The organism is Endozoicomonas acroporae (assembly GCF_002864045.1).
Classification (GTDB): Bacteria; Pseudomonadota; Gammaproteobacteria; order Pseudomonadales; family Endozoicomonadaceae; genus Endozoicomonas; species Endozoicomonas acroporae.
The window spans coordinates 1-45499 of sequence record NZ_PJPV01000011.1 but is presented as its reverse complement, the minus strand read 5'-3'; the positions used below and the strand labels follow the sequence as shown (position 1 = coordinate 45499).

The window sequence follows — 45499 nt, the reverse complement described above, 5'->3', positions numbered from 1 at the left end:
TCGTGGAGAGCCGTATCGCCATTGTTATTCTTCTCTTTGACCAGGGAGGGGGCAATGGTTAGCAGTGTCTGGATGGCCTCTGCATGGCCTTTACTAGCCGCTAAGTGGAGAGCCGTATCGCCATATTTATCCTTCTCTTTGGCCAGGGAGCGGTCAAAGGCCAGCAATGTCTGGATGGCCTCTGTGTGGCCTTTAAGAGCAGCGTCGTGGAGAGCCGTATCGCCATTGTTATTCTTCTCTTTGACCAGGGAGGGGGCAATGGTTAGCAGTGTCTGGATGGCCTCTGTGTGGCCAGAAAGAGCAGCTGTGTGGAGAGCCGTGCGGCCATTGTTATTCTTCTCTTTGGCCAGGGAGCGTTCAAAGGCCAGCAATGTCTGGATGGCCTCTGTGTGGTCCCCAGAAGCAGCTAAGTGAAGAGCCGTACAGCCATCGTTCATCTGTTCATTGACTGAGGTTTGATAATTTTTCAGCAGCTCCTTGACGGACTCTATGTGGCCGTTCTGAGCGGCCATATGCAGGGGCGTAGCACCATCTATATGTGTTTTGACATTGACATCCACTTTCTTAGCAAGCAGTTTTCTCAGGCAATCGGTTTGCCCCCAATAAGCAGCTAAATGCAATGCCGTATTGCCGCTGTAATCAGCGATATTGAAATCCGCTCTTTCAAGCAAATAAGTCAGGTGATCTAATTTGCCCCAAAGGGCCGCTATCATTAAAGGTGTGATACCGTCGTTATCACGGGCATTAAGGTCCACTCCTCTGTTATCAGCAAGCTCACGCAGACACCCAATGTCGTTTTCCTGTTCGATGGTATAGTGTTCGAAGGTCTTGCCATTAATAAGGGTTCCAGTGATATCTATGCCCATGGCAGCACATTGTTGACAGCCCCTGGTTATGCTGATTTTGGTGGCTATATGCAGGGCTGTTTCGCCGTTATTATTGGTGGCATTTACCTTCGCTCCCTTTTCAATGAGTTTTTTCAGGCATGTTTTATCCCCATTGGCAGCGGTGATATGCAGCGGTGTTTGACCTTCCCCATCGGTGGCATTGACATCGGCACCGTGGTCGATCAAAGTCCGGGCTAAATCCGTATGCTGGTGCTTTAAGGCGACAGCTAACAGGTATTCAGGATGACCGGTGAGCGCCGAGCGGTAAGGCTGATTGGCCAACGTCTTGTCTTTGTCCAGATAACAGTTCAGCTTGCTCAGATTACCGCTACGGCAGACATTAAGCATCCGGGATTCACAATAAGGTGATTCGTCGTCATCGACGCTTTCCCCGTCCTTACGAATCAGTGGCAGTGCCGTTTGCTCGCATTCACTGCATCGGCGTTTATTAAGACTTGTTTCACTCTGCTCATCAAGGTGTCGGGTGATGCACCCCAGGTGGAAAACGTGACCTTGCGGTTTACAAGAGGTTTCCACCAGTGAGTGTCCACCAAATTGCCCTCTGATATGTTCGTCATTTATACAGATAGAAGAACAGTTAAAGCGAACATCTGCCGCGTTTACACCGACACCATTCATTACTTTAGCCCGCTATTTGACTCAAAACTTCGGGTAGGACAAAAAATCAGCAGGGTAAGTTCCACAAAAAACAGAATTTTTTAACAAGACGTATGTCGTTAAATCCAAAAGTCAGGTACGGAACCGATTTTCACAAGACAGTGGACGTTTATTCGGAATGCAAGCAATGGCATTCATGAATAAGAGGTGAAAAAATCATGCCCGCACAATTCTTCGACTAAACAAAAGCATCATGAACCGACAGAACCCACAGGAATGGGCACCAGCATTTCCTGCAGGTTTACCTTGCCAGTGTCGTCATACCCCCTGAAGCGCTTCTCACTGATCACCGCAAATCCTCTTTGCTCAAGCACTTGTTTTGCCAGGGGTGATTTCAGGGTTTGCTGGGTTAATGTGCCAAGGCTCATCAGTATCCCTTCGGATTGCAGTCGTTGCACCTCCTGGGCGATGGCCTCTTGTGTTGCCATGCTGAGCAGACTGAACCCCTGGCGACACTGCATCTTTTCCAGCCGGGTCATCCCTGTTGGCACCCGGACTTGCCTGAGGTCATGGAAGCTATTATGGATGCCACGGGTAATCCCCTTTTGCCGGTCAGTATGGCAGTCTTTATGGTCAGGGCTGGAACAGGTGTGAATGCCTGCACGGCTGGCAATAAAACGCCGGACATTATCATCCAGATAGTTTTCCATGTTCTGCAGTGGCAAGGGGGTCAGTTCAAATTTCTCTTTGATGGCTGTCCTGTCAGGTTTGAGATGATACGTCTGGATATAGGAATCCGCCCGACAGTCTCTACTATGGCTGCCAGTGACCTGTAACAGATCAGCGGCACCATGCATGGCAGCTTCCAGTTGGCGCTGGAAGTCCGGTTTCAGGGCAGGGTCACCGGTGAAATCCCTGGTGAGTTGCGACGGCAGATCCAAACGCCGGGGGTCAAACCCTGTAAGCGGGTGTCGGCCTGTGCAGAATCCCGGGAACGAGGCATCAACTCCGGTGCATCGGATAAAGTCCATGCGATCAGCAAAACGCAGTACCTGCAGATAACGGCGAACCGATGGGGAAATAGTCTGGTCGCTTTTGCCATGTACGTCGTCTTCCTTGCTGGCCAGCGCCTCGGCAATATCCTCCAGCTGTTGTTGTGGATACTGCCCCTTCAGATCCCGTTTGAAATAGTCAGCCGCCCTGGCTTCTTCATCTCGTTTGGGAACATCTTCCGCTGCAGCGTCATGATAGATAATGGCCAGCGACAACAGGTTCTTTTCAATGTCAGAGAAGTGCATTGGATCGAATTTCTCCAGCAACTCGATATACCACAACAGATTGTTCCGGGCCCGCAATACATGACTGCAGTTGTGAGCAGGCTTCCACACCACGGGCAATGTCTCACTGCCAAGGCATTGGATGACTCGCTCTGGTCCGGGACGTCGGTAATAGTGCTGTAAGAGTCTCAGAATGGTCTCTTCGTTATCTTTGGCATTGGGCAGAACCGGTGGTTGGCTGAAGGCGTCGACGATAAATTGCAACGCTGTGGGTTGCATCAATGAGGCAGGTTGGGCAGATTGACTGCCGGTAAGGCCGAAGGACTTTTGCAGTTCGTCTATTTGTTGTTGCCCTTTTTTGATATTTTCTGGCCACTGCTGATAAAAGGGCTCTTGATCCCGCCGCTCCCAGAGTTCTTTAACCCAGTGGATATAATCATCTGCACAAAGTGTTCCCAGGGATTGTTCAATGCCATTAGCGCTGGTGTCTGCTATTTTTTCCCTCACAGCGCTGAATATTTGCTCATCGGGTTCACCAAAACGAAACAGAGCCAACAAATAGTTCTTTAATTGGTCATAGGGGTGATACCCTTGAAAAGGTCGTCGAAGGACGTAGTGAAACACTTCTTGCAGTTTTGCTGAACTGAGTCTCTGGCAACGTTGATGAAATTCCAGCATGACAGCCGGATCATTAAAGAAGGGGACATCAGTAATTAAAAACCATAAATTGCCCCCCTTGTAGGATAATCCCAATGCCTTTAGACGACAGCAAAGTCTAATCGAATAAAATTCCCTTAACAGATACTTGCCATTTTTTTCATTAAAAGACACCCCGCGTCTGGCCAGCTCAGTAGATAACTGGAAAAAAACATCTTCCTCGTCAGCTGTCGCTCCCGTATGCTCTTGTTTGTTATTATACAGAGACATACTACGTCGATGATCTTTTAACCATAACGTTGTTGCTGACTGGATCAACAAATCAAGTACTGTCTGCCACCTCCCCTTGTAAAGAAACGTTTTTTGAACCGGGAAATCCTGGTCTATTAATTTCCAAATCTGGTCTATTAATTCCCTTAAGTGTTGATGATTGAAGTCCGGGTTCGTTACCAGTTTTATAATGTCCTGACATGGATACTGCATCGCTGGCAGATGCGGTTGATTCAGGGTCTTTGCTCTTAACGGCATTGGCAGAAAATTCAATACCTGCCTGAAGGTATCTTCAGCAATGATATGGGATATCGCAAAATTAGTGAGCCTGGTTTTATACAGCCCTGACTGATGACCACTGAGTTCATCCTCAAAATAAACCTCTGCCGAGCCGCTTTGCTGGGAATAAACCAGCCAGGGCAATGGGTCGATGCCAAAAGTCTCTTCTAACTGGTGTTTATCCTGCAAATGGTCGGTAATGTCTTTGCCAAGGTCCTCTTTTACAGAAAGAAAGCACTTGATTTGTGATTTTTTATACCCGGTGGTTAGCCATTCTGAATGGCGTGTTAACTTTTCATAATCTTTTTCCCTGAATTCAGGCGGTTTGAATGTGCCATCCCAGCGCAGTTTACCGGATGAAGATCCCTTATAAACGGTACAGATCCGTTTAGCTCTCTCCTCCATTTTCTTTCGCAGTGAACTGTGGTCAGGCAGGCATTTGGCAGAAAGCTCATCCGGCTTTACCGCATTGTTCTCTAAGTTGGAGGTAATGGCATTTTTTTTATAGGCAGCGAGCGTACCGGGTTTTATCAGACCAACAGAGACATGGTTCGGCCTGAGTATCGTGGGTACATCTTCCATAATCAGGATGACGGGTCTTGGTCCTTTTGGTAACTCATCCTTATGGTCAAGATAATCCGACTCTTTTTTGAATCTTGCGTGACCTGATTCCGCGGAGCTCATCCTGATCTGTCGAGCACCTAACGTGCCGACCTTCACAGCATCGAGCAATTCCTGTCTTAGCTGTTCTCTGTTACCCGGAGGCTGGCAGTGTGCAGTTTCAGGGTTGGAATGTTTGCCCGGTTGCACCGGGCAACTCTCAGGGTTGGCAAACGCTGCTGTTGAGAATGAATTTACTGCTTTTGGTAATGAATCCATATCAATAAAACTGACTGATAATGCCTCAACGCCCAAGTAGCCAGAAATATTCGATTCCATATGGCCAGCTACTTATTGTCAAAATTTTCTACCAGCTGACCAATAAAATTTTCCAGCCGGGCAATATCCATATCCGCCGTCAGCATCAGCAGGAAGCCAATCACATCGGCTAATGCCGGGTCGTTCTCAAATGAGTGCAGCGCCTGCTCCAGCGACTCCAGGTCGCCCTGCTCAAAAGCAGTAATAATGGCATGAACAAAGCTATCCATGCGCATCTCTTTGAGACTTTGCAGCAAAGCATTTTCATTCCACTCAGGTTTTGGCAGCGCAGTGACATAATCCACACCCAGTAAACAGCGGATTTTATCAAACATCAGCCCGGCATCCAGGGGCTTGCCAATGTATTCGTCAAACCCCTGAATCAACAACCGCTCCCTGGCCTCATGGCTGACACTGGCGGTCACCGCCACTGCTTTGACCGATACTTTTCCTGGCAGTTCACGAATTTTCCTGATCGCTGTCACCCCATCCATCACCGGCATGGAAATATCCATCAAAATCAGGTCAAAATCCACCTCCTTCACCGCTTCCACCGCCTGAAGGCCATTGCCGGCAGTATCAACCCTGAAACCGGCGGAGTCCAGCAACCCGGCCATCATATCCCGGTTACTTTCAACATCATCCACCACCAGCACCCGGACCCCCTGGAAGCGCTCATCCAAATGCACATAAATAGAACCGGGCAGTAGGCGCTGATGCTCTTTCAGCGCTGCAAAACTGCCCAGAACCAGCGGCAGAACAAAAATAAAACGGCTCCCCTTGCCGGGCTCACTGATAACATCAAGCTCCCCACCCATGGCCGAGACCAGCCGCCGACTGATCGCCAACCCCAGGCCAGTGCCACCGATCTGCAACCCCAGATGGACCTGCCGGAAAGGTTCAAAGACCCTCTCCAGGTCCTCATGAGCAATACCGACACCGGTGTCGCGGACTTCAAAGACAATATCATTGCCCGCCACGGACACCCGGCATTCAACCCACCCCTTAACCGTGTACTTAACCCCATTACTGAGCAGATTCAGCAGCACCTGACGAACCTTGATTTCATCCAGCATGACAATTTCCGGTAACGTGCCAATGGGCAACAGGCGTAAATCCAGCCCCTTGCTGACCGCCCTTTCCATCAGAATATTGCGCACCCCACGCAGTAACTCCAGCAATCGAACCGCAGAAGGGTGTAACTCAATCTTGCTGGACTCAATTTTGGTTAAATCGAGAATATCGTTAATCAGTGACAGCAAATGCTGGCCACTGGCCTCAATGGTGTTCAGGCTTTTTCGCTGGGCCGACGATAACGAGAGGTTTCTTAACAACAGCTGGGCATTGCCAAGCACGCCATTCAGCGGTGTTCTCAACTCATGACTCATATTGGAGAGGAACAGACCTTTGGCCAGGTTAGCCCGCTCCGCCTCTTCCTTGGCCCGCATCAACTCATGCTCAATGCGTTTGCGTTCCGTGATATCACGAACCACCATGGAGATCAGCAGTCCATCGCCGGTTTTCAGGGGGTTGCTGGTGATTTCTACCGGGAAAATCCGGCCTTTACGATCAATACCCCGGGATTCATAACCCACCAGGCACAACTGCTCCCAACTGGCTTTTTCCAGATCACCCAACAGAGGGTGCCCCGGACGGTTTTCCATTGGCGTCAGCAGGCTCAGGGGCATATTGACCAGGTCTTCCCGGTGAAAGCCAAACAGATCTTCCGTCCTGCTGTTGGCCATGCCGATAATGCCCTCCGGTGTGGCAATGATGGTTGCGTCCGGCGCGCTGTCCAGTAGCAGCTTGAATTTCTTGGTATCGCTGACCCGATCGGTAATATCATTGGCCAGCCCTTCCACCAGATATTGCCTGTCTTCCAGATCCCCGATATCGCTCCAGAAAATTTCCAGCCTGCGGATGCTGCCATTCAGATGCCGGATATCCAGCTCAAAGGTATCGCCCCATCGCCCCTGCTTGGCCTCACGAAACTGATCCCGAAAACATAATTTACTGTCCCGGTTAGCAAGATACCCGATCAATGGACGCAGAAACTCCTTCTGTGTGTAGCCCAGAATGGCCTCTATTGACGGACTGACATGGGTAACACACCCATCCTTATTGAGGTTGAAATAGAAATAGTTCCCCCTCAGCCGCTCCAGCAAATGACCGATATTGCTGGTTCTGGCCCGATGCAGTGCTTTTTCCCGGTCCGCCAGCCTGGTCACCAGTTGCTGGAAACTTTCGGTCAAACTGCCCATTTCATCCCGGCTGATATGGGTAATCACCGGCATGACCCGACGGTAGGTAAAATCATCCATGGCTCGCTTCAGGCGGATAATCGGACGGGTAATTCTCACCGATACCAGGCTGGCACAGGTAAATATCAAGGTCAGGGAGAGTAGCATCAGCAATGCATTAATCTGCGCCTGGTCAATAACCGGAGCCAGTACGGTTTCCCTCGGGGCATAACTGATCATCCACCAGGAAGCCGATTTAATCGGTGCCCCCATCAACCAGTACTCATTCTGCCGGACCGGCACCCACTTATGCCGGAAAGCGGGCTCACCTCGTTCAATCAGCTCTTCCAGGTCATGCCATAACCCCGGTGAACCGTAATAGAACTGGCTTTGATGAATGCTGTTTAACTGGTAGCGCTTCGGCGTTTCACTGTCCGTCTGCAGGTACTCTCCTGCCCCATTAACAATGGAAAAACTGGCATTTCCCGTGGTGTTTTCCACCAGCTGCTGGCGCAGATCCGCCAGGCTGATATCCATCCAGAAATAGCCATAAAGCGTGTTTTCAGAAATGACCGGGACGATATAGCTGACAATCCACCCTTTATCCGCAGACCCTCTTGGCGATGTCCAGAACCCCTCTTTCTGCTGATCCTGATTAGCCCACCAGAACTGGGCAGGAAACAGGCCGGTATCGACGCTCTCATCCAGCCGGACCCGGCACTGATTCCTGTAGGCATGAAAAACGTCCCAGTGCTGCAGGCTGCTGCCGAGCTTCACATAAGTAAAGCCGCGAACCAGAGAGTTTCTTGCCACCAGATCCGTGAGAAAGTGTTTGATCATGGCATGGTCAGTCACTGGCATCCGACTCAACATATCCCCCATAAACGAGGTCATGGTCATCAGCTGCCGGGTATGGCTGTCAATTTTGTCCGCATTATGCCAGACCTGCTCAATCAATCCTTTGGCGACCGCGTCCGTGGCCTGTTTGAGTGAGAGGTAGAGGTGGATTCCAAAGATCAGGTTGTACAGCAGCGTGACAGGCACGACAGTAAAAAAAATGATTTTTTTCCTGATAGAAAATTGCACTGGGTTCACTGCACACGGCCACAATGAACGCTAATGATAGACCAGCATTTCAGCAGTGAATGGAGATTCTGAACAACGCAACCTCAGCCTTTCAGAATATTCTGGCGGTGCCAGGGAAAGCTGGCTAGAAAGGCAGAAAAACGTTCAATATCAAAAGGTTCCCCGGACAGCCAGCGCTGTGCATGAGCCTTCGTTAACAACGCCGGCATGCGCTCAGCGAGCAACATTAACGGTGGCATTGTCGGCATGGTTAATACGGCGCAGGAATCGAAAGAGAGAGTGCTGTCCACCGTGAACCGTTCCCAAAGTCCGGCCATCAGTAGCAGCGAACCATCTTTTGCGCCGATACGCCACAACTGACGACGGTTGCCCGGAGCCATATGCCATTGGTAGTAGCTATCCGCCAGAATCAGGCAACGCCTGTCCTGCCAGGCTTTTTTGAACATTCGTGACTCAGCGGCGGTCTCCACACGGGCATTGATCTGGGCCCGGGATAAATCCTGCAACCAGGAAGGGACAAGCCCCCACTTGGCCTGAGCGAGTTCAGGGGCACCACAGTCACTGTTCCGAACCAGCCACACCTGCTGCCCCGGCACCACCTGTTGCACGGGCTTCTGAGTTAAAACATCGTTGATACCGAGAAAGCCAAGGTCAACCCTGGGCAGGTTGAATGAGTAACGGCTGCACATAAATTACTCCAACTCGTCCGGCTCGGCATTCAGGTAATCCTCAATCAACTCTTTTTGCAGATAAAGAGTGGCCAACTGATCCACCAGCTGCCTGGCTTTTTCCAGTTGAACCGTATTGAGCAGAGTCTCCAGCCTGGCTTTCTGGGCTTCTGCAGAGGCCGATATTTTCGACGGGGCCTGCAGACTGAGCTCGGTCCACATATAGGCCGCGATCAGATTGCGGTCCGTGCCTTCACCATTGAGATAGGCCCGTCCCAGCTCATACTGTGCCTCAGGATTCAGCCCTTCACGCCCGGCAGCCTGCTGGAAATACTCAAAGGCCATGCCAATATCCTTAGCGGTCCCGGCAAGCCCGTCACGATAAGCCCTGCCCAGCCAGAGCATGGCTTCGGCCCGGGCTTGCTGATCGCCCTGGTAGGCAATGCGCTGCAAAGCGTTAATGGCTTTAGCCGGGTTTGTTGCCTGGCCTGAGCGGAGGATTTGAATCGCCTCGCTTAACTGTCCCTGAACCTTACCAGAAACCGACGGCTCTTTTTGTTCTTTCTGAGTCACAACACCGCTAACAGGGGTGGTAGCCCAGACCGGCCCTGCCACCGTGACCAGCAATACCACCAAACTGACAGCACTTTTAAACTGCTTCAACATGAATAATCCCTGCCTGGCATTTTTATAAATGGTCAGGTTCCGGGAACCTGAAACCGGGATTATATGATGTTCGGGAACGGTTTGCAGGTATTCCTCACAGCGATTCCCATTCCAGAGATAAAAGTCACCCGGCAACCAATTCCACCTCCGTTATCACTTCAATCGCACACATACTCAGGAATGTCCCGAAATAATTTCGACATTTTGAACTCGATCTCCGTTCATCCTGAGCTTGTCGAAGGGTGATTGGCACAATACATGAGGCCGGAGTTCACGCCCTTCGACAGGCTCAGGACGAACGTAGTTTTGAAACCCAGAAATATGCAAATTATTCCGGGGCAATTCCTTAAATGATGAACAACCTCTGGTTTGCATCCTCCCTGCGCCTCAGTTACATTACGCGACAGTGTCTATACAGACCGGCAGTCAGTCCATGAAATATAATAGCCCGTCGATCAATAACGATTTTTTCCTTATCTGACCTCAAAGCATTGGCACAAATGGAAGCTTTTGACGATATCCGCCCTTACCATGACCATGAGGTCCGGCCTACACTGGCTCGCCTGTTAACTGATAAAGACCTGCTCCAGGTGATGGCAAAGCACCGTTACCCCGGTTTAACCCGGCAGTTTTCCGGAGCCATGGCCTGGATCACCTCTCTGGCGTTAAAGTACAAAACACGGAATATCCATAATGTCCGGGATTTTCAGGCCATGATCGAGCCCTATCTGACCCGGGTGATCAAAACCACCACCCATAAGGTGTCTTTTTCCGGCATTAAGCACCTGAACAAGGACAAGGCCTACCTGTTTCTGTCCAACCATCGGGATATTGTTCTGGATCCGGCCCTGGTCAACTACGCGCTCTACCTTAACGATATGGAAACCTGCCAGATTGCCATTGGCGACAACCTGGTCAAACGTCCTTTTGTCAGTGACCTGATGCGTCTGAACAAAAGCTTTATCGTCAAACGCTCACTGTCCGGGCGACGGGAAAAGCTGCTCGCCTTCCAGAATCTCTCTGCCTACATTCATCACTGTATCGATGAAGGCCAGCCGGTCTGGATTGCCCAGAGCGAAGGCCGGGCCAAGGATGGTAATGACCAGACCGATCCGGCCATTATCAAGATGTTTAACCTGAGCCGTCGTGGCAGGCTGGGCGCTTTTGCTGACAATATTCGCTCACTGAATATTGTACCGGTCTCCATCTCCTACGAGTTCGACCCATGCGACTGCGACAAGGCCCGGGAACTCTATGAGAAACAACAGACCGGTCAGTATCAGAAAGCCGACGATGAAGATTTGAAAAGCATCGTTACCGGCATAGATGGTTACAAAGGGCATGTGCATGTTGCGTTTGGCAAACCGCTGACAGAAGACTTTGAAGATGCCGCCTCGGTGGTTCAAGAGGTTAACCATCAGATTCACCATAACTATCAGTTGCAGCCATCCAATCTGTTTGCCTGGAAAGCGATCAGCAGTGAGATCAACCAGCATGAGCAGGTTATTCAGGTTCCGGGGATCGGTCAGTTATTCCCGGCCATCGATCTGCAGAAAAAACGCGATGAATTTACCCGACACCTGCAGCGCTGCCCTGAGCCATACCGCCCCTGGTTCTTAAAGATGTATGCCCAGCCGGTGATTAATCGTTTCCGTTACGGTTCATAAACATGAAGGAATCATCTGCACAACGTGAAGCACACCTTTCTCACAAGTCTGCAACGCAGGTGTACAAAGTCTGTGTAATGATTCCCTCCCCCTGGCTTGAAACAGTCAAGGAGGCCCTGTTCGCTGCCGGCGCTGGTCGTTATGGATCCTATGATTGCTGTTGCTGGCAAACCCCGGGGACCGGCCAGTTTCGTCCCTTGCCGGGAAGCCAGCCCTTCTCCGGGCAACCCGGCGAAATCCATTCAGAAGAAACCTGGAAAGTAGAAATGCTTTGTCAGGAGCGGTTTTTAAAACCCGCCATTGAGGCGCTACTGCGGGCGCACCCTTATGAAATGCCTGCCTTCGATGTTCACCCGGTCAGTCTTGCCGTTGCGGAGGCGTAACATACTCAAGCCTCATGGGAAATACGCCTTCCCGACGATCGGCAAAATAATAGCGAAGCGTCCGGGTTATGGTAGAAAATGCCAGTTGGTCCCAGGGAATCTCATCTTCTGTAAAGAGGGCCACCTCCAGACTCTCCTCCCCCGGGGCAAAATCCGGCCGTTCCAGTCTCGCCAGAAAAAAAGCCGACAGCTGACCGACATGCACCACATTAAACAGCGTATAAAGTGACTCAATGGTAACATCCGCACAGGCTTCTTCGCGGGTTTCCCGTGCCGCACCCTCTTCGATGGTTTCGTCCAACTCCATAAAACCACCGGGCAGTGTCCAGAACCCCTTTCTGGGCTCGATTGCCCGTTTACACATCAATACCTTATCCCGGTATACGGGCAGGCAACCGGTGATAACCCGAGGGTTCTGATAATGGATGGTATGACAGTGACTGCACACATCCCGCAGGCGATGATCCCCCTCAGGCACCTTTCTTTGAGTCTTATGACCGCAGACACTGCAGTAATGCATAGAGGATCCTGTCATCAACGTTCACTCCTTGTTTCTGGCAGAGGGGTAAAAAGGACCATAAGTAGTTAACCAAATGAAATCATATATTTCTGACTAAGTTGTCAGTCACTCTGCGGCGTTGCAACTCCGGTCACATAGCTACGGCTATGCTCCCTACGTTGCGCCTTGCATAGCAACTGCCCACTTAGCCAGAAATATACGATTCCATTTGGCCAACTACTTACCAGAGTAACAAACCCTCAGGGATGAACAAACTCTTTTACAGGATACACGACGAAGAGTTAATAAAAGGCAGAATGACCATCCACTCTGTGCAGGCAACGAAACATCAACAAGCCCTGAGAACACTGGATAAATCCGGCTGAGCTACTTATGATAAATTCAAGTCCCTTGCAAGGATGCCTCTGAAGTCACCATGATGTTGAACCAGGTTGAAGAACGGCTGCTAAACCACCAGCCCAGAACAATAAATGCCCAACTGCCAGAAGCCGCAGTGCTGATACCCATTACCAATGCACCGGAACCAGAGCTGGTGTTTACCCGGCGGGCACCCCACATGAGCACCCACAGTGGCGAGGTTGCGTTTCCGGGGGGCAAGCGGGACCTGTCCGACAGAGACCTGGTCCATACCGCATTGCGAGAATCCTTTGAGGAGATCGCCCTGCCCCCGGAAGCCGTCAGAATCATTGGCCAAACCGGCTCGGTGGTCTCGCGCTTTGGTCTGGAAGTCACCCCTATTGTCGGGATTATTGCCGCAGACACACCACTAAGAGCCAATATGGCGGAGCTGGATCGTATTTTTAAAGTCCCGTTAAGCTACTTTCTGGACAAGGACAACCTGACGTTCAACCATTGGAAACTGCGCAACCAGGACTACATGATGCCGTCTTTTTACTATGAAGAGTATCTGATCTGGGGGCTGACTGCCGTGATGCTGGTGGAGTTCCTGAACATTACCCTGGATGCCGACATCTCACTGAACGCACCTCACTTCAACAGCCATTTCCCCCGGCATAAGTAGCTAACCATATGGCCAGCTACTTAAGGGATGATTTAGTTTTGTTCCAGGGCCGGGTGATAGATAACCAGTCGCTGGTTTTTGTCCGGTGTGGTTATTATTGTTGATTCCCGGTCAGGTGCAGGCCACTCAATCACCAGTTTGTCAATGCTCCTGTCCCGTCCCAGGCCAAAGTGGGACTGCCGGGGGTTGGCGGATACGTAGTTGTTCTCAAAGCGCAACTCCCGATACTGCACCCCCTGATCAGTATGCAGATAGAGCTTGGCTCCCAACGCCTCGGTATTTCCCGGTAAACCCACCAGCTTTACCGATAGCCAGTCATTGTTGTCTGTATTGTTGTTGCGATAGAACGTTGGCCTGCCTTCCCAGTTGCTGATGACAATATCAATATCGCCATCCTGCTGATAATCAAAGCAGACAATACCACGACCATCATTCACCTCAGTTAACCCCCACGCGGCAGACTCCTCTGAAAATGTCATACCACCCTGGTTAATAAACAGCCTTGGTCTGGCGTTATTAAATGCCTCGTGGCTTTGCAAAAACTGAAGGTTCTGCTGTTTCTCCAACCCGGAATTAAAAACAGCGGTTTCCGGAAGGGCACCATAACCGGTGGCATGAAAGATATCCAGCAAACCGTCGTTATTAAAATCAGCAGCACAACTGCCCCAGCCCCAGCCTCCTTTTTGCAAACCTGTTTTTTCGGTCGCTTCCCGGACGTTAAAATTGCCGATATTTTCATATAGCCGGTTTCCAGTGTATTTCCGATTCCGCTCAGCGCTGTAAATACTGCTTTCAAACCAATCCATGTCACCATCATTATCAAAATCGGCGATGGCTGCCCCCATGCCAAAACTGCCATTAATGACATTAATATCCGTAATATCCTGCAAGCCTTCAGACGTTGATTGCCAGAGTTGCGAGGTAAAAAAATCGGCTGTCAACAGCACATCCGGAACACCGTTATTATCAAAATCGACCATATTGGGGGTAAAGGTAAAATCACTATCCCCAAACAACGGCAGATCATGCTGCTGGTGAATCACGCCATCCCCATGCAATAACTCTCCATAGCTGCCTCTCAGCCCGGGATAGGCAATACCCTCAGGCCGCAGGTTACGATAGCCATGATTGCGCCACACCTGTGGCTGACGTGCTGACTTGTAGCTACGCCAGAAGGCCATCACCATATCCAGATGGCCATCCTGATCAAGATCACCAAAACTGGCGTTTAACGTCGGCCCCTGAACATTGCTCAGCACCATGGATGATGGCGCTTCAACCATATTGAAAATAATCTGGGGAAAGTAACTGCCACTGTTACCGAGAAAGAGATCGGCCTTGTAGTCACCATCAATATCTGCCACCAGCGGAGTAATGGCACCGGTTGTGTTGATTTTCACCAGCGGCAGCATCTCTTTTCGAAACCCACCGGATGGCTGCTGATAGTAGACAATGACATTCCCCTGATTATCATTGAAAATCAAATCATCCAGGCAATCGTGATCAATATCAAATGCCGATACGCCAGACCAGTTGACGATATCCATTATCCATCCGGGCTTAACCAGACCAATAACCCGCCGATGGTCCAGACCGCTGGACCGGGTGATATTCGTCAACGGTGTGGTAACAGCATCAACAGATTTCATGTCGGTGGCATTTCTTGCACAGCCATGAACGGGAGGTGGTGCTACAGCCACCCGTTCACCTGATAATTCTGGCGCTGGAACCAAAGGCAGCGCCGATTGCTTTACATCATCCGCTTTATCCTGTTCCGTAATAATGGGCTGCCGGTCAACCAGATAGTCTATACACTGACGTTTATTCACACACGAGTCTGTCAATGTGTTAAGAAACGCAATCAATGCCTCAATCTGAGACGATTTCAAATGGTAAGGCAGCCGCAGGTAACCCGGGCCTTCCTTCGCTATATTGCGGATAGTCTGAGCTAATGACGACTTATTTTTTCTGTCATCCATCTGCTGGAATTGCCAGTGCAGCGTATGCGCCTCTATTACCTGGTAAAGAGACCCGGCTGAACCATTGTGAAAATAAGGCCCTGTCAAGGCAACATTCAGCAGACTTGGGGTACGGAACGAATAGGGCATCTGCCTGAAATTGAAATTTTTACGACCGTAGTCCAGGCCGCGCCCATTCGCTCCCCGTCCGTAGGGCGCAACACCGATATTATAAAAGCGCTCATCGGACAAATTATTGCCACTGTGGCACCCTGCGCAACCGGCACCATTGCGAACTACTGGAGTAAAAAAGAGCTTTAGCCCCTCTTTTTCCAGGGGTGTCAAATCACCTTTGCCTTTTACGTAACGAAAAAAAGCATTGTCGATAAACACCAGGTGCCCCTGAAACCTGGATAATGCCTCGGTAACCCGGTCGATATGGATCATCTCCTGGCAAGTGGCTGCCTCTGACTCGGCAAACGCCTGCCGGAAAACGCTGCACCACTGCGGGTTAGACTGAAGTCGTTGTATGATGATTTCATAGAGTTCATGGTGATTGTAATGCGCATCTTTCAGGCCCTTCATTTCGAAGGGAGAGACCATCGGCAGCCGGGCCTGTGCCTGCAACAGGTTCTTCTCCTCATAGCATTCCGGTCGCACATTCGAATAGCCATTACCAAGACGCACCAGCCGTCCATTACCACCAACACCACAGGCAGGTGAGGCCGTGCCAGCGTCGGGTAACGCTTCCTGAAGGTACTGCAAACGACCATCCCAGAATAGATTCTCTCTGTACAGCGATGCATTAAATACCGTTGGTGAGTTTCTGGGGATCAGCAGCTCTTCGTATTGGTCCGGATACAGACCTTTCAGGGCATCCAGCCGCTTTTGCCCGAACAGCGTGTGGTCGTTAACGATCACACCGACGGGCAGTGCCAGACCATCACCGCCAGCAGTTTGGGGATGATGGCAACTGGCACAGGATACGGCACCACTGAGGCTTAAATCGGGGCTGAAAAATAACTTTTTGCCTAACTTCACTACTGGAGAGGTGAACGGCTCCACAGGTGTATCCGGCTCAGGTGTGCCGGTAATCTGATGGGATCTGAGCAACTTCCCGATCGATGCGTCTGAAATATCCGTTAACAGGTCAGCATCTGCAAACCGGGAGAGCCCAAAAAAGAGAACGCCAAGATAAAAGAATACGGTTTTATTGTTCATAGCAATCAGACTAATGAGTTCCTTCATTAGCTAACATCGACAGAGCAATCAGTAACTTTTGAATGGGCGTTTACCGCTTACTCCCGATAAGCTGTTGCCGGAGTTCCGGGTAGGCGGTATTGTCTGAAAGCCAGATATCCAGAAAGGTTCTGGCCAGCTGTAAATCGTCAATACTGCCCAGAAAACGGTGGCCGAAATAAAAACGTCCGCCGGATGCCGACAGCACAAAAACCAGGCGGTCACCCGCACGAACGCCCTGCCATATTTTACTGAGTTGCTTAAGCCAGCGTTTTCTATTCTCCCGGGATACCCCGAGGTGAACCCACTGCTGGTCTGTTGCCGAAAGCAACCGTTTTTTACTGATCTTTCGTCGATAGTCGATAAGCAGTGCCACATCAGTGGAAGCGGGTTTAGCAGCGTCATAACGGCCGGAGGGTGTTTTCAACTGAGCATCATAAATATCCCATAACCCCCATTTCAAGGTTGAATGCCCAACCGTCTGCCACCGCTCCCAGACAGGATAATACTGTTTATCATTTTTTATAGTGTCCCGGGCAAAACTCTTTGCAGAAAACAGAGGTATCAAAAGCACCAGCAAAATGGCTACGTTGGAAAGACCGGCAACGTAGAACCTGACTCCATTTTTTTTCATGGCGAACCCTTTGCCTTATTATGAATAGCTATTATCAGGCTATACGAATAAATTCTTCAAAAGGGTTCACAGGGTTATTGGGCAAATGCATTCTTATACTCTTGCAAAGCCTGTTGCCTGTACAACGCGCTCACTCCCTGATTTCTGTCTGACAGGCGTGGCACAGGATTCGCCAGGTACTAATTTATCTTCTTAAGGGGCGACTCTTTATAGGGCAGTGGTTCCGTCAAAACAATAGGGGGATTAGCTGCATCTTTATTCTTTTGGTCATCGCCTTCACAGTAAACACCACTATTGAGAGCTTCATTAGCCTGGCTTACGTCAAGCACCGAGGTACTTCCGGGCTGATTTACCACTGGCAATTGATTGGGGGTGGCTTCATCAGGCACAGATATACTACGGTACCAGAGTAAATCTTCAGCCGCTAAAGCCACACAAGTCGCACAGCCACCACCAACACCACCCAGACATAATGCTTTCAGAATTTCAGCTTTTGTACACAAACTGATCAGATACCCGAATGTTGCACCAGCGCCACATCCAGCGCAGAGCATGCCAGCGCTTAAAGCCACATATTCAATAGCATTCTGCCGCGCTGGCGTAATTACCGGACAAGCACTTCGAATAGTTGCCATACAGCCTGTTGCATTCATAACCTCAACCTTACTTAAGTTTATTTACCTAAACTCTGACTAGGTTGTTTGAAGAAAGTTTCCCATTCTGTCAAAAAAAGAGAGTATTCATTTCGCCATAAACATCCGGACACTCTTGATCCGGTTATCTTTCACCTGCAGGATCTCAAAACGGCAATTCTTGATTTTCCAGCACACGCTGGCCTCGGGAATGGCTTCCATCTCTTCCGTAATCAGGCCATTAATGGTTCGGGCATCGTCCGTTGGCAGATTCCAGCCCAGCGCCTTGTTAACATCCCGAATGGAGGCTGAGCCATCGATGATATAACTGCCATCCCCCTGGGGCGTAATATCCTGGCTGCTGTCGGAGACATCGGTGGTAAAGTCACCGACGATCTCCTCAAGAATATCTTCCAGGGTCACCAGGCCCATAATATCGCCGTACTCGTCCACAACCAGGGCGGTTCTCTCCTTGGCCTTCTGGAAATTGAACAACTGGGTATGCAGAGGCGTAGATTCCGGAACGTAATACGGTTCAGCGGTTTCCTGCAACAGTGTTGCCTTGTTGACCTTTTCCAGCGTCAGCAATCGGGCAATCTTGCGCATATGAAGTATACCGACAATATTATTGATATCACCGCGATACACCGGCAGGCGGGTATGCTGACAATCCCTTAGCTGGTTAATAATTTCTTTAATATCATCCTCAATATCGACACCGTATACCTCATTTCTGGGTACCATAATGTCATCAACCCGCACTTTCTCCAGGTCAAGAATGCCCAGCAACATGCCTCGGCGCTTCTTCGGCAGGCGCAGGCCGGATTCGTTCACCAGCGTCCGCAATTCTTCACTGGTCAGCTGATCCTCACCTTCCTGGCCCGGCCGTATCCCTAACGGCCTCATCAGCAAAGCGCAGATCCAGTTCACCAGCACCACCATCGGATAGAGCACTTTCAACAGAGGAACCAGCACCATGGATGCCGGAAAGGCGACCTTTTCCGGATACATGGCAGCGATGGTTTTGGGCGTCACCTCACCGAAAATCAGCACAATAAAGGTCAACCCCAGGGTGGCAATAGCAATACCGCTGTCTCCCCAGAGACGGACAGCAATAATGGTGGCCAGGGCAGAGGCCAGAATGTTAACAAAATTGTTGCCGATCAGAATGACCCCAATCAGTCGATCAGGTCTGTCCAGCAGGCTGCTGGTTCTTTTCGCTGCCCGGTTACCCTTGCGGGCAAGGTGCCGGAGACGATAGCGATTGATGGCCATCATCCCGGTTTCCGAACTGGAGAAAAATGCAGAAAACAGCAGAAGAAAAATCAGTGCGCCTATCAATGCGCTTAAGGGTGCTTCACTCAACGAGTTGTCGCCTTTTGTCAGAACCAATGCGGTAAAATCACCTATTTTACCTGCTTCAGGGCGAAGTCCCAAGCCCGGGTGTTTGCCAATATGCAATGAGCCAGTACTTTTCTGACTTCGTATGGTTACCGAACCATGAAAAGCCAGCAGGTGCATTGGACGCTTTGGCTGTAGAGGGAACTAATTATTGGGTGAACTGTCAAAATTATTATTCATTCGGTATGACTTAATCACACCGGTACGGCAAGGATAGCCAGAGGAGGTAACAAGCATGGATCCGCTCAGTGTTAGAACACTCGCCTTTAAAACAATAGATGCAACAAAAGAAAAAGAGTTGCCTGATCAACGTTGTGTTAGTTTATCTAACCAACTTGTTAAGACAGGCACCGCCTTTGCCAGAGAAGTTGGAAAAAGCGAAGAGGTAATCCTGCCGATTACTAGTTCTTCTAATCAGGCTTTGAAAACCAATGTTGATTTCACCAATAAGCCTGAGCCTGAAGTAGCAGTCATTAATAACCCAGCTGTGAAAATCACTGAGACAGCACTGACAACGCCGACTATTGAGCCAACAAAAATCCCTTCGAAAGCAGCCAAAGCCGAAACTGAGTCGTCCAATCTTCCGATCATTGATCAATCGTTGATTGACTCCAGTGATATCCCGAAAACCACCTTGCTACAGCATTATTTTCCATCCAGTCTCTCACCTGATGCCCAGACCATTGCCCGCCCCGTTCATGGTGTCCAGCACAGTTGCCGGACGGCGATCTGGGCCGTAGCCCTGTTGCAACAGCGTAAACAGCACGGCGATCCCCAGGCGCTGGCATTTCCCGACAACATGGTACCGCTGCTGATCAAAGCCTGTCTGTTTCACGACACCGGCCGTGAAGGCGATGGGCTCGATACGGAGGAGTGGGAGCGAGCCAGTGCTGACAACCTGATGGAACACCTGCGCAACTGTGGCATGGCGCAGTCTCTGGCCTGGCAGTGTGGTGAAGCCATTTGCCACAAGGATAACCCTGAGGGCTGCGAGCTTCTGCCAGAGGCGATACAGACCCTGCGCAGTCTGCTCCATGATGCGGATACACTGGAGGTTATGCGGGTAAGGGATTGTTTTTACATGGACCGGCTGGAGTGTTTTGCTGCCTGTCAGGATGATCACCAGAGGAAAGAGTGGCGCACGCTGGCTGAAGAGGTCTGCCGGGTGATTGCCAGGCAGGGTGACCTCTGGTTTCCGATCAAGTTGCAGGACAGTGCCACAGATCGCGAACACTTCTTCAGCATCGGTGCCGCCAGCAAGTGTGAAAACAGGAAAAAACAGTGGGAACACCATCCTTCGCCATTCAGTTATCAGCTTCACAGCATAGGTGAACAGTCCGCTGTTATCCGGGCGTTAATCTCCCCTTATACCGAACACCCGGCAGAACCACAGGCACCCTCTTTCTCCCTGGCACAACTGACTCCACCCGGTGCGGATATAAAAGAGTGCCAGGGCAGTTGGCCAAAAGGGCTGTATAGCGACCCCGTTAGCCAACAGGTCTATTACATCAAACCGACCAGCGGTGAGCTGAGTGCGCAAAACCAGCGACTGATGGGCAACCTGGCCCGACTGCTGGGCATCACCGTACCCGAGAGCTTTGTGCATCAGGAACAGGGTCATTTTTATCTGGTCAGTGCTGTCCCCGAACAATGGCAGGGTAAACTCAAAGGCGGGGAGGAGACCCTGCGCTCCCTGTCTTGTGAACAGTGGGCCAGATTACTGCTGATTAATGTGATTGTCGGTAACGAAAGTATGGTGAACAGTGACTGGGAGGGCATTGAACTGACCCCGGAAGGGGAACCGGTGATGTTCCACTGGGACTTTGCCGGGATGGCGACTCGCTACCCATGTCCTGAGAAACCAGACCCCGCCCCCAAAGCGGATGATTTTTCCTCCATGCCGATGCTGCTGAATAAACTGCGAGACCCTCAGGCGCCCCCCATGAACTCGCTGCCCATCCACAACCCCTGCGTCGATATCCTTGCGCAATTGGATGATGACTTGCTGGGCCATACCCTGAAAGATATCTTGCACCAGGTTGACTGGCAGGCCCTGGACCGGCTGATCGAACACAGCGGTTTCCTGCCCGGTGACCGCAGCTGGTTAAGGCAGACCATTCACGATCGTATTGCCTGGCTGACCACCCGCTTGCCCAATACCCTGGCGGCAGATGAGCGGGTATCCATGGCGGAATACAAGGCGATTGAGGCGGCGGGTATCCGGGGTGGTTGGCTGCCGGTCAAAGGCCGGGATATCCAGGGCGGACAGATTGGCATTAGCCAGTTACTGGATGCCAATGGCCAACCCATCACCCGGATGACCCTCAAGTTATCACAGGAAGCCGGCAGCAAACTGGCGGATAACCTGGCCCTGGAACGGGGATTGCACCGACTGGCCAGCCAGGTTAAATATGTCAACCATACCCTGAACGTAAATTACCGCGACTGGCGCAGTGAGCTGACCAGCCTGGCCAATGACTGTGACGGCCTGGCCAGGCAGCTAACCAACGATAAAACACGATGGGGTAATGAGCATCACGATACCATTGACAAGACCGTGGTGACTCTGCAGGACATTGTTGAAAAGTGCCGGGCAGCGTTAACTGCTGACGTGCCGTCCATTGAAAAACTGCCATTAATTAAAATTCCCCTGCCTGCTCCTGAGTTTCCTGCACGAGTCAGCTCAAGAACCGGCGAAGAAGTTGAGGCAAAAGTACAACTGGCGGAATTCAGCCACGGTTTTGCCAAACTGACAGGCCAGAGCGTCAGTTACCTGGATCAGGAACAGCTGGATGAAGGCGGCCTGACTGCCTCACCGGTACATGGGGTTGAACTCGAAGCGGACGTCTGTGAGGGCGGCAGTCTACTGTTTTTTCCTCCGAACCTGCCTGATGCCCTTACCTTTGAAAATCAACTGATCATCACCTTTCCAGGACACGATAAATCAGTGGTTGAGGCGTTGTTCAGGGAACTGGCAATGCTGGGCATTGATGGCGAGCGGCCAAATACTGTTGACCTGGAAGAGCAATGGCTGGACGCCCTGGCCGACTTCCACGGTTGCCTTGGTGATATGAACCTCGCCGTGGCAGCGGATATCAATATTCCGGTAAACACCAGCAAAAAAGCGTTTCTTAAACGGTTGCTGAACCTCAGTGACGAAAAACTGGATTGTTTCAACCATTCCAGTATTCGCGCAGGACGTTGGGTGCATTACGGCCCGGGGTTTCCCCATGGCATTGGGGCAGACCCAGCAAGGAAGTTCTGCCCCGGCCACAGTATAAACTTTTCTCCAGACCGGCTCCGGAGCATTAAAGAGTTGGTGAACGAGAGCCTGGAAAATGAAGCAGCTCTGATCTCCTTTGGGCGACGTACTCAGATCGGGATAAAACCGTCCGGGAATGCCGCGGGTATGCACTTCAGAATAAATTTCAATACAGAACAAGTATTTACCCGAGTTATGGAGATAATGCAGGCAGAAAATCTGGCGGATCAGTCCAAAAAAGAATTCACAGGTGCCATGTCTATGGTCCTGCAACCTGAAGCGCTCCGCCGCCTGGATACAATATCTTTTAAAAATCACGATCCTTTCAGTACATGCCAATACCCCGAACTGAAAGCCTACATCCACAATCAGAAAGTCATTCCGCAGTCAACGGATGATTACCAGAAATTGGTTCAGGGAGATGCGGGGCAGGAAACTTGTTTTTCCAATCCTCTGTCCTTGCATGATGAGTTGAACAAACTTGAGATCAGTTCTCCTGAAGATCAGCAACATCTGTTGCATTCACTGAAGAAACGCTATAGCCACTGGCCCGACGGGCGCCCGCTGGAACAGCTTTTTCAGCAATCCTGGTCCAACTGCTACCATGAGTTAACCTATAAATACAGCAAGGTTGACGAAAACTTCAGAAATCTCATCAAGGCTTGTGGCAAAGAGAGCATTCAACGGCTGGTTGAGCAAAACCCCCAGCTGTTGGAGGGACAGCTGGATTCGCTGGATGGGTTGCAACTGAAGGGTGATTATGAAATATATGGCATTGATTTCCGCCGCTGTTCCATGAACGGTACCGTGTTGCAATCCGTTAAATTCAAGGAGTGTAAATTTGATACCGCGGTGTTAAACCGCGTCACTGTTGAAAATGTCAGATTTAGTGCCTGTTATTTTGAAGGTGAGCAATTTTCATGGTCGGTATTGGACAATGCTTGTTTTGACCCGGACACCGGGATTGACGGCTGGGTATTTGAAAGTACAGACCTGCTTTCCCAAATCATATATCAGTCGTGTGTTAATCAGCAGGAAGAGTTCAATCTGGCACAATGGCTGGAGGTGATGATGAAAAATCATTTTTTACGGGGCCCCTCAACACCTTTGGACGATTTAAGCCAGGATATCCTGTCACAACACAAGGAAGAAATCATCGAAGCTTATCCACAGCAACTTAGCGGGATTATCCGGGAAAATCTCAATATTAAATTCATAAATACTGGCCATGCAATGGGTTTTATCAGGAATAACCCAAAATTCTATGATGCCAGCAAAATCAAAGATCTCAGAGATTTATATTTAGATTTCAGAACCGTCTTGCTAAGAGACGGACATTATCCGGGGGGGAAAAAAGGCCCATTGATTGAATTAATGCCACGGGTATCCGGTGAGTGCAATGGTTTGCCTCTGGCATCGGGTAAGTGCAATCAGTTGCCCCGGGAAGCATTACTGGTGTTGATGTTAAACATTATGAATCTCTTGATGTTCCCTCAATCCGATAATGACTACAGGGAATTCGGCGTCAATACCCACAGCGCAGATGATCAAAACGATTGCCGGAAGAACATGTCTGAGTCCAATAACGGAAGCACAAAAAATAACGCAATACCGTACGCGGAATTAGATGGCCTGCCGCTTCATCATCTGAATGCTTACAGAGCACAGTTCTGTCGCTATAACCTCCAGAATTACCGGAATTACCTTGATAAGCTCTGGGAAGAATGCTCAGAAGAGAGTCAATTAACCATAGCCAGGCACTGCCTGATTCAGCAAAATGTTGCCGTTAGCCACAATACGACAAGGAAATTTATGCATTTATTGCTGACAAAAAATCACCAGGAAAAATCTCTGCTGGACAACTATAACGCTAACATGGCAAAGCACATAAAAAACCAGCAGGCGTACAACCAGTTGATTACGGATCATTTTGGCTCATGGTTACGTGACAGGACAGTGATTGACACATCCCTGCCAACCACGAATTAAGACGGAATCGGGATTCAAGAACTGAAATCGCGAATTTGGAAAATTATGTCAACGGTGCCTGAAATATTCGGCAATGTACCGACCAGAGCAGCGATGACTGCACCCGCTATGTAGAGAGGCGTCTCTACCCTGGCAATGTATGGTCCATGGATTTAACCGGAGAAGGCCCACTGTCGCTGACCGCGGCCGATGGTACTGCATTGCACAACATGACGTTCTGACTTACCAGCTAATCCCATGCCCGGCATGGGATTGCTGTTTGCGCTCGGCAAGCCCCTTCAAAAGCAGGACTGCCCGGAAACCACGCAGTCAAGCACCAGCCTTGAGCCAAAGTAAGCAAGCACCAGAAACAGGACGCCGGCCAGAGTCCAGCGAACGGCCGTCTGCCCACGCCAGCCAAATCGCCAGTGGCCAATCAACAGTGCCGCAAAAAGACACCAGGCGGTGATGGATAATATCGTTTTATGCACCAGCCGCTGGGCAAACATATCTTCCAGGAACAGAAACCCACTGCCCAGCGAGAGTGTCAGCAAAATAACCCCAAGGACCAGAAACTCAAATAGCAGCCGCTCCATGGTTTGCAACGGCGGCAGTGTTCTGATGGTATGCCGGTGAGTACGCAGCTGGTGTTCCTGGAAGGAGAGCAGAATGGCCTGAAATGCCGCCACCATCAGAATGCCATAGGCCATAACCGAAAGAAGCACATGGGAAACCATGGATGATGCGGTGTTCCAGACAATATGTTCAACCGGTGCCAGCAGGGCCAGCACAATGGCCAGCATGGTGACCGGCAGAATCATCACCAGCAGGCTTTCCGAGGGTTTTTTCAAACTGCTCAGGAGCACCATCATGGTCACCATCATAGAGGTCAGCGATCCCATGGTGAACACGCCAAGGTTGATGCCCCGCTCAGTATGGATGGAGATGTATAACGCAATAATGTGGAAAATCAGGCCAAGGGCGGTAATCAACAGAACCAGCGATTTGGGCATTTCACGCCCACTGTTTCGCAACCCCTGTCCAACCGTGCCTGCCAGATAGCAACCAAGCGCACCCATACTGACGAACAAGACACTCATTAGCGAAAGCCTATTTATCCCCAAAAGCAGCAAAAAAAGCAGGAAGCCCTGTAAGACCACAGGCTTCAACGTAAAGCAGCATCGGCAGTTTGTCATATTACCCGGCGCTAGACAAACAACCTTTCACCGGATCCGCTGAAATGGATGCCGCTTTAGTTTTGATTCCTATATAATGGCCGACATTCTGTGCGTTCAACCGCATAAACACCTTAGATCAGGGTAATTCCCAGAATGTTCGAAAATTTAACCGAACGCCTGTCCCGCACACTGAAAACCGTAACCGGGAAGGCCAAACTCACCGAAGACAATATCAAGGACACCCTGCGCGAAGTGCGCATGGCCCTGCTCGAAGCAGACGTGGCCCTGCCGGTGGTTCGAGAGTTTATCAACCGGATCAGGGACCGGGCCATCGGGCAGGAAGTTCAGTCCAGCCTCAGCCCGGGCCAGGCGTTTGTCAAAATTGTCCAGAATGAACTGATTGAGGTGATGGGTTCGTCCAACGACGAACTGAACCTGGCCACCCAGCCACCGGCCGTGATCCTGATGGCCGGTCTGCAGGGTGCCGGTAAAACCACCTCTGCGGCAAAACTGGGTAAATGGCTGAAAGAGCGCCAGAAGAAATCCGTTATGGTGGTCAGTGCTGACGTTTACCGTCCTGCGGCGATCAAACAGCTGGAAACCCTGGCCCAGGAAACCGGCCTGAATTTTTTCCCGTCGTCTGCTGACCAGAAACCGGTAGATATTGTTAATGGCGCGATTCATGAAGCCCGCATCAAGCACGCGGATGTCCTGATTGTCGACACCGCCGGTCGTCTGCATATCGATAACGATATGATGGCTGAAATCCAGCAGCTGCACAGCGCCATCAACCCCATAGAAACCCTGTTCGTGGTGGATGCCATGACCGGCCAGGACGCGGCCAATACCGCCAAGGCGTTTGGTGATGCCCTGCCATTGACCGGTGTTATCCTGACCAAGGCGGATGGGGATGCCCGTGGTGGTGCAGCGCTGTCGGTGCGCCAGATCACCGGCAAGCCCATCAAGTTTATCGGTATGGGCGAGAAGACCGATGCCCTGGAGCCTTTCTATCCGGACCGTATCGCCTCCCGCATCCTGGGTATGGGGGATATTCTCTCCCTGATCGAGGAAGCCGAGCGCAAGCTGGACCGCAGCAAGGCGGACAAGCTGGCCAGCAAGCTGAAGAAAGGCAAAGGCTTTGATCTGGAAGATTTCCGTGACCAGCTGCAGCAAATGAAGAAAATGGGTGGACTCAGCGGCATGATGGACAAACTGCCCGGCATGGGCGGCATGGCACCACAGCTTCAGGGTCAGATGGACAACAGGATTTTTGTCCAGATGGAAGCCATCATCAACTCCATGACCCCGGCTGAGCGCGCCAACCCGGACATCATGAACGGATCCCGTAAAAAGCGCATAGCCGCTGGTTCCGGTACCCAGATCCAGGACATCAACCGACTCATCAAGCAGCATAAGCAGATGAGTAAAATGATGAAAAAAGTCACCAAAAAAGGCGGCATGAGCAAACTGATGCGGGGCATGTCGTCCAGGAAAGGCCAGCTACCCGATGGCATGGGCGGAATGGGTGGCATGATGCCTCCCGGTGGCGGCAAAAAGTTTCCGTTTTAACAACCCATTAATTGCCAGCTCCAAAAACAGGGCTGGCGCTTTGAATTAAATGGCAATTTTTCTTGAACACCGTAATTTATTTCAATCCCGAATAATAAATAAAATCCACATTCCGAACATTTACGAATTTTTGCTGTCTAAATATCTGCGTAATTAGAAATCAAGTCAGGTAAAGGACCTCTGTTTTTAATCACTGCTCCTGTTCAAAGACCCAAATCCGGGTAAATGAATAAGGCATTTATTTTAACAAACCAAAACGAGCAATGACCTTATAACAAATTAAATTTTGACCATCAGTTTAATGGAGTATTCGAAGTGGATAAGATTACCCGGCCCAACCATGATTATTCAAGCTGGCCAGGAAGCCAACCTGACCCGCAACGCCAAGACTTAACATCTGGCCGTCCACGCAGCAACAGTCTTTGCCTGGGTGCACTCAGCTGTACAAGAGATGGTGCCAACTGCACCGGCATGAGTGATGTCGGCAACATTCCGATTCAAGATCGAACGATCGAAATTCCCGTTCACCAGCCCACACCAAACTCCGCCCCTACTCCAAAGACTGATACCAGATCGGAAGAGACATCAGCTCATCCCAGTCAGGACACCCCCCCATTATCTCCTCCGGAGAGCCCCACTCCAACAGCTGAAGCTAGCTTGCCTTATCTAGTCTGCTATAACTACCTGATGCATCATCTGGGAACTATCACGCAAAAGCAAAAGCCTGATCTGAAGAAGCCAAATGTTGATCCACAAGAGCGAAAGTCTGATCCACAAAAACAAAAACCTGTTCCAAAACCTCGAAAATCTATTGGTGCAAAATCTCTCCAGCAAACGCAGAAACCTGTTCCGAATCAGCGAAAATGTATCCCGCAAGAGCAAACACTTACCCAGAGCGATATGGCCAATCGGGAGGGGCAAGGAGTTAAGGAGCCATCGGAGAACGCAACCAGCGCTGCCTGCCCTTCTCCGACACCACAGCTAACACACTCATTCGGCAATGTTTCATTAACCATGTATTCAGGCATCCAGGCAAAAAATAACAACTGTTCACTGGCTGCCTTTTTTATGGCTCTATCAAACAACGGAGCATTGAATACATTGATTGGCGAGATTGAAGCCGGAACCAGTAAACTAAAATCGAAAGGCAAAATGCAAGAAGCCAATACTCTGGATGAATTTTTACCGATATGTAGACATTTTCACTTTGATGAAAATACCAATGGCTACATTGCCGATGAGGGCCTGGACCGCATAAGAACACTTTTCAAACTCAACAATGGAACACTCAGCACGCCCCTTTCATTACCGGAAATTATCAAAGCAATCCTCGAACACATCTATGATTATCCGGATGCTGGAGAAGTCCCATCCCGAAATTTCGATATCCTTAGAGATACACAGTCATCTTTAAAGCACAAAATAGTATCGATTGATGCCGCAGATGGCTTCGTCATTATCAAAAGCACACAAGAACCAGTCAGCAGTCTCAGGGATGATAGAATTCCCTCAATTGCGATACCAGAAGGCCTGACCAAGGTAGTGAAAAATAAAGAACAACCAAAAGGACCTCCCCCCTCCAACCCGCCAAAATTTGTTTGGACTGTCGACGAATACAAACGGGGTGAGGATCTTGCCATAATATGTACGGATAAACATGAAAGCAGCACAGGCAATCTGGTCAGTAGAAAATTTGAATATTTTGGTGATCCGGTGAATAAATTGAGGGTGATGGAAGCCGATGTTGTAAAACACTATCTCTATGGCGACTTTCCTCGTACCGTTAGTTCATCATTTATCAACAGCCGGGGAGAGCAGATATTCGTTAATCATACGCTAACCGGCTTTAACAAAGACGAACCGGTAAGTGGCAGAATAACCACAACCACGTCTCGATGGGCAACAACCCTGCAAGAGCTGATCGATAATTGGCTCAGGAACACTAAGGAAGGAATGGAACTTGATGATTGTGCATTCAAAGAGTTGTTACCTGATAACCATCACTCCCCGGAAGTGTTGTTGGTTACCATCCCCAACTTTGGAACCGAGGTTAGAGCCAACCTGGAGTGGTGGAAAGATGTCTCTATTCCCACTGCCAACGGAAAAAAGAAGGATTACGAAGTCATTGGCGTGGCCACTATTGAAACAGGCCATTTTGTGGGCTGGCGTGTAGAAGGCAACGTCCTTCATTATGCTGACTCCATGGGAAACATGGAAGGCACTGAGACCATTCCCTTAGTCGTCAAAATGCCGCTGACCGGGGCTGAAGAAACTGAAGAAACGTTACAAGCCGCTAATAATGACAGTGAAAGTCAATTCGATGCCTATTGCTCGGCAAGCCGAAGGGTCGCCAATCTGGGGAAATCAGCAGCACTGGTCATTCTGAAACAAAAGCCTGAGTCATATGGTTAGCTACTTATTGCCTCCTCCCCCGGTTTTCCCTACAATATGCGCCCTTTATGATTGGCTTGAAGCCGATCATGGATTGGCTGACGGATGATGAAAAAGGAACTTTCCTCGCTCAAATCTGTCTCGACTCTTCTGGGTTTCAGTCATACGTCCTGCGCGTCTGGCAAGTGAACACAGAAAACCAGTTGCCGGAAACAACTATAGGAAACCCTATTCCATGGTAACCATTCGTCTTGCACGTGGCGGCTCTAAAAAGCGTCCATTTTACCACCTGACCGTGGCTGACAGCCGTAACGCTAACGGCGGTCGTTTCATTGAGCGTGTAGGCTTCTTCAACCCTGGCGCTCGTGGCCAGGAAGAGCGCCTGCGTATTGATAACGAGCGTGTAGAATTCTGGCTGGGCCAGGGTGCTACTGCATCTGACCGCGTTGCCCAGCTTCTGAAAGAAGCCAAAAAGGCTGCGTGAGGTTAACAACCCAGTGACAACGGCAGTAGAGGGCGCTGTGAAGCGCATTGCGTTAGGCCATATTTCCTCCGTATTCGGGGTCAAAGGCTGGCTGAAGATTCACTCCAACACCAGCCCGATGGAAAACATCCTCAACTACCCACGCTGGATTCTTGACCCTGCTGGCCAAAAGAGCGGTGATATTAAAACCGTTGAAATCGATCAGGCCCGGCCACACGGGAAAGGTCTGATTGCCCATATCGTCGGTTGTGACGATCGTGAGCTGGCCCGCAGTTACTGCGGTTACCAGATTACCATCAGCGCCGATGATCTGCCCGAACCGGAAGATGACGAGATTTACTGGCATCAACTGGAATCACTGGATGTTTTCTCCCGCAACGCTGAGGGAGACAATGTTCTGCTGGGCAAAGTCAGCCACCTGATGGAGACAGGTGCCAACGACGTACTGGTCATTCGCCCCACAAAAGGCAGCATTGACCGTCGAGAGCGTCTGGTACCCTGGCTTACCGGATCGGTGGTGCTAGACGTCAATCCTGAGAAAGGATTTATCCGGGTAGATTGGGACCCGGAGTTTTAACTGGCCATGACGACTCAACACTCACCCCTTGATGAGCCAGCCGGAGAAATACTGGCTGAAACTCATCAGGAGGCAGACAAGAGCGCCATGGACATCGGAATGTGGTTCGGTGTCGTCAGCCTCTTCCCGGAGATGTTCCGGGCCATAACCGGGCACGGTATTACCGGCCGCGCGGTTAAGGAACGGCTGATTGAGGTACAGACCTGGAATCCCAGGGACTTTACCCATGACCGGCACCGAACTGTGGATGACCGACCTTATGGCGGTGGTCCCGGCATGTTGATGAAAATTCAACCTCTGCGTGACGCCATCCATGCAGCCCGCAAAGCTGCAGGAACCGAGGCCAAAGTGATTTACCTCTCTCCCCAGGGTCGCATGCTCGACCAGAAAGGAGTGGAGGAGCTTGCCCAAAGCAAGAAACTGATCCTGGTCGCGGGGCGATATGAAGGTATTGACGAGCGGGTAATCCAGACCGAAATCGATGAAGAATGGTCTATTGGTGATTACGTGTTAAGTGGTGGCGAACTCGCTGCCATGACTCTGATTGATGCAGTATCACGCTTTGTACCGGGCACCCTGGGTCATAAGGATTCCGCTCAGGAAGATTCATTTGCTGATGGTCTTCTTGACTGCCCGCACTATACCCGTCCTGAGCTTTTTGAAGGACAGGAAGTGCCGCAAGTACTGTTATCAGGCAACCATGCACTGATTGAGCGCTGGCGACTGAAACAGTCTCTGGGCAGAACCTGGCTGAGACGGCCTGACCTGTTGGAGAACCTTCAGCAAACCAGGTCACTGACCAGCGAGGAAGAAAGGTTGTTGTCGGAGTTTATTGCTGAACACTCAGCCAAGAGCCACGACAGTGCCTGAGAGTTTGACTCTCAAGCCAACCAGATTGTGCTATCGGCTTGTTTCGGAGTGAAACACAGCTTGAGCGGGACAGAATTGACTAACCAGGAGCAATTATCAATGAGCAAAAACAAAATCATTGCGCAGCTTGAAGCTGAACAAATGAACAAAGAGATCCCTGCTTTTAGCCAGGGTGACACTGTCGTCGTACAGGTTAAGGTAAAAGAAGGCAACCGTGAGCGTCTGCAGGCGTTCGAAGGTGTTGTCATCGGTAAGCGTAACCGTGGCCTGAACTCTGCTTTCACCGTTCGTAAAATCTCCAGCGGTGTTGGCGTTGAGCGTACCTTCCAGACTTACTCTCCGCTGATCGCTTCTGTGACTGTGAAGCGTCGTGGTGACGTTCGTCAGGCTAAACTGTACTACCTCCGCGAGCTGAGCGGTAAAGCTGCTCGTATCAAGGAAAAGCTCAACTAAGATTCAGTTTAATTTTCCGGCAACTGATTTTCACACGAGTTTCTCAGAAGAGCGGATTGGTGAAACACCTGATCCAGAAAAAGCGGCGAAAGCCGCTTTTTTTTATCTGAACAAATCATGATTTTCACTGTCTTAATAAGTTAAGAAGCAGTTATAAAGGCAGTCATATTTATGCCGGATATTATCCAACCCTGCCATTCCAGCTTTGCCATAAGAACAGCACCACTCAGTGACAATAACACTGCAGATAGCAGCAGTGCCACCCACTTCCGGGAGTCACACCTGCCCTCCACCAGAACGACAGTTACCAGCGACATTGTCGATTTGAACTCCACCAGAATCAGTCACAGGCACGTTTCGACTAATACCGCCACAACCCACTCACCACTCCCGTCAACGGCAACTCAGGATATGGCAACACTACCTGAAGGGCCTGACTTTCTTCTGCGCTTTCCCGAAGAACACCTTTTCCTGCTCTTTGCCGATCCGGATGACATTATTTCCAGTCGTTCCCCACAGGAATATGAAGATAACGAGCCAGGATGCACAGCAGCATGGTGCCGCTGTATGAGCCAGGTGTTAGAGTGGATTCAGCATGACCCTGAGGATGCCCCCCTGATTTCCCGACAACGCTATATGCAGATCAACGCCTTACTGACCGAAGGCGTGCAAAATATGCTTGCCAGCCATATCCCCGGAACCGTACGAAAAAGGCATGTGGGTTACCCCTCCAGTGAACATACCCAAAAAGGCTTCGTCCAGGCACTGCTGTACAAGCAACGACTAGAAGAAAGCTATGAGCTTTGCCGTGGCACCCATGGTGCGACCATTGCCACTTCTCCGAAAGGCAGCATAATTTCTGATACCAGACTGATTGCAAATTATACCGACCTTAAAGGTATCAACATTTCTTTCAGGGCATTAGGACCTAATGGTCCAACATCAGAAACAAACGGAGTTGATAAAATTTTGTTCAAATACCAACTCATGGCCCTTCTTGAGAAAGAAATAATCACGCCGCTGAATACACAACTGGAATCACTACAGCACAAGAAAATCAACAAGCCTGAACTGCTGGTAAAACTGATTAGAACACTTGCCAAATACTGGCCCAGACTTGAGCAGCTACATGCATCTATGGATGGCACCTGCAGAACAAATTATATGTTAATGCAATATATTTTTATGAAATTTGGTTTCCCTCCGCCGGTATTAATGGATCCAAACTCAATTGACCTGGTTCATACTTCTCTTTGTAAAAGAATCATAGGCATTGGCTTAAAAAATTCAATTGGACTCATGAATAAAAAAGATCAGGTATCAGAAACAGAAGCAATTATCCATCGATACACAAAACAATACCTGAAAAATTCGTTTTGCCTTATCCGCTCATCGCAAAAATACGAAAAATACCTGATTCCAGATGCATTGAATTTTAACGATCATTACAAAACCCAAATGAAGTATCTTACCAGAGAGTTCATTGAGGTACTGGCTCCATACAGAGCCAACACGCAAACGGGTACAAGACCACTGAAGACACCTTTACGCAGCCGGAAAAAATCATGACTTGCTAGAACATCATTAAGCCCACTGCAAAAAGCTTATTGCACCACTGAATCAATCAGCTCCGCCGGACCAATCACAATGACCAGCCTTCCCCCGGGAAACAAATGGAACCGTAGTACAGATGCCAAATCCCCGGATTTGCTTAATGAATAAAAAAAAGAACGACAGTATTGGAACTATTGATCAATTTTACGATCTTAATAAAGGTAAAATTATCAAAGCTCGTTAAAGTTTCAGTTATTGCCCGGCATTTCAGGTTCTCTTACGGCTTATACCAAAAAGCAGTACCATAGTAATGCATTATCAGGAAGTTCAAAGGTTAACGACAAAACCGCAACAGGCTTTGAAAACACTTAATTAAAAAAAGGTCCTGATAAATGTTCTATCTTGGCGTACTGTTTACTGCTGTTGCAGATACTATTTCTTCAGTTATTCCAACTGATCCTCAGAATCAAACTCACGGCGCAGCCACTGGTGACACCCCGCAGCTTCCCGGTGACTTCGATCATCGCGAGGTGTGCCGGATGTCATCTGCTACCACATCCATCTGCAATACTCCGCCAGATTCACCATTGCTTCCACGACAGAGCCTCGGGCAAAGAACCATGTGGCCGCTCCATGTTGATAACACGATCACTGACATACCCTCCAGTGAAGAAAACGGACATGATACTGCTGCAAGTGGTTCAGCTGAAGTTGCTGTTGTCATAGATGAAGTTGATACTGCCATAGATACTGCTCAATTACCCGAAGAAACTCCTGAAGCTGTTGGCCAGGATTCTTCAGAATTGCACGAAGAAACTCCTGAAACTGTTGACCAGGATTCTACTGAATTGCCCGAAGAAACTCCTGAAGCTGTTGGCCAGGATTCTACTGAATTGCCCGAAGAAACTCCTGAAACTGTTGACCAGGATTCTACTGAATTGCCCGAAGAAACTCCTGAAGCTGTTGGCCAGGATTCTACTGAATTGCCCGAAGAAGCTGCTGCCAAAGATACTTCTGAACCACCCAGAGAAACTACTGAAACTGCTGTTATAGATGATACTAATGAACCACCTGTATCAAATTTAGATATTACTGCCCTCTTTGGCACAAACCATGAAGATACTGGTGCAATATCGAGTAATGGCAGCCTGGTCCGTTATGACACAGACACTGATATAGCAACATTTCCATCAAATCCATATCATTTACCCTCAGCTCCACCTCCTTTACCTTCAGCTCCACCACCCGATTATGAGGAGCTATACCCTTGGAGAGAATTACATCGGGCAGCGGACAATATTGACCCATCAGAAGCAAACGAGATTAACAAAAATCCCATCCCGGACGACCTTGAAGGGACATGTGCATTGCCACCAGTTACTGAGAAGCCAATAAGTCCGGAAGAATTCAATGACACCTACTATGAAGCCTTAGCGACTGGTAACTTACATACTATAGAGCACCTGAGGCGAGATTATCCCCAGCGCATGATTGACCCTTTGCAATATCCGGAAACACGGAAATATTTATATCATCCCCTGCATATAGCTGCCGCAAAAAATCAGATGGCATCGTTAGAATTTCTTTGCCAGCATCCGTTTATTGATATAAATGCCCTGTCACCTGAGAAGAATACTGCTCTCCACTTAGCTATCGATCACAATAACGTGGCAGTCGTAAAATTTCTCTGTCTACGCCATGATATTGATGTAAATCTGAAGAATAAATGCGGCTTCACCCCTATTATGTTAGCCTGTTCAAAAAACGCAGACGGTCAGATAATAGATGCATTATTGGATAGTCAACCGGTTCTGGACGAGGAAAAACAAATCGAAACTGCACTTTCCTTCAGCGTTAAAAACAACAATCTGGAAACCACTAAAAAATTATTAAAATCTGGTGCACAGGTTAACAAGAAACATGAAGATGGAAAAGACAGCATATTTTATATTTCCTTCGATAAAGCCTCTGACGAAATCAGTAAATTGCTACTGGATAATCTGCGGGACGTAAATCAATCAATATCTAACTGTAATGCTCGGGTATTGCATCTGGCTAGTTTACAAGGCAAAACTGATATTGTTATTTATCTGATTAAGACTCTTAATGCTTCTAAATTTGTAACCAATAAATATAAATCCATGGCAGTCCATTATGCAGCGTATGGAAATAATGCAACAACATTTCGCACATTGATTGACCTTGGATGCACCCTGGATGAAGCAAGAGGAAGAATAGAAGAAGACTTTTGGCCTAAGGTAAAACGCAAGTATTCGCGTGGGTATGACATAGACTATCGCAAGAAATATAAAGTAAACGGAAGAAAGTTATTTGAAAAGGGTGGCACACCTTCGGAATTTTTTAAAGGTGATATCGAGCAGATGAAAACTCACGAGACTAAACATGAACGTACAAAAAAATCAATTAATATAGAAAAAGAAAAAGATAGAAACCAAATGCTACGTATGCAGGAAATTCTTAAAGCACAAGAAGCACTGGAGAAGAAAGAAAAAGACCGAACAGAAAGATTAAAACGTTTGGAACATCAAATTAAAAGGTCTGTAGAACAAAATAAAAAAACAACTGACACTGCTGCCACAGGCGTTACATTAAGTACACCATCGACACCTGAACAGCCTGCTCCAGACTCAGATCTCTCCGCCCTTACTTACACGCACCAAAGCGGATACGAAGCAATGCAGAATGAGTGGACCCGTTATGATGTAAATGACTGCAGGCATCCACCAGTGACACCGTTTACCAACATGGACGACGTGCGCGGGGCATCAGCAATGCCAGCCATGATGGAGAAGCAATTAGACGATAACAAATTCCAAAAAATGTACCTTAATGCAATCCAGGCAGGTGATATAGACACTTTAAGGTACCTGAAACAAGCTCGACCCAATTTAATGATAGATTCTCTGGAAGATCCAAAGGATCCAAACGCATTGGTTCATCCCTTACATCTGGCTGCCTTAAATAAGCAGTGGGCAGCGTTAGAATTTCTTTGTAAGCTGGATGGAATTAATATCAATACTCGCATGAGTAATGGGCAGACAGTTCTTAATCTGGCAGTCCGCGAGAAAATGGAGGAGACTATACTTTTTCTCTGTCAGCAACCACGCATTAATGTCAATTTATCAGATTATGCCACCAGACATACCCCTATTATTTCTGCCTGTGAGTTAAATTTGAGTGATAAGGTTATAGAGGCATTATTAGCGCATAGACCGAGTCTGGAGCCGAATAATAACCAAAAAACTGCACTTGGATTCAGTGTTAAAAACCGTAATATTACCGTTACTGAAAAGTTATTAGAGGCTGGGGCTAACGTTGGCAAGGTTGAAGAAGATGGGAAAGACTCAGTGTTCTATATCGCTTTCCAGGATGACAACGAAGAGATGAGTGAATTATTATTGAATTATTTACCCGACATCGATAAAGCAATAACTGAACATCATGCTCGCGTGCTTCATATAGCCTCTCATTTAGGCAAACCCACACTTGTTAAGCAATTGGTAGAGGTTTATGAAGCAAACAGATTTATAGAGAATAAAGATAAAGCCATGCCTGTTCATTATGCGGCACATAATGATCATTCAGAAACACTGCGTGTATTACTCGAACTAGGATGCTCATTGAACGAGCGTAAGGGAAAAATAGAAGATGATTTCTGGCGAATGAAAGACGATGGATTCTATGATTATTGGAATCAATGCCAATCCCGAAGTGTAGATTTAAAAAGTTACAATAAAGAAAATGCAGGTAATTTATACTACCATGGTGGTACACCTTCAGAGTTTTATGGAAAGTTAGATATAAAGCAGTTAGAAAATTTGGAAAAATCTATAGGAAAAGACATAAATGTAGAAAAAAACAAGGACGAAGCAAGAATGAAGGAAAGACAAAAACAGCTTAAGCAAAATAGGGAAGAAAAACAAAAACAGGAAAAAAACAGACAAAAACGGGAAAGAAATAAGCAAAAAAAACTAAAACAGGAAGAAAAAAAAGGAAATAAACAACTAGCAAAAATGAGAAGAGAACTGGAAAAACTGGATTTAGAAGGAAATAGACTGAAGGATAAAGAAGAAAAACTGCAGACAAAAATGAAAAGCCCAGAGGGGGGAAAAAAGGAAAACATATTTAACATTTGGAAAAAGAAGTGAGTACCTATTAAAAATTGCGTATTTTAGCAATGTAAAACTCATTGCTCAGCTACTATGAAAGCAGCAAAGGTGTGCACTAGTACATTATTTCGATGAGTTTGATGTGTACCAATCTCCGTTCACCCTGAGCGGAGTCGAAGGGTGATTGGCACAGTCTTCAGGGTATGTTGTTTACGCCCTTCGACTCCGCTCAGGACGAACGGAGCCTGGGAGTCATTGATAGAAGGAACCCATCAATCATATTGAAACGATGTACCAGAATCTGATAAAGCAAATTTGAAAAAGCTACCCCTCAGCCTTTCTTCAGAGAAATGATATGATCTAAATTATCATGTAATATCAGATCTATTGATTGATAAAATTTTATTCAAACACCAACTTCCCGCCCTCCTTGAGTAAGAAAAAATTACCCTGCTGAATACACAACTGAAATCAATATAAATTTGAACACCAAAAATAAACTGAAGCATCCGAAAATTCTAGCATAGCTCCGGGCCAACTTGCATTTAACCTTTACGATTTTGAAAACCATAATCAAGTGACTGATGCAGCCAAAGCAGGCAGCATTTGAACTATTGATTAGTTTTACGGTCTGAACAAAAGTATTAATTAACAAAGTTCGTTAACGTTCAGTTTTTGTACGGCATTTCAGATTCTCTTATGGCTTATCCCAAAAGTAGTACCATAGTGATTCGCTATCAGGAAATTCAAAAGCCAACAACGAAACCGAAGCAGGCTTTGGAAATACCCAATTAAATATAAGGCATGTACCATGTACTACTCCGTTGGCAATCCGGTTACTACTGTTACAGATACAGTTTCCTTTGCTACTTCAACTAACCCTCAGAATCAAATACCAGGCACAACCACTAATAATGGTGCTCCTGGGAATTCAGGTGACTTCGATAACCGCCACATTTACGAGAGTTCATCTGCTAACTCATTCTTTGCCAATCTGCCAGATTCACAATCGCCCACTCCTCAGGCGATGAGCCTCGGGCAAAGAACCATGTTGCCGCATCCTGTTGATAGCACGATGACTGTCCCGCCCTGTGGGCAAGAAACCGGGCATGATACTGCTAATGAATTTCTACTACCGACAGATCCACCACCAGCCTATCCCGACAGTTCTGACCATTTATATTTCAATCTGCCAACCTATGATCAGCTGTTCCCCTTGTTACCAGGTTATGAGCCGGCCATGCCCCGGCCAGAAGAAGACGAGATTAACGAAAATCCCTTCCCGGACGACCTTGAAGGGGCGTGCGCATTGCCACCTGTAACTGCCAAGCCATTAAATCAGGATGAATTCAATAATATATACTTTCATGCCTGTCTGAGTGATGATGTAGAGACAATTTCACAACTGTACCAGGCTGATCCCAAGTCAATGAATAATTTTCTGACGCATCCGGACAACCCAACAATATCAGTTCATCCCCTGCATCTGGCTGCCGAACGTAATCAGCGGAGAGTGTTAAGATTTCTTTGCCAAAATCCATATATTGATATAAATGCTTGCGGGCCTGAAAAAAATACCGCTCTCCACTTTGCCATCAGAAATCACCAGGGGGCGGCCGTACACTATCTCTGTCAACAACCGAACATTGATGTAAATGTGGAAAACAGCCTCGGTTGCACACCTATTATTTTAGCCTGTGAAAAAAACTCAGACAATCGTATTATACAAACATTATTGAATAAAAAACCGTACCTGGGCCCAAACAAAAACGGTGAAACTGCACTTTCCCATAGCGTTAAAAACAATAATCTGAAAACTACTGAAATATTAATATATAACGAGGCACCTGTTGACACGATGCATAGTGACGGAAAAGACAGCGTATTTTACATTTCTTTCACAAATGCCTCCGATCAGATTAGTAAATTGTTATTGAGTCATTTGACAGACATAAATCAAAAAATATCCGAAGCCGGGGCTCGTGTGCTGCATCTTGCTGCTTTAACAGGCAAAGATGACATCATTACTTACCTGATAGATAGGCGCAAAGCGTCGAAATCCTTGACCAATAAATATAACTCCATGGCAGTTCATTATGCAGCGCATGACAATAACGCAACAACATTGCGTAGATTAATCGATCATGGATGCACCCTGTTTGCAGGAAAAGGAAGAATAGAAAAAGACTTCTGGAAAAAGAAAATAATTAATGGTCGTCATACACAAAAAATAGACTTTACCAGGACAAATAAATCAAACGGAAAAGAATTATTTTATCAGGGTGGCACACCTTTGGAAATTTATGAAGGTGATGAAGTACAGATGATGAACTATGAGAAGGAACACGGTATTAAAAACAATGATGACAAGAAAGAAGAAAAAGATACAAAACAAATAACAATATTCCAGAAATTAGCAAAAAAACTACAAATACTGCATATAGAAAAACCTGAAAAAACGACCGGCGCTGTTGCTTCCACAGACACTACACCAGGTGCGCTACCAGCACCTGAACAGCCTATACCGGGCTCGGACCACTCTGCCTTTGCCAACACACATGCAAGTGGTGATGAAACAAACAGGAATCCCGAAAATATCGATCCGGACGACGTCTGCGGGGCATCAGCATTGACACCTGCAAGTGGTTATGAAGCAGACAGGAATCCCGAAAATATCGATCCGGACGACGTCTGCGGAGCATCAGCACTGCCAACTATAATGCAGGCACCACTTAGCCGGGACGATTTCAATGTAACGTACTATAATGCGTGCGTGGCAGGTGATTTAGACACTATCATGCGCCTGAAACAAACTCCCCCCCAATTAATGCCCCAATTAATGATTGACTCTCTGAGAGATCCAAATGATCCAGAAGTGTTACTTCATCCCTTGCCTCTGGCTGCCTTAAATAGTCAGTGGGCAGTGCTAGAATTTCTTAGTAAGCTGGACGGTATTAATATAAACGCTCGCATGAGAGATGGTAATACCGCTCTTAGCCTCGCTGTTCGCATGAACAACCAGGACGCCATACTTTTTCTCTGCCAGCAGCCTGGCATTGATGTCAATGTGTCGGATTCCGAACGTAATACCCCTATTACTTCTGCATGTGAGTTAAATTTGAACGATCAGGTTATAGATGCATTATTAGCGAATCTGAACCTGGGCCAGATTAGATACGCACAAACTGCTCTTTATTTCAGTGTTAAAAACAATAATCTCAATACTACTGAAAAATTATTGAATGCAGGAGCCGTCGCCGACAGGTGTTGTGAAAAAGCAACAAATTCCCTGCTTTACTTTTCTTTCACACATGCCAACGATGATATCAGTAAATTGTTATTGAAAAATATGCCCAACATAAATAAAGCAATATCTGTTAATGGTACCCGCGCGCTTCATTTGATATGTTACCTGGGCAAACATACACTTATCTCGTACCTGATAGATGATCTTGGCGCATCAAAATTTATAGAGAATAAAATGCATTCCAAGCCTGTCCATTATGCAGCACATAAAAACAATAAAGAAGCACTGATTGAATTAATCAAACATGGATGCACCTTGAAGGAAGGTCGGGGAAAAATAGAAGATGAGTTCTGGCCACAGACTGTTCCAGAAGCCTTCGCCGGGGGTTGTCGCATACCTCCAGTTATAAATTTTGAAAAATACAATAAATCAAATGGGTATAGTTTATACAGCCGTGGTGGTAAACCTTCAGAATTTTACGGGAAAGGTATTCATGATTTAGAAGATCTTGAGGCATCGCTGAATATAAACATAAAGGAAGAAAAGAAGAAGGATCACAAAAGTATGGAAGAAAAAAAGCATAATATAAAACAGGAAAAATACCCGTGAAGCTTACCAACGGGACCTGCTGTATTCTTTGAGTGGCCGCAGGAGCACACTCAAAACGTTGGCAAGCTAATACTCTCAGCCAGCGAGGAGGACTTTCGCCGATTCCTTATTAACCCTAAAGTCAATTTGATAAGATACAATCCCTCTTTATTGGGACTGAATCGTTACATTAGATAATCAAGAGTAAAGAATAAATGATACCACAATATCACCCCATTTTATTCCAGAGTCCATTATTGTCAGAAAGCACTGAAAACCCGGATGAGAAAACAACTGATTACATTGCTTTCCCTGATGGAAATTTTAGAACGCTGGCAGAAATTAAAATGGATCAACCTGTCAGCTACATCAAAATGAAAACCCAGTTTCTGACTGACATTGGCAAGCTGAAGACTTTGACACAGCGTTTAATCAGCAATGAATTTAATAATCAAATTGATACCTTTTACACAAAGATTTCAGATGATCTGAAATATGATGATAAAAAACCTCACAGCCTGATATCATTCAAGGATACTCGTTATTATCTCCATAGAATCATTAATCGAACTGAGCGGTTTCTTGAGCTGGAAGCGAAAAATCCTGATGATGCTGATAAATGGTCTTTAAATAGAGACAGTTTTTGCACTTTGTTTCATGAGATTCTTTCAGGGATAGACAATTGTCTTGGGGGCAATGGTACCCGCCTTCAAAGTGGATTTACCAGCATCGAGAACTCCCGCGACCCACAAAAGGTGCTGTTGCAGATTCGACACGGGTTACTGGATTATGGCGTTAAATTATTTCTGATAAAAGAGCGTGCCAGTGATAAGGATGAATTTGGATTAGGGAATGAAGTACACACGCACAGTGAACTTTACAATTTAGTCTGTGAACAGTTTGGTTTGGAACCCCTTAAAGATTTTGGTCACAATGTAAATCTCAATAATAATACAGGAATGATTGATCGACTTGAACTTATCCTGCCATCCCTGATGCCGGAGTTCGAAATACTTAATAAACTGACAGATGTATTTTACCAGGACTTAGTATCCTCTTTAAAAAAGCGAAATAAAGAACACTGGCTGACCCGTCCTGTTTTTTCCTCAGAATTGGAGGATGAAATCACTGATGGAATTAAAGTGGATTTTATAACCCCAATAAATCTTCGGTTCAAAACCAATGATAAAAACAGGCTTGGCCTATGCACAATCATCAAACCCTGCGATGATGGGAGCTATGAATTTTCAAAGAGTCGGGAGCGATTTCAGGTATGGTTAATCGATAATTATTTGAATCATACTCCTGCCGCGAACGTACTCACTATGGTTGGCGAGAAAAATAACGCACACTCTTCCCGGTTTTTTTCGAAGAAAGATAAAGATAAAGATAAAGATAAAGCACCACTTTTCTACATTGGCTCGAAGGATAATCTTTATTTCTGGGTCTTTAAATCAGAAACTCCTCTTATGCAGGATGCCAACTGCAACCTGGAATGGGATAACCATCAAACATTGACACTGAGTCATTTAAAAACAGTTGATTTTAATAACTTACCTAATGAAGTACGTTTCAATCTTTTTCAATATGCTTTGCACAACTCTAATAAACCAAGTGACTTTTTTGAGTTTTTCCTTGATAAAACTGCATCTGAAAAATGGGACGAAATGGTTAAATCTGACCCTCAAATAAAGGAGATTATGTTAGAGAAAACTATTAATACCCTGAACGATGATGCAGCAGGGTCAACCGGATTTTTACCGCATCTGCCTGCGGGATCTCTTAAAGGGCATGCCAGTAATTTCTTCAACAACTTATTACACCGGGCATTTAAACTGAAACAGGCTGGTATCATTGACTTTTTACTAAAACATAGTCTGCACAAGTGTTCAACCAGGTTTATCAAAGCTGAATTCCAGAAAGTCTTGTTTTCAACATTACAGTTTGACTCAGAAAAATTTACAATGCTCTGCAAACACCCTGTTGTTGACTTCACCTCAAAAAATGAACAAGATCAAACGCTATTAATGATAGCTGCAAAATATGGCAAAACAGAGCACCTGAAACTATTTCTGGCAAAGAAAGGAATTAAAGTGAATTTGCAGGACAAGAGTGGCTTTACCGCACTCTCTCTGGCTGCAGCATATGGGCAAATCGAGTGTCTGATGGCACTTCTGACACGTGATGATATCAAACTGAATATAGAGACCAATGACGGTTGGACCGCAGTAAAGCTCGCTGCAAGATACGGGCAAACTGATTGTCTGAAGGTGCTTCTGAAACAGCAAAAAATTAATGTAGACCTGCGTATCAAGAATAGCTGGACGCCATTAATGGCGGCAGCAAGAGGCGGTCATGGGGACTGTGTAAAGGCATTGCTTGACCATGATGCGTCGTCGATCAATGAACAAAACAAGGAAGGCTATACGGCGTTAATGCTGGCGGTAATTGAAGGGGATGAACGTTGTGTCTCGTTATTATTTCAAAAATCCGATAGTGGCATCAATACAACCAATAAAAACGATAACACTGCATGGATTCATCTGCGTAATATTTTTGGGTTAACGCTGGCAATGCTGGCCGCAAAATATGGCAATATTTATTGCCTGAAAGCAATTCTGGAGAAAAAAATCATTGACGTGGACGAGGTAGAAAATAACGGCCAAACTGCACTCATGCTGGCTGCGGCATTTGGGCAAACGGAGTGCCTGGAACTACTTCTGGCACAGGAAGGAATTGACGTTAACAACCAGGAAAACAACCTCAAGACTGCTCTCATTCTGGCTGCAGATCATGGGCGAACGAAGTGCCTGGAACTGCTTCTGGCACACCAAAAAATTGATGTGAATTGTCGGGGCAAATATAGAGTTACTGCACTCATGCTGGCTGCACAACTCGGGCATACGGACAGCCTGACAGAACTTTTGAAACATAAAGACATCAAACTGAATGCGCGGGACAATAGAGGTTGGAGCGCATTAATGTACGCAGCAAGAAACGGGAAAACGGACTGTTTGTTGGCACTTTTGGAAAAACAGGGAATTGACGCAAACCTGCCTGACATTGATGGCTGGACGCCATTAATGTCGGCAGCAAGAAACGGTCATGGGGACTGTGTTGAGGCGTTGCTTGCACATGACCCTTCGTCGCTCAATGCACGAAAAAAAGATGGCGCTACGGCTTTGATTCTGGCAGCAAATGGAGGGGATGAACGTTGTGCCTCGTTATTACTCAAACAACCGAATATAGACATTAACACCACAGATAATTACGGTAAAACCGCATGGCAGTATGCGCAGTCCTGTAATGTAGCACAGTGTCAACCATGGCAACAATTTCAACAGATCCTGGATGCAGTAATCAGTGGTAATTTGACATCTCTGACTGAACTGCTGAATGTTGCCGGAGTATTGATCCATGTTCGTAATAAACAAGGGTTAACACTGGCAATGATGGCCGCAAAAAATGGCCAGATTGATTGCCTCAAAGCAATTCTGGCGATGAACGTCATCAACGTGAACGAGAGGGATAATACAGGCACAACTGCACTCATGCATGCTGCAGAATATGGGCAAACGAATTGTCTGGAAGAGCTTCTGAAAGAGGAAAAAATTGATCCGAATGCCCAGTCCAATGCCGGTTGGACCGCATTAATGCACGCAGCAAGAAACGGGAAAACGGACTGTTTGCTGGCGCTTTTGAAAAAACAGGGAATTGACGCAAACCTGCCAGACATTGATGGCTGGACGCCATTAATGTCGGCAGCAAGATACGGTCATGGGGACTGTGTTGAGGCATTGCTTGTACATGACCCTTCGTCGATCAATACACAAAAGAATCACGGCTACACGGCTTTGATGCTGGCAGTATTTGCAGGCGAATCAGGTTGTATCAGGTGTTTACTTTCACACCCTGACATCAAAATTGATAGTAAAGTACTGGATCTGGCTAAACAGAAAAATGATTCGGAAAGTTATCAGCTAATGGTTAATCATAAGCCTGAATCCAGTTGAGTCTGTCTAAGTAGCTGGCCATATGGAATCATATATTTCTGACTACTTGGGCAGGTGCTATGCGAGGCACAACGGAGGGAGCATAGCCGTAGCTATGTGACCGGAGTTGTAACGAAGCAGAGTGCCTGAATAAGGAGTCAGAAATATATGATTTCATATGGTTAGCTACTTATCACCAGCAGTCAGAAGATTTT

25 protein-coding genes are annotated in these 45499 nt (G+C 47.6%); 14 read left to right on the top strand and 11 right to left on the bottom strand.

From position 1 onward, the window contains the following. From CX664_RS02565 to CX664_RS02545, 5 genes are all read right to left on the bottom strand, one after another. Positions 1-1526 (bottom strand): ankyrin repeat domain-containing protein (locus tag CX664_RS02565; protein WP_180966354.1); only part of this gene is annotated, 1526 nt, incomplete at its 3' end. A 230-nt stretch (positions 1527-1756) separates the two neighbouring features. Next, the gene (locus CX664_RS02560) at positions 1757-4927 is read right to left on the bottom strand and encodes a hypothetical protein (protein ID WP_101745214.1); all 3171 of its coding nucleotides are present in this window, start codon (positions 4925-4927) and stop codon (positions 1757-1759) included. A gap of 8 nt (positions 4928-4935) precedes the next feature. Beyond that, positions 4936-8232, bottom strand: coding sequence for an ATP-binding protein (locus CX664_RS02555; RefSeq protein ID WP_180966353.1), 3297 nt, complete (start codon positions 8230-8232; stop codon positions 4936-4938). A gap of 83 nt (positions 8233-8315) precedes the next feature. Next, positions 8316-8921 (bottom strand): SOS response-associated peptidase, encoded by a 606-nt coding sequence (locus tag CX664_RS02550; protein ID WP_101745212.1) that lies wholly within the window; start codon positions 8919-8921, stop codon positions 8316-8318. Between the two features lie 3 nt (positions 8922-8924). Beyond that, entirely contained in the window at positions 8925-9566 is a 642-nt protein-coding gene (locus CX664_RS02545) for a tetratricopeptide repeat protein (protein ID WP_145999768.1), read from the bottom strand. A gap of 500 nt (positions 9567-10066) precedes the next feature. Here CX664_RS02545 and CX664_RS02540 point away from each other — a divergent pair, with 500 nt between their 5' ends. Beyond that, positions 10067-11233, top strand: coding sequence for a 1-acyl-sn-glycerol-3-phosphate acyltransferase (locus CX664_RS02540; protein ID WP_101745210.1), 1167 nt, complete (start codon positions 10067-10069; stop codon positions 11231-11233). Positions 11234-11235: 2 nt separating this feature from the next. Then, complete coding sequence (locus tag CX664_RS02535) at positions 11236-11616, top strand: YqfO family protein (RefSeq protein WP_276328466.1); 381 nt, start codon at positions 11236-11238, stop codon at positions 11614-11616. Here the strand turns inward: CX664_RS02535 and CX664_RS02530 are convergent. Continuing rightward, the gene (locus CX664_RS02530; RefSeq protein ID WP_101745209.1) at positions 11591-12136 is read right to left on the bottom strand and encodes an NUDIX hydrolase; all 546 of its coding nucleotides are present in this window, start codon (positions 12134-12136) and stop codon (positions 11591-11593) included. The genes CX664_RS02535 and CX664_RS02530 overlap by 26 nt on opposite strands. Before the next feature lie 415 nt (positions 12137-12551). Between CX664_RS02530 and CX664_RS02525 the strand changes: the two genes are divergently transcribed. Beyond that, positions 12552-13157 (top strand): CoA pyrophosphatase, encoded by a 606-nt coding sequence (locus CX664_RS02525; RefSeq protein ID WP_101745208.1) that lies wholly within the window; start codon positions 12552-12554, stop codon positions 13155-13157. Positions 13158-13189: 32 nt separating this feature from the next. On the opposite strand, the gene CX664_RS02520 is transcribed toward CX664_RS02525, so the two are convergent. From CX664_RS02520 to CX664_RS02505, 4 genes are all read right to left on the bottom strand, one after another. Further along, a complete protein-coding gene (locus CX664_RS02520) occupies positions 13190-16363 on the bottom strand; it encodes a cytochrome c peroxidase (RefSeq protein ID WP_101745207.1) in 3174 nt (1057 codons plus the stop codon). A 43-nt stretch (positions 16364-16406) separates the two neighbouring features. Then, positions 16407-16988 (bottom strand): chalcone isomerase family protein, encoded by a 582-nt coding sequence (locus tag CX664_RS02515; RefSeq protein ID WP_101745206.1) that lies wholly within the window; start codon positions 16986-16988, stop codon positions 16407-16409. A 179-nt stretch (positions 16989-17167) separates the two neighbouring features. Next, positions 17168-17641 (bottom strand): hypothetical protein, encoded by a 474-nt coding sequence (locus tag CX664_RS02510; RefSeq protein WP_101745205.1) that lies wholly within the window; start codon positions 17639-17641, stop codon positions 17168-17170. 87 nt (positions 17642-17728) lie between these two features. Further along, on the bottom strand, positions 17729-18985 hold the full coding sequence (locus tag CX664_RS02505) for an HlyC/CorC family transporter (RefSeq protein WP_101745216.1): 1257 nt from the start codon (positions 18983-18985) through the stop codon (positions 17729-17731). 271 nt (positions 18986-19256) lie between these two features. Between CX664_RS02505 and CX664_RS02500 the strand changes: the two genes are divergently transcribed. After that, positions 19257-24272 (top strand): pentapeptide repeat-containing protein, encoded by a 5016-nt coding sequence (locus CX664_RS02500; protein ID WP_101745204.1) that lies wholly within the window; start codon positions 19257-19259, stop codon positions 24270-24272. A 278-nt stretch (positions 24273-24550) separates the two neighbouring features. On the opposite strand, the gene CX664_RS02495 is transcribed toward CX664_RS02500, so the two are convergent. Next, entirely contained in the window at positions 24551-25351 is an 801-nt protein-coding gene (locus tag CX664_RS02495) for a cytochrome C assembly family protein (RefSeq protein ID WP_163369504.1), read from the bottom strand. 231 nt (positions 25352-25582) lie between these two features. Between CX664_RS02495 and ffh the strand changes: the two genes are divergently transcribed. The 10 genes from ffh to CX664_RS02445 all read left to right on the top strand — a co-directional run bounded on the left by ffh (position 25583) and on the right by CX664_RS02445 (position 45305). After that, on the top strand, positions 25583-26998 hold the full coding sequence (ffh, locus tag CX664_RS02490) for a signal recognition particle protein (protein ID WP_101745202.1): 1416 nt from the start codon (positions 25583-25585) through the stop codon (positions 26996-26998). 315 nt (positions 26999-27313) lie between these two features. Further along, on the top strand, positions 27314-29410 hold the full coding sequence (locus CX664_RS02485; protein WP_101745201.1) for a hypothetical protein: 2097 nt from the start codon (positions 27314-27316) through the stop codon (positions 29408-29410). A 214-nt stretch (positions 29411-29624) separates the two neighbouring features. Next, on the top strand, positions 29625-29873 hold the full coding sequence (gene rpsP / locus CX664_RS02480) for a 30S ribosomal protein S16 (RefSeq protein ID WP_101745200.1): 249 nt from the start codon (positions 29625-29627) through the stop codon (positions 29871-29873). Between the two features lie 13 nt (positions 29874-29886). Next, positions 29887-30450 (top strand): ribosome maturation factor RimM, encoded by a 564-nt coding sequence (rimM, locus tag CX664_RS02475; protein ID WP_244910616.1) that lies wholly within the window; start codon positions 29887-29889, stop codon positions 30448-30450. Positions 30451-30549: 99 nt separating this feature from the next. Beyond that, a complete protein-coding gene (trmD, locus tag CX664_RS02470; protein WP_101745215.1) occupies positions 30550-31320 on the top strand; it encodes a tRNA (guanosine(37)-N1)-methyltransferase TrmD in 771 nt (256 codons plus the stop codon). A gap of 99 nt (positions 31321-31419) precedes the next feature. Next, complete coding sequence (gene rplS, locus CX664_RS02465; RefSeq protein WP_101745198.1) at positions 31420-31773, top strand: 50S ribosomal protein L19; 354 nt, start codon at positions 31420-31422, stop codon at positions 31771-31773. Positions 31774-32184: 411 nt separating this feature from the next. Then, a complete protein-coding gene (locus tag CX664_RS02460) occupies positions 32185-33342 on the top strand; it encodes a hypothetical protein (protein ID WP_145999767.1) in 1158 nt (385 codons plus the stop codon). Positions 33343-33719: 377 nt separating this feature from the next. Then, positions 33720-37496, top strand: a complete 3777-nt coding sequence (locus tag CX664_RS02455; protein ID WP_101745196.1) for an ankyrin repeat domain-containing protein — start codon at positions 33720-33722, stop codon at positions 37494-37496. 772 nt (positions 37497-38268) lie between these two features. Beyond that, the gene (locus CX664_RS02450; RefSeq protein WP_101745195.1) at positions 38269-41313 is read left to right on the top strand and encodes an ankyrin repeat domain-containing protein; all 3045 of its coding nucleotides are present in this window, start codon (positions 38269-38271) and stop codon (positions 41311-41313) included. A gap of 236 nt (positions 41314-41549) precedes the next feature. Continuing rightward, positions 41550-45305, top strand: coding sequence for an ankyrin repeat domain-containing protein (locus CX664_RS02445; protein ID WP_180966352.1), 3756 nt, complete (start codon positions 41550-41552; stop codon positions 45303-45305). The last annotated feature ends 194 nt before the right edge of the window (positions 45306-45499 follow it).

Bases quoted from the DNA above. Each gene is read 5' to 3' on its own strand.
- CX664_RS02560 (WP_101745214.1), bottom strand. From the start codon at position 4,927: ATGGAATCGAATATTTCTGGCTACTTGGGCGTTGAGGCATTATCAGTC.
- CX664_RS02550 (WP_101745212.1), bottom strand. From the start codon at position 8,921: ATGTGCAGCCGTTACTCATTCAACCTGCCCAGGGTTGACCTTGGCTTT.
- CX664_RS02545 (WP_145999768.1), bottom strand. From the start codon at position 9,566: ATGTTGAAGCAGTTTAAAAGTGCTGTCAGTTTGGTGGTATTGCTGGTC.
- CX664_RS02540 (WP_101745210.1), top strand. From the start codon at position 10,067: ATGGAAGCTTTTGACGATATCCGCCCTTACCATGACCATGAGGTCCGG.
- CX664_RS02535 (WP_276328466.1), top strand. From the start codon at position 11,236: ATGAAGGAATCATCTGCACAACGTGAAGCACACCTTTCTCACAAGTCT.
- CX664_RS02530 (WP_101745209.1), bottom strand. From the start codon at position 12,136: ATGCATTACTGCAGTGTCTGCGGTCATAAGACTCAAAGAAAGGTGCCT.
- CX664_RS02525 (WP_101745208.1), top strand. From the start codon at position 12,552: ATGATGTTGAACCAGGTTGAAGAACGGCTGCTAAACCACCAGCCCAGA.
- CX664_RS02520 (WP_101745207.1), bottom strand. From the start codon at position 16,363: ATGAAGGAACTCATTAGTCTGATTGCTATGAACAATAAAACCGTATTC.
- CX664_RS02515 (WP_101745206.1), bottom strand. From the start codon at position 16,988: ATGAAAAAAAATGGAGTCAGGTTCTACGTTGCCGGTCTTTCCAACGTA.
- CX664_RS02510 (WP_101745205.1), bottom strand. From the start codon at position 17,641: ATGAATGCAACAGGCTGTATGGCAACTATTCGAAGTGCTTGTCCGGTA.
- CX664_RS02500 (WP_101745204.1), top strand. From the start codon at position 19,257: ATGGATCCGCTCAGTGTTAGAACACTCGCCTTTAAAACAATAGATGCA.
- CX664_RS02495 (WP_163369504.1), bottom strand. From the start codon at position 25,351: ATGAGTGTCTTGTTCGTCAGTATGGGTGCGCTTGGTTGCTATCTGGCA.
- ffh (WP_101745202.1), top strand. From the start codon at position 25,583: ATGTTCGAAAATTTAACCGAACGCCTGTCCCGCACACTGAAAACCGTA.
- rpsP (WP_101745200.1), top strand. From the start codon at position 29,625: ATGGTAACCATTCGTCTTGCACGTGGCGGCTCTAAAAAGCGTCCATTT.
- trmD (WP_101745215.1), top strand. From the start codon at position 30,550: ATGTGGTTCGGTGTCGTCAGCCTCTTCCCGGAGATGTTCCGGGCCATA.
- rplS (WP_101745198.1), top strand. From the start codon at position 31,420: ATGAGCAAAAACAAAATCATTGCGCAGCTTGAAGCTGAACAAATGAAC.
- CX664_RS02460 (WP_145999767.1), top strand. From the start codon at position 32,185: ATGGCAACACTACCTGAAGGGCCTGACTTTCTTCTGCGCTTTCCCGAA.
- CX664_RS02455 (WP_101745196.1), top strand. From the start codon at position 33,720: ATGTTCTATCTTGGCGTACTGTTTACTGCTGTTGCAGATACTATTTCT.
- CX664_RS02450 (WP_101745195.1), top strand. From the start codon at position 38,269: ATGTACTACTCCGTTGGCAATCCGGTTACTACTGTTACAGATACAGTT.